We start from the raw sequence: 57671 nt of genomic DNA on the forward strand, positions 1-57671 counted from the left end.
GCCTGTACGTAATGCACGTTACTGCTTAAACGCTGCGAACGCACGTTGGGGTTCACTCTACGATGCTCTTTACGGTTTTGACGTGATCTCTGAAGAAGACGGCGCGGAAAAAGGTAAGGGCTATAACCCAGCTCGTGGCGCAAAAGTTATCGAATTTGCTAAAAACTTCTTAAATGAAACTTTCCCGCTAGCTCATGGTTCGCATGCAGATGCAACTAAATATGCGGTAGAAGGCAAAAAGTTAGTTGTAAGCCTAAAAGATGGCTCAACTGCAACTTTAGCGAAAGAAGCTCAGTTTGTTGGTTTTAATGGTGACGAAGCTGCGCCAACCGAAATCGTACTTTTAAACAATGGTTTGCATGTAATCATTGAAATTGATGCGACGAGCCCAATTGGTTCAACTGATGCTGCGGGCGTTAAAGACTTAGTTCTTGAAGCTGCGGTAACCACAATTCAAGACTTAGAAGACTCAATTGCAGCAGTTGATGCTGAAGAGAAAGTTGAAGGCTACCGTAACTGGTTAGGCTTAATGAAAGGTACACTTTCTGAGTCAATCGAGAAAAATGGTAAGACCATCACGCGTACATTAAATAAAGATCGTACGCACAAAAACTTAATCGGTGGTGAAACTACGCTTCACGGTCGTTCATTGATGTTGCTTCGTAATGTAGGTCATTTGATGACAAACCCTGCGATCCTTGTCGATGGCGAAGAAATTTATGAAGGTATCATGGATGCCTTGGTTACTCCGCTTCTTACGATTGCTGACATCCGTGGTGAAAACACGATTAAGAACTCGCGTAAAGGTTCAATGTATATCGTGAAGCCAAAAATGCATGGTCCTGAAGAAGTGGCATTTGCAGTTGAATTGTTCGAGCGTGTTGAACAAGCGCTTGGTCTACCTGCGAAGACTTTGAAAATCGGTATCATGGACGAAGAACGTCGTACTTCTGTGAACTTGAAAAACTGTATCGCACAAGCAAAAGATCGTACGATCTTTATTAATACAGGTTTCATGGACCGTACAGGTGACGAAATTCATACTTTCATGGAAGCAGGTCCATTCGTTCGTAAAGGCGAAGTAAAGTCTCAAATCTGGTTCCCAGCATATGAAAACCGTAACGTGATGATCGGTCTACAAGCCGGCTTACGTGGTAAAGCGCAAATCGGTAAAGGCATGTGGCCAAAACCAGATATGTTGCTTGATATGTACAAAACTAAAATTGAGCATCCAGAAGCTGGCGCAAGCTGTGCATGGGTTCCGTCTCCATCTGGCGCTGTAATTCACGCGATCCATTACCATCAGTGCAATGTTTCTGAGCGTCAAAAAGAGTTGTTGAATACTCAGCCGCTATCTTTAGATGACTTGTTAACGCCGCCTTTAGCGACAGATACAAACTGGTCTGAAGAAGAGAAAACCAAAGAACTCGAAAACAACCTTCAAGGTATCTTGGGTTATGTTGTTCGTTGGGTTGATTTGGGTGTAGGTTGTTCAAAAGTACTAGATATCAACAACGTTGGTTTGATGGAAGACCGTGCAACTTTACGTATTTCTTCTCAACACGTTGCGAACTGGTTACGTCACGGTATCGTAACTGCTGAACAAGTTGAAGAAGTATTTAAGCGCATGGCGAAAGTTGTGGATGAGCAAAATGCCAACGATCCACTTTACACACCAATGGCACCAAGCTTTGATGGTTATGCATACAAAGCTGCTTATGATTTAGTATTCAAAGGTGGCGAGCAGCCTTCTGGTTATACAGAGCCGCTTCTTCATGCTTACCGTTTAAAATTAAAAGGTTATACAGGTGACTAATCTGTAAATCAAAAAAAGCCTCTTCGGAGGCTTTTTTTATTGCTTGAGAAAGTTAGAATGTCGACAAAAAAAATAAAAAGGAAACTCCATGTATTTATGGAATGTAAATCGGTTGGTGGAGGATATAAGACTGAATAAAGTCTCTGAAACCCATTATAAAAACTACTATATTGCCAGCTCAATATTGATTTTCTTTAGCTACTTAGCACTGATGTTAACCCCAGAATCCAAACCTACAGAAGCTTGGGCTTCGTTTGTTTTACAAGTTGGTCTGCTGATCAGCTGGGTGAATGCCATATTTAAAGCCAATGGCGGCGAGCAAGGCCGAGATTTTTTAAAGCGCTTTATTGCATAGTATCTGCCAGTGACGATTCAGAGTTTAGTCCTCTTTATCTTGATCGCTGTTGTTGTCGAAGGGCTGTTACCCATGTTGACCCTAAACATGGAGGAGGCTGCGCTTGAGCAACTCACCACAGTTAAAGATCTAAGTTTTGAAGTCATCATTAGCTGTTATATTTATTGGCGAATCTATAAAGCGATGCGGCAGATTCATCAGCCTGTTTAAAGTATAAGGTTGTAAAAGAAGTTAATTATAAAGTTTTATCCTGTTTTTCTCATAGCTTTTCAATGCTGAAGCCATTACATTGGAATGAATGATAAAAATGGGATGGAAACGATGTCAGCTTATACCGCATTAGATTTGCAATATATTGGTGGGCAATGGCGAGCAGGGACTTCAACGCGTCACATCAAAAATATAAATCCCTTTAGCCAAGCACAGATTTTTGAATTGCAGGCAGCCAGCAGTGTCGATGTAGACAGTGCTTATAGTGCGGCAGAAGCAGCATTTAAATCAGAAAAGACCAAGTCTATTAAAGTACGTCAGCAAGTTATCAACAAATTAGCTCAAACCATTCAGCAGCGCAGAGAAGAAATTATTCAATGGCTGATAGATGAATCTGGGAGTACACGTTTAAAAGCCAATATTGAAGTTGATGCGGCGCTCGGCATTATCCAAGAATCGCTGAGTTTTCCTGAAAAAATGCAAACCACGCAGTTGGAGAGTAAAGATCCGAGTCGAAAGAGTTTTGTCTTGCGCAAACCCTTGGGTGTCATTGCGGTGATTAGCCCTTGGAATTTTCCATTTCATTTGTCGATGCGTTCTGTGGTGACTGCGATTGCTTGCGGCAATAGTGTGGTGCTGAAGCCTGCAACTGACACACCAGTCACAGGTGGAACGTTACTCGGGAAATTATTTGAAGAAGCGGATTTGCCGCATGGCGTATTAAATGTTGTTGCAGGCAGCGGCAGTGAAATTGGCGACTATTTTGTAGAGCATCCTGTGCCTAAAATGATTTCATTTACAGGTTCAACTGAAGTGGGTCAACAGGTGGGGGTGAAAGCTTTGGCAAGTTCACGGATTAAGCGTTTAGCGCTGGAACTTGGCGGCAATTCGCCTTTGGTGATTTTAGATGATGCAGATTTAAATTTAGCCGTTGAACTGACCGTGATGGGGCGTTTTTTGCATCAAGGACAAATCTGCATGAGTACCAATCGAGTGATTGTGGATGAATCCTTGCACGATGCTTATGTTGAAAAATTAATTAAACGGGTAAAAAGCATTGTGGTCGGTGATCCGAATGATGTCGAAACTCTGATAGGCCCTATCATCAATAAGTCGCAAATCGATAAATTAAAAACCATTATTCAAAATGCCATTCAGCAAGATGCGATTTTAGCCTATGCAGGCGGTATAGAAGGTCAATTAGTTGCACCGCATATTTTCACCCATGTGGATGCGCACGCTGATATTGCATTAGAAGAAAGCTTTGGGCCAATTTTGCCGATTTTAAAAGCGCGAGATGAAGCGCATGCACTTGAATTGGCGAATTCAACCCGATTTGGTTTATCGAGTGCGGTATGTACCTCAAATTTAGCACGCGGCGGAGAGTTTGCGGCCAAACTCGATATAGGCATGACGCATATCAATGGCATCAGTGTGGCGGATCATTCTAATGCACCCTTTGGCGGTGAACGGAATTCAGGCCTTGGTCGCTTTAATGGTGAGTGGATATTTGAGGAATTTACCCGCACCCATTGGCAAACGTTCCCTGCTTAAAATACACAAATTGAAGTCTATTTTATCTTGTGCAATAGACTTCACTGCAGGTTCTGCTGCGTATGACATTTCTAGTTTATTTCCATGAAATATCAGGAATTATATAGTCCCATAAACGGCTCCAACGTGTCTTGTAATATAGAAAAGCACCAATATCCTTAGTTGAACAATTATCTTGATAGTACATTTTGTGATTCATCAACAGCATAGGTTTACGCTGCAAGGCCATCATATATAGCTTGACCTGTACCTTATAATTGTAGATTGAATAATTAGAAGAAATACTCTCGGTTTTCATTTTTTGGATATTGTGAATATACACATCAAACTTCAAGCCATTTTTGTAATCTGTTGCCTCATGAATTGTTCGATCTTCGATTGGAATAAGCGGATTGTTATCACTAAACGCTAAATATGCGTTATGTATTTTGTTTCCTTGTTGATAATTAAACTGAAGAGCTGAATTTGCAGTAGTGAAATAGGGGAGCGCATCTTGAGGATTGATTTTAAACGTGCCTGTACAATTAGTCCTGACACGCCCTTCATCTGCGTTCACCGTAAACCAGCCAAATTGATCTTCCAATTCCGTGGTATGGGCTTCATCTGCGTCAGGAAGAATCACGCCAAACTGATCTCTTTGTCTTTGCTGATTTTGCATCAAGCGATAACTATTTTGAGCACGTTTTGCAAAACGGATTTCAGGAAACATCTCTGGAGATTTAATTTTAAAGTCAGAGACATTGATTACTTCACCATCAGGCAAGATGACCAATGAAAATTGTTGTTCTTGGGTGTTGGGAAGATTTTTGACCGTAACCCAGTGATTCGAATTGATGATTTGCTGATTGCGAAAATGCTTATATTGAATGCGGTACTTGCCTGCAGGAATCTCAGTCTCATTGATTAGGTCTTGTTTAAATGGATATTCGTTGAGATAGAGCGCTTCGAGACTAAAAGGTAGAAATGAAACGGTATGTACAGAGACTTTTGCAGCATGTAGGGTTGAATAGAGGCTTGAAATTAGAATTAAAACGATAAAGCAACTTCGGTTTAGATTTTTCATTTATTATAAAGATTGATTTTTTGCGGATTATGGCAAATATGTGTGCTAATTTCAAACCGATTACCTTATCGCAATTAAAGTCTCAAAACTTGCCTGAAATCAGCTTTGAATATCCTGAGGAAGTCTATCCAAATTATGATTTGCCGCTACTCTTTAAGTCTGAACAAGGGCTAGAGTGGCGAAAAGTGAATTTTGGCATGGTGCCTAAATGGGCCGAAGACAAATCAATTGCACTTAAAACCTATAATGCCCGAAATGAAACTTTGTATCAAAAGCCTACGTTTATTAATGCGATTTCAAAATGTAAGTTTGGCGTGATACCCGTGTCTGAATTTTATGAGTCAATGTATATCGATAATAAGCCGCAGCGTTGGAGTGTTAAGCGCAAAGATGGAGAAGCGTTTTATATTGCTGCCTTATATGACATTTGTAGACAAGGTGATGAGATTGTACGCTCAAGTACCATGATTACGATGGATGCTATTCAGCATGAGATGATGAAGCATTTTCATGAGCCGGGCAATGTTAAACGTTCGGTGATTGTAATTCCGCATGCGAGGTTAGAAGAGTGGCTGAGTTGGAAATCACCCAACATCCAAAGTTTTGTACAAGGTTTTCCTGTTGATGAGTTTGAATGTGCACACGCACCCAAAATAAAAATCGAAAAAATCAGTCCCCAACTGAATATTTTCGATTGATATTTCGGTGATGCAGAATGCTTAGCGCGCTAAGTTTTTGAAAATATGCTTTAAGCTTTCCATGGTTTTTTCAATTTGTAGCGGTGTTAAGCCTTCAAAAGATTGCTCTAGAACGACATTCGTTAGATCGTTAATCTTCTGCGTCATAGCAGTGCCTTTATCGGTTAACACGACGCGGGTAATACGCGCATCATCTTCACAAGAATAGGTATCTACTAAGCCTTCATCTTTTAAACGATAAACGATCTTGGTTGTCGTCGACATTTTAGACACGACCATTTCAGATAAATCTGAAACGCTAGCATGTGGTTTAGACTTGAGTGCGAGCAGGATACGACGACGTGAATTATCAACGCCATACTTTTTCAATGCATGGTCGACGTTTAAAACATATTGTGAATGCACCTGAGTAACCCAGTAGAAAGGAAAATTTTCTAAACTAAAGTCATCGGTGGATGGTAAAAATTTTGAATACTTTTTTGTCATAAAGGAGTCCCCTGAATATTTGTTTTAATTTTATTTAATGTTTTAACATTCTATTGAAAAATAGAGGGTAATAGCAAGAGTTCACAATAAAAAAAATAGAAAGTAGAAGATATCTCATTTTTAGATTATCTAAATAGATTATATTGATATTCTGTCTAAATGCTTAACAGAAATTAAAACTAAGGTTAGGTATAGAGATAGTGTAGTGAAAATAAATAAGTTTTTAATTTGAATTGAATATTAATATTTTTTACCAAAAGGTAGAAATAAATAATTCATTAGATTTGTCATACAATCTATTACAAGCGTCCTTAATTACATTTAATTAAAAGTCAGGTGAATTCAAGCTTTTTTTTAAAATTGGAAGCAATATTCTCAAAAAATAGGTTTAACCATCTTGCTGTGTATTTATATCAGCTAAGTGATATATAACTCACAGTGTTTTTAACATTTTGTCATATTGTTGCTGCGAAAAAATATGCTTGAATACATTACAAATGCGCAAGATTGTGCATAATGGAATGGTTTATAGTTACACAGGTTAAATTTATGGATCCGTCGCCGTGCGTTGGTCTGATTGAAGATATTCTTACAATCCAGAATGAGGAAGAGAGCTAATGGAATTTTTGTTAGATCCCGGAATCTGGGTTGGTTTACTTACATTAATTATTTTAGAAATTGTACTAGGGATTGATAACCTAGTCTTTATTGCCATTTTGGCAGAAAAACTCCCTCCAGAACAACGTGACAAAGCCCGTATACTTGGTCTTTCACTCGCATTGTTAATGCGATTAGGATTGTTATTTGCAATCTCTTGGTTGGTCACATTAACAAAGCCCCTGATTACTGTTTTTGATTGGACATTCTCTGGTCGAGATCTCATATTATTGTTCGGTGGATTGTTCTTAGTTTATAAGGCAGTCACAGAGCTACATGAGAAATTAGAAGGAAAACCAGAAGTTCAAGTGACAACAAAAGTGGCATATGCCAGCTTTACAGCAGTTGTTGCGCAAATTGTTGTCTTAGATGCGGTTTTCTCTTTAGACTCTGTCATTACAGCGATCGGTATGGTCGACAACATTTATGTCATGATGGCAGCAATGATTGTGGCAATGGCAGTGATGTTACTTGCATCTAAACCGCTAACGGCTTTTGTAAACCGACATCCGACCGTCGTGATCCTATGTTTAAGCTTCTTATTACTGATCGGTATTAGTTTGATAGCAGAAGGTTTTGGTTTCCATATTCCGAAAGGCTATATCTACTCAGGTATTGGTGTTGCGATTGTCATCGAAGCCTTTAACCAGTTTAGTCAACGCAATGCTCAAAAACATGAAGCGAAAATTCCATTACGTCATCGTACTGCGGACAGTATTTTAAAACTGATGGGTGGGCGCTTAGAATCCGATCAAGTTGGTAATCAGGCGCAAGAAACCTTTGCAGACGAAGAGCGTTACATGATTGGGGGGGTGTTGACGCTTGCAGAGCGTTCAGTTGCGTCGATCATGACTCCCCGTAATCAAATTTCTTGGGTGGATTTAAATGACACACCTGAACAAATTCGTGAGCAAGTCCTTTCAGTGCCGCACAGTTTATTCCCTGTGTGTCGTGGTAGCTTGGATAAAGTGATTAGTATTGTCCGCGCGAAAGAACTTATTGATGTTCTAGACAGTGAAGATGATCTAAAAGCATTGATTAAACGTCATCGTCCAATCTTTATTTTCCAAAAGATGAAGGTGATTGATGCGATTAATACCTTGCGTACCTCAAAAGGCTCTTTGGTGTTGGTTACGGATGAGTTTGGGGCGGTACAAGGTCTGATTTCACCACTCGATGTGTTTGAAGCGATTGCTGGTGAATTCCCTGATGCAGATGAACAACTTGATTTGATTAAAATCGATGATGAACATTGGAAAGCTTCAGGCATGCTCGATCTGTATCAGTTAGAACTTGAATTGGAAATGCTGGATTTGATCGAAGAAGATGATGGTTATATCAGTGTTTCAGGTCTTATTTTAGATCAGACCCACGGCAATGTAGAAGTCGGTACTGTGGTTGATTTTAAAGGCATTCAATTTAAAGTCACGGCAATGGATGAAAACCGCATTAAAACGGTTGATATCTATTACCAGGCCTAATGCTCAAATATTAAAAATGACCCTAAGACAGCTTTTCGAAGCTGTCTTTTTTTATGACTAGAAAGTATAAGAAATCCTATATAACGAGGGCTGCAATTCACGATGTTAAAACGTATTATATTTACATGATGTAACAGTCAAAAAACGCTGCAACTTTTGAGCTTTTAGAGGGTTAAAGCGGTTCAAAAGTAAAAAATATTGATAGGGTTGATTTTAAAAAAGCAAGAGGGTAAATAGCGATTCATTTTTAACTTGGGGTTTTAATCATCATTGATGATCTATGAATAATTTTATTTCATTTAAATACCGCTTCGGAAAACTTTATAACTAGGGACTTTGAAAAAACATCAAAGTTAATCCATTAAGAAAATGGGTGTTGGTATGGCGATCACTGAGAATATCATTGATTTTTGCAAACTCACGACTGAAGAAAAACATGAGTTGTTTCAACGGCTCTGGGAGTTTGATCAATGTATTTTCCCAACTTCTAAGATTGAACAACTCTATCAATACATGCATGACCCCGATATTGTTGCATTACCAATCATTCAGTATTTTGAGCACGATAAACTGATCGGGCAAAATATTGTGCGTATATTAAAAATTATGCATAACAATCGGCCGATTTTTATTTTTAATTCACGGGCAGGGGTATTGGTTGATTATCGTCGGAAAAACCTGACCTTAAACTCGGCGATTAAAGTGGCGATGCAGCATCAGATTCGATTTCCAGCGATTCCGATGTGGTTTGTGGCTACATTGGCACAACCAAAGGTATATACATTATTTGCCTCGCGCTCTGTTAAGTTTTATCCAAGGCATGGTGTCCCGATGCCCACCGAGTATGTGGATGTTTTAAATAGTTATAAAATCCGTCAGCATGATGTGCAGCATCGGGCTGAGGATATTTTTGTTCATCGTTGTGATTTACCGAAGGTGACGCCTGAGCAATTGGTTCGGCTACGGAAAAAATCTGATGAACATGTTCAATTTTTTATGCAGCACGTGCCAGATTATTTTGATGGCATGGGTTTAATGTGTATTTGTAAATTAAATGTTTCAACCATTTTTGAAGCAAGTATGAATCTGGCAGTTGGGCGAGCAGTTTAATGACGGACATGGATGTGTTATGGGACAAATGACGATATATCGATTATTAGGTTTTGGTGCGGCAATCTTTTTAACGGCTTGTCAGCCTGCAGAGCAAAAAATACAAGAGCAATCGCAGAAATGTGTTACTCCTGAAAAATTGGTCAAACAAATTTATGACCAAGAGTTGAAATTACATGCTTTGAGTAAAGATCAACTCGCTGCCTATTTTGAGCCATCGTTAGCGGAACGTATGCAAGCAGAAATTAACTGTAAGCAGTCGCAACAAGCGTGTAATGTAGATTTTGATATTTTCACGGATAGCCAAGATCCGCAGCAAGATTCGAAAAAAGGCGTTCAGCCTAAACTGAGTTTTGATGAAAATAAAAACGTCGTTCTTGCTGAGTTTAAAATTGGTGATGAAGCCAAAGTCTTAAATTATGAAATGAGTGATGGCGACTGTTCAAAAATCAAAAATATTGTCTATGCGGGAGACTATGACCTAGACATGATTTTGAGTAATCCAACAGAAACGATCGAAGATTCAGAAATGTTTGATGCCAATGCTGCAAGTGACAGTACGGCACAGTAAATTTTTTCGCATATTAATTAGTACAAAACAGTATGAATCCCTGAACAGCTTGAGTCCTATACTCAAGCTGTTTTTGTTTTCTCAAGGTATCATAGCTTTATAGTGAATAAATTTGCATGTTGGCAAGTTGATTGAAATCATCTTCATTGAGATTATAAATTTCATCTAAAAATGCAACATTAAAACTGCCGACACTTGAGCTAATTTCATAGGCTTTTTGACCCGCAATCGCAAAGTGCAAATGTGCTGCGACCGTGCCAGCAGTTAGCGTTTCACTCACGGCGCAATACGCCGCTGTTAACGCACCTAAAGCGCAGCCAGAAGCCGTCACTTTGGGTTGTAAGTAAGATCCACCATTAATCTGAATCACTGCATTCATTTCTTTCGATAAGATGAAATCTGATTCGCCTGAAATTGCCACACATTCACAGTGTTCTAACAAGGGCACAGCATTTAAATAAATCTCGGCACTATTGAGCGTGCTATCGACACCGCGTGACTCACCTTGATTACCTGCAAGACCACTGATTTCTGATGCATTGCCACGAATAATGCTTGGTTTGTATTGGAGTAATTGGTCAACCATTTCAGATCGCCACGGCAAAACGGGGCCATAACCGACAGGGTCAAGCACCCAAGGTTTATTTAAATTTTGTGCTGTTTGTGCAGCAATTTGCATGGCCTGCATTTGTTCAGACGTTGGCGTACCTAAATTGATATTCAATGCACTGGCAATAGAGGCAAAGCTTTCGGCTTCAAAGGAATTATCAATCATTGCAGGAGAAGCACCCGCAGCTAAAAGGACATTGGCGACATAATTGCTCGCAACTGCATTGGTGATGATGTGCACCAAAGGTTGTTTGGATTGAAGTTCAATCCACGCATTAATGACGCTTTGTAAAAGCGGGCTATTTAAGTCAGTTAATTCACTGTTCATGGTCGTTTCAAAATTTTCAGATTGATTCATTGTTTTCTCCCTTAGCGGGTGAAGTAATGGTCTTGATGTTTACAATTACGGCAGAACAGGGTCACATAATCTGCGGCATCATAATCGACAGAGAGTTCTTGTGAACCACAGTACATGCAACGCTTTGTGGAATAAAAATTTAAGCGAGGTTCGATTTTTTTCCAAGCATGGCGTATTGGTTGCACAAAGATACTTTCATCGAGTCCTAAAAAGTTAAAGAGCAAAATTTCACTCATTTTACTAAAGGGGAGTTGTGGCGGACGAGGGAGGGTAAAAGTTTCCCATTTTTCCTGTAAGCCACGTTCACGGTATTGCTGTAAGGTCTTTTTTAACAGATTGGTGTTAATGAAATTTTCATTACGAACTTGCAGGGCTTTTTGTTTATGTAGATATTCGAGTGCTGACTGAATCATATAGTAAATCTGCCCAACCGCTAAATGGTCGAGTAGGCGATAACAGAACACTTGAAAGCTTTTATTTCCTGCAATTTGAATACCCCATGTCTTACAGTAAAACTGCATGAATTGCACAATTTCTTGAAACAGTAGAAGATACAAACACTCTTTCACTTCGTCAGCACTTTTAAAGGGAACACCCAAGGCTAAATTTTCATAAAACCAATGACGGAGTTGCTGCGCTACGCTAAAAAGACTGGGCTCCGAATAGCCATCCAGACGGACATTGATATAATACTGTTCAGCTTGTAGCGCATCATCTTTCACAATCAAAATTTGCTCATGCACGAGATGCTTTTTGAGCGACTGTTGGAAGAAATAATTCGGGCTGATGTTATGATACTTAATAGCGTCCCAGTCGATAAATTCTTGATGCGCCGTATGTTCTTGGACGTGATTATCCAATAAAGCCAGCAAAAAGAGTTTCTGTAAAAAACTCAGTTCACTTAATTCACGTTCAACGATATCTTTATTTTTGAGTTTACGCTGTTCTTGTAAACGGGTTTCTTTCAGTAGTTTTTTTCGCGCAGCCTGACAGTTTTCACAATGACAGTTGTATTGCTGTTCTGGAAATATTTGATGATGACAGTGGCTACACTGATAAAAATTAAATTCTTGCTCATCTAATTTTTCAGCATCTACCCAATACATAGATGCACGACACAACGGGCATTGCGTACTTTCATCCATTTGTTTGCGTAGAATATTGAACATGTTGCCAGCGTTTATTGAAAGATTAAATTGATTATACACATCTCTGTTTAAAGACGGGTTTGGAATTTGAGTTGCGGCAGCTCAGGCGAGAAGTCGACAAATAAAAAAGCTGCATAGTGATGATGCAGCTTTTAGTTAGAATGGATTATTAATAGGCGGCTGGGCATGGGATCGATTCGTCCTCCTCTCCAAATTGTTTGGCTTGTATTAAGGCTTGCACTTTTTTAGACGCGACTTTTTTAGTGCCTAATGCACTATATGAGTTAAGTAATGAACTGACCTCAAAGGCTTTGAAGGGAATCCCTTCGCAGGTCATAAACATTGCAATCACCTGATGGTCGATATTTGCAGCATCAAGCGCTTGCAGTGTCTTCATATTTTCAATACGGATGATGTGTTCTTTAATAAACATAATGCACCTCTTGTTGTTTTAGCCTGAATATTTTGCTTTTGGCAATTAAGTAGATGCAAAACGCATGCTCAAATGTTTTGAGTAGAGATTTTAAAGCAGATAAACTGTATATTTATTTGCTAAGATATTGAAAATAAATTATTAATTTAAAAGTAATAAAATAATATTGATGCGTATGGCTATGTCTAATGAATTCTCAAAATGCTTAAACTGTTGAAAAAGAAACATCTTGGTGCATCGTTTAAACAGAAGTATGCAATCAAATCTAAATCAGAATATTGATATGATTCGAGAGTTAAGGTGCTTTTTGGAGGGAATCGTCTAAGCGATTGGATTTTAAAAGTATATTTGTATATATTGAGCTTATAATTCTAATGATCTTAACTTGCAGGACTGAAACAAAGCGGAATCTACTGAAATTGATACATAGTATGATTCAGCTGGATTTCTAAAGGTTTTGATCTTTTTTTATCCTTTCTTTGTATGGAATACATATGTCAGACGCACTTAAAAACAGCAATATCACCCGTATGCAATTATATAAGCAGTCACAGGGTACGGTTGGTGCGCTGATTATTGGGCATGATCAAACACTGGAAAAGACGATCGAGTTACTTGGCCTGGCGCAGCAACATCAAGTATCTAAAATTTATGTGGCGGGTGCGACGGAAGAAATTCAGCAATTCCTCACCTCAAAAGTCACGGCATTTCAATTTTACTTTGCAGCAGACTACGACAGTGCACTCGATTTAATTTTCGTAAATCAATAATCCTCTAAGTCTTAAGCAGGAAAGTTTGAGCGCAATAATTTGAACGTACAGATGGATTAAGCACCTGTACTTTCTCTTTCTAGTATATAGGCGCTTTATTTATTTTAGGTAGATAAAAAAATTTGCACATTGTTATAGCTGTACTCAACTCAGGCATTTATTTTGCTTAAACATGGCGAAAATATGTGCCAGCCTTTAAATTATTCTATAAAGATGATTGAAAACAACATGCGCTGAGCCCATATATAAATCATTGTAAATGCGAAGACAGCTTATGCATCTTGTCGTATGATCAAGTCATTCACAATGTGTTCAAAAAGCTGATGAAGCAATAACTAAGGAATAGGACGAGATATGAATATTGCGGCAAATCCAGCGGTCGAAGCAGACCAAACTGTTTATTTAAAAGATTATCAAAAACCATCATTTGTCGTAGATAGTATCGATCTAGATATTCAAGTCTTTGATGAGCATACCAATGTAAATGCAAAATTAGTGATGCAGCGTCAAACGGCTGGGGATTTGGTGTTATTGGGTCGTGATTTGGAACTCAAATCAATTCGCTTAAATGGTCAAGTTTTGCCAGCAGATGCCTATGTTGTAGATGCAGAACAACTGGTGATTTCAAATGCACCTGACCAAGCTGTCATTGAAACCGAAGTCGTGATTCATCCTGAAAGCAATACTCAACTCGAAGGTTTATACCAAGCGGCAGGCGATTTATTCGTTACTCAAAACGAGCCTGAAGGCTTCCGTAAAATTACCTATTATCCTGACCGTCCAGATGTGTTGTCGGTATTTACCACACGTGTCGAAGCGGATAAAAAATTCCCTGTATTACTTGCCAATGGTAATTTGATTGAAGCGGGTGAAACCGGTGAAGGTCGTCATTATACCGTTTGGCAAGATCCAACCAAAAAACCATCGTATCTTTTTGCCTGTGTGATTGGTGATTTGGCATTACTTAAAGACTCTTACGTGACTTCTGAAGGTCGTAATGTTGCTTTAGAAATCTATGCAGAAGAAAAAGACATTCCAAAATGTCATATTGCCATGGAAGCTTTAAAACATTCGATGCGTTGGGACGAAGAACATTATGGTCGTCCTTATGATTTAGACAATTATATGATCGTGGCAACCAGTGCATTTAACATGGGTGCAATGGAAAACAAAGGTTTGAATATTTTCAACACCTCTTGTGTGCTTGCTGATGAAGAATACACGACTGATGCTGCGATCATGCGCGTTCAGTCTGTGATTGCACATGAATACTTCCATAACTGGACAGGTAACCGTATTACCTGTCGTGATTGGTTCCAACTCTGCTTAAAAGAAGGTTTGACAGTATTCCGTGATCAGTCGTTCTCAGAAGATTTACAATCTGCTGCGGTACAACGAATCGATGATGTTGCTGTGTTAAAAGCACATCAGTTCCCAGAAGATTCAGGCCCGCTTTCACATCCACCGCGTCCAGATCATTTTGTTGAAATTAATAACTTCTATACCGCAACAGTGTACGAAAAAGGTGCGGAAATTAACCGCATGATGGCGACACTCTTGGGCAAAGAAAAATTCCGTGCAGGTACAGACGAATATTTCAAACGCCATGATGGTCAAGCCGTGACTGTTGAAGATTGGGTAGCAGCACTAACAGCGGGATCAGGTGTAGATTTATCGAGTTTCTTGATTTGGTATAACCAACCGGGTACACCAAAACTTGAAGCAAAAGGTGAGTACGATGCTGCAAATCAAACCTATACTTTAAGCTTGAAACAAAGCTTAAAAGCTCATCCGAAATATCCAAATTTAAAAGCTGTGCCTATTCCTGTGGCTTTGGCATTGTTTGATGCGACGAGTGGTGAACAGTTAGTTCTCAGCTCAGATGCATTGGTTGAAAATGGCATCAAAGATGGCGTGTATTTATTTGATACCGATACTGCAACCATTACATTTAGCGATGTAAAAACCCAGCCTGTTGTGTCTTTACTGCGTAATTTCTCTGCACCTGTTAATCTTGAATTTAACTATTCAGATGAAGAGCTTGCTTTCCTGATGCAGTACGAGCCGAATGGTTTTAACCAATGGCAAGCCAGCCAAACCTTGTTAGAACGTATTTTGTTAAATGGCCATGATGCTGACATCTATGTCCAAGCTATACAAAATACATTACCAGCATTGGTTGAGCGTGATCCATTACTTGCTTCACGTTTATTCGATGTACCGACAGAGGGTTATTTAGGTAGTCGTATTGATACCGACTACAGTCCTGCCCAAGTGCAAGAACAGCGTGAAGCACTGTTAAGTCGTGTGGCACGTGAGTTAGGTTCATTCTTTAAAGAGACTTATGCAACTTTAGACCCAGATGCGCAGAAAGAATTTTCACAAGCCATGGGTGTTCGTGCATTGAAAAACATTATGTTGAGCATGATGGCACGTCAAGGCGATGCATCTGTATTTGAATTGGCTTATGAACAATTCAGCTCTACAGGCAATATGTCTGAACGTCTTGGTGCTTTAAAAGTATTGGTTTGGAATGATGCACCACAAGCACAGCAAGCTTTAGAAACTTTCTATACACGCTTTAAAAATGAAGCCTTGTCGATGGACCAATGGTTTATGTTGCAAGCAGCACATCCGAAAGCAACTGCGGAAACCATTAAGGCACTGACTGCTCATCCTGATTATGACTTGAAAGTACCGAACCGTATTCGTGCGGTTACTGGTGGCTTAAATAGCAATCCTGTCAACACTTGGAGCTTTGGTGTGCAGCATATTGTTGAATTAGCAAAATTCCTCGATGAGAAAAATCCAATTGTCGGTTCACGGTTACTGCAAATTTTGTCCCGTTGGTACACGTTGGCAGAGCCGCAGCGTAGTGAAGTCAAAGCCGAACTTGAAGCGCTTAAACCTGTCGTGAAATCGAAGAATGTATCAGAAACCTTAAATAGCATGTTAAGTGTTTAATCGTTCAACCTCTCTGTACGATTGATTTGAGTTAAATCAGTCCTACTAAAATGAGCCTGTTGTCATAGGTATGGCAGCAGGCACATTTTATATCCAGTCTTTTTTATCTAAACTTTAGTTAGGATTGAAAATCAATCATGTTTAGAAGACAGAAACTGAATGACATTCTCTGATTATTCATTTAAATTTTATAATAATTGCAACATAAATCACATAATGGCGTTACAATAAAATAGGTCTAACACATGAATGACTGTATGCGGTAATGCATCCAAGTTTATGAATGTTTAGATTTTTTATCTATTTTATTATGTGGGATTTTTGAGGCGGGTCATGTTAGTTAAGGTTGATGAAGGTTTTTATTTAAACTCACATCATATTATTGCAATTCGGATTAATAGAGATTTGCTTGATACCTTTGTTGTTTCGGTAGAATACACACCCAACAGTGTGCAAAACACAGGTGTATTTGAAAAGAAATTCAATGCGCGCCGAGATGCAGAACAATACCTACAAACACTGAATCAAATCATTGGTAAATCTTAAAAACGAAAGTGTATATCGTGGATATTGTCTAGATTGAAAGCGATATGATATGAATTACACTCAGATTGACGTCTAGCAAAAGGGATGAAGCGCATCCCTTTTTTGTCTTATCTGAGCGAAACTGATGTAAAGAATTGAAAATAAATCATTCTATCGATACGACTCGATTTGCACGTCCGATATTTTCCTGACATGCTTTAGCCATCCAAAATGAGTTAAAACTATATGCGAATCAGTATTGTGGGTGCAGGTCGTGTTGCACATCATTTGCTCAATGTGCTTCATCCACAACATCACATTGTGCAAGTTTATGCACGAAATCTTGAAAAGGCAGAAAAACTTGCAGCAAGTGTAGGTGCAGAAGCTATTCATACCCCAACTAAGTTGAATGCTGAGATTGATCTATTGATCATAGCGGTGAGCGACCAGTCGATTGCAACCGTTATTCAGCAAGTCAAAGCCTATCTGCCACAAGTTCTGATTGTGCATACGTCAGGTAGCACCAATATCACAGTACTGACCCAGCAGCATTCGCGAGCAGGGGTGTTTTATCCTTTACAAACTTTTAGTTTAGATCGAGATGTGGACTGGACGTCGACACCGATCTTTGTAGAAGCGGCAGATCCTACAGATTTGACGACACTTACAGATTTAGCACACAGCATTAGCCAAAGGGTTTATCAATATGATTCGGCACAGCGCTTGAGTTTGCATCTCGCTGCGGTGTTTGCCTGTAATTTTAGTAATTATTGTTATGACATGGCAAAGCAGATTGTCGATGCAAAACACGTCGATTTTAGTTTACTTTATCCTTTGATTTTAGAGACAGCCAATAAAGCTACTCAGGCTGAACCACGTAACATGCAAACAGGTCCTGCCATGCGTGGGGATCAAAATATCATGCAAATGCACGCCCATATGCTTGAGCAAGCTGATCAAGTCGATCTGAAAGCGGTCTATGAAATGCTGAGTCAGCAGATTCTTGGGCATCATCAGAAATAAATAATCCGTATAGAACAATGAATATTTATTAGCTTAGACATACATGTCAAACAGGATGTTACATGGCAAAAGATTTTAATAGTCCGCAAGTGGTCGCAAGTTATGATGCGCATATTCGAAAATTAATTCCCGGCTATGAACTTGTCCATCAACAAATTCAGGCGGTGTTGAATTGCCATGTCGCTGAAGATGCCCATATATTGATTATTGGATGTGGGACGGGTTATGAATTGGGTTATCTCATGGCCTTGAATCCAACATGGTCATTTACCGTTACAGAATTGTCTGAAAACATGCTGAATCAAACACGCCAACGTGTTGAAGCTGCTGGACAGTTGCATCGCGTCAAATTTGTTTTGGGCAGTCACACTACTTTTGAGCAGGCGAGTTGTTTTGATGCGGTGCTGAGTATCTTGGTGACGCATTTCATTCCATTGTCCGAAAAAAATGAATTTTTAACTAAAGCTTTTGAATTACTTAAACCGCATGGCATTTTTTTAAGTTTTGACTTGATGCAAACTCATTCGAATTTTGAGCAGCGTGTCCTGCCTGAATTTTGCCAAATGCAAGGTTTATCTGCTGCGCAAGCGACAAAAATGATGCAGCGTTTAGAAGATGATTTTGAACTGATTAGCCAGCAGCACTATCAAAGCTTACTGACGGAAATAGGCTTTGATCAAATTTATTGTTTCAGTCAAATCTTTAGCTATGCAGCTTACAGTGCATTTAAAACGGCTATGGATTAAAAGAATAAAGACCAAGTTTGCGTGTACTAAGTTTATCGATCATTTTCACCGATATAGTTACTACGTTGCATGAGTGAAACTTGCATCAAAATTTTGATCAATAGTCTCATTTTTCTTGCTCGGTATGGCGCTCATTATTTTAAGAAAGAAACTTTTCTGTCAGCGTTAAATCCATTATTGTGCATTTATAAAAATAATCAATTGGATGAAAATAATGTCAAAAATGGAATTTGATTACATTGTGATTGGTGGTGGAAGTGCGGGGTGCGTACTGGCTGCACGCCTCAGTGAAGATCCACATATATCTGTGTGCTTATTAGAAGCAGGTGGGCAAGGTGATCAGTGGACGGTCAATATTCCAGCTGCATGCGTGGTGAGTTTACCGACTAAGATCAATAATTGGGCCTTTGAAACTGTGCCTCAAGCTGGCTTGAATGGTCGTAAAGGCTATCAACCACGTGGAAAATGCCTTGGTGGTTCATCGAGTATTAATGCCATGATTTATATTCGTGGACATAAAAATGACTATGATCAATGGGCGGCACAGGGCAATACTGGCTGGTCATACGACGAGGTCTTGCCATATTTTATTCGCTCGGAAAATAACAACCGAATACACAATGAATTCCACGGTAATGACGGCCCTCTGTCCGTCACAGATGTACAAAGTGACAATATTTTCCATCAACGCTATACCGAAGCGGCTCGTGCAGAAGGTCATAAAGTCCTTGATGATTTTAATGGCGCAGAACAAGAAGGCTTAGGGATTTATCAGGTAACACATATCAATGGAGAGCGTTGTAGTGTGGCGCGTGCTTATTTGTTTCCGCATTTAAACCGACCAAATTTAACTGTATTGACCAAAGCCACAACACATAAAATCATTATAGAAGATAAAGTGGCCACAGGTGTTGAAGTCCAACATGCAGGGCAAATGAAACACTTAAAAGCAAGACGAGAGGTTTTACTCAGTGCCGGAGCGATGCAGTCACCGCAGATTTTAATGTTGTCTGGAGTAGGCGACCAGAGCGAACTCCAAGCGCATGGCATTGAAGTGAAACACCATTTACCGGGTGTAGGAAAGAACTTCCACGACCATCCCGATTTCATTTTTGGTTATAAAGTCAAAGAATACCAAGGCACATTTGGCATGTCTTTACCCGGCTCAATTGATATGTTCAAGCAGTTCAGTCGCTATCGTAAGGAACGAAGGGGTATGATTGCTTCAAATTTTGCAGAATGTGGCGGTTTTCTAAAGTCTTCACCCGATTTAGCGATACCAAATTTGCAATTACACTTTGTCGTGGCGTTAGTAGATGACCATGCACGGAAATTTCATACAAGCCATGGTTTATCGTGTCATGTGTGTCTGCTCAATCCAAGAAGTCGCGGCACGATCAAACTAAGTGGTTCCAGTGTCAATGATCCATTATTGATTGATCCAAACTTTTTAGGGGATGAGCAGGATTTAGAAGATTTGGTACAAGGCTTTAAGTTGACGCAGCAGTTAATGATGTCGCCGTCTTTATCGAGTCATTATCAGCAAGATTTATTTACCTCACTGGTCAAAACGGATGATGATATACGTGCAATCTTACGTCAGCGTGTGGATACGGTTTATCACCCTGTCGGTAGTTGTAAGATGGGCGTAGATGAGATGTCAGTGGTTGACCCTGAATTGAAAGTCTACGGCATTCAAAACCTTCGTGTCGTCGATGCATCTATCATGCCTTCTGTGGTAAATGGCAATACCAATGCACCGACAGTGATGATTGCTGAAAAAGCCGTGGATATGATTCGACAAAGTCAGCTCCAAGCGCAAGTAGCTTAGTGGTTATTCATTTTATATGATTTGATACAACACAGATAAATCTTAGATCAAAAACAGCAATAAAAAACCACCGCTAACGGTGGTTTTTTGCTTTATTCCAAAGTTAGTTTACTTTTTTGAAGATGAAGTCATTAATTTTATGGCCTGCTTCAATTCCGCGACGTTCAAACTTAGTTTGCGGACGCCAGTCTGGACGAGGGTAGCTATTGCCTTTACCTGCAAGGTTTTCAAGACGTGGACGTTCTTCAAGAACTTCGATCATCCATTCAGCATACGGTTCCCAGTCAGTTGCTGAATGGAATGTACCCCCGATTTCTAATTTTTCTTCAACCAATGGCATACGGTCATGAGATACAAAACGACGTTTGAAATGACGTTTTTTCTGCCAAGGATCTGGGAAGTATAATTGGACAGTATTAATACTGTTATCTGGCATTTCACGTAGCACTTGGATGGCATCAGCATCTAATACTCGAAGGTTAGTTAAACCTGCAAGACCTGCTTCATACACACATTGAGCGATACCCGGAACATGTACTTCAATACCGACAAAGTTACGTTCAGGGTTTGCTTTTGCCATTAGTACCAAAGAACGCCCCATACCAAAACCGATCTCAACAGTTAATGGGCGTTCAGGGTGTTCAAAATGCTGACGCAAATCCCCAACAGGATATTCCAAAATTAGATGACCATATTGTTCCAGCGCAGTACGTTGCGAAGTATTAAGTGGCGCAGAGCGGCGCATAAACGTCACAATTTCACGGTGTTCGTTTAGGTTATCCAGATCTACAGCGTGCTGGTCTAATTGATCGTTCGACATAACTTTGGCAAATGTAAAAAATTCGAATGCCGTATTTTAAGTCCTGAGATACACAAGTCAAATTTTTTACCGTGAATATATCCGCTTTTTGCTCAATCTTACCGATTGGAGCCGTGCTGAGCATTTGCCATGTACAGTCAAATGCTCAGCTCAAAAGTCATGAATTAACATTAATCTAGGCTGTTTTTTCATCAAGATCTTCACTATCTGTATCATCATGTTTAAACGGTAAAATGGCCTCAAGAACGGTACAACCCGGCTGTGACTGTATTTTAAATTCACCACCGATACGATGGATTCGTGTTTGCATACTATGTAGACCAACATGTAGACCTTGTTCAACATCATTAGGGTCGAAGCCGATACCATTATCTTCAATACGTAATATCAGTTGAGTCTCTGTTTCGCACAAACTGACTTGAACTTTGCTAGCCCGACTATGCTTTAAAATGTTGGTCAGGGTTTCTTCTGCGACACGAGTCAAATTGAGACATTGGGTCGCAGAAGGTGAGTGAATCCATTCGGCAGCAATTTTCCAGCTCGAGCTCATGTCTAATTCTTCAAAGAGCTGTACAAAGCGATGGCGAATCGGTGCCGCCCATTCGATCGGGGTGTCTGGAACTTTCGTTCCTATACTCGAACCTGAATCGATGACTTGTCTTAAATCATTTCGGAACAGTTTAAGCATCGACATGATTTGTGGTTTTTCAATTTTGTCATTTTGTTCTAACAGTAAAATTGAACGGACAATTGATCCGCCTAAACCATCATGTAAGTCATGAGATAAATGAATTCGTTCTTGAAGTCGTGCATTTTCAAGCGCGAGTTGATGTTGTTGACCAAGTGAGGTAGCGAGTTTCAGTTCAGCTCGTTGTACATTTTCAGTTAAGGTCTTATTAAAACGTTCAATTTGACGGGTGTGTCGAGCTAAACGCAAAGCCAGTACGCCGCCCAAGACGAGGGTGGTTAGTGGGCCAGTATATGGTGAGAGCGCATGGCCTTCCATGGTCATCATAAAGTGCGCATCATGTACCGCAATCGGTAAATAAATCAGATACAGCGTTGCAAGCAAATAGGTTTCGGCCATTTTGGCTTTATACGCCAAGTACGGGTAGCTAATACATTTGGCCACAAAGACCAAAACAAAGAAGCTAAAACAAATTTGGATGACGGTCTTTAAATAAGCCTCTGGTGCAAAACCGATACAGAGTGCTGCGATGGTGGCAAGGCTTAATAACAGTTTTTGAATTTTCGGGAAGGGATGGTTTGCAAAATACCACGCACCAATACAGCCAAAAACTGTATAAAAACAGAAAATAATATTTTGTAGGCGGTCGACCTGTACGGTGGTTAGAAATGTAATTGGCCCATTAAAAATAATACACAGGCTATAAAACACCCAAGCCATGCCTGTGATGGTTAACCATAAATAAGCTCTTTCATTGCGATTGGCGAGCCATGCTAAAAAAAAGAACACAGCCACGACGAAATTAATCATCGTATTGAGTTCGACTAATTGTCGTTGTTCGAGTAGCCAAATCTTAAAGGTGTCGTAGACTTGCGGGTATTCCCCAATTTGAACTGAACTGAGTCCTGATTTTTGGGTCACTGAACCATACACTTGCACCCAAATGGTATTTACACCTTGCTTTAAACTCGAGCTAGGCAAGTTCAATAGTCTAGGTTGATGTTGGCTTCGTGAAAAATGTTCTGCTGAAATGTAATCTTGCCAAAGTAGGGCATCGTTGATATAAACCCGTCCACTTTGGGTGATGCCTTGTATAGCGATAGCAATGGGTTGATTTAACTGATGGAAATTACAGTTCAACTTAAATTGGATTTTGTACCAAGCGATACCATGATAGTCCGGCCAACGTTTATTCCATGTGTCTGGAAGCTTTTGCAGATTTTGCCAACCTGTACGTGGGCGCTCTTGCTCGACAGCGCTTTTAGCTGTGGCAATATGGGTAATTTCAACAGGACAATGACTGCTTGAGATCTGAGGGGTGGAATTGGCAAAAGTGGGTATAGCGAAACAACATAGCAGGCAAAATAGACTCGCTAAGACCAGCAGCCGATTTGCTTGAATGCAGTGTCGTGACCAAAACCATACCATCAAAATTCCCCCAATTTTGTGTATCCACAATTTAAAAAAATAAATAGAAAGTCACATCAAATCTTTATTTTATTTTTGATAGTTATAATTTTATGAGATGAATTATACAGTTAAATCGAATGAATGGTGAATTTTTCTCTTTTTTATAGCCTTAGTATTTTATGTAATGTCATTACAAATGAGACTTTGATTATTGAAACCCTTTGCTATATACATCCTGAATAGGGTATCAATAGGTCACACTTTATTGAAAATTGATTGGATTCAAAGTGAATATTTCAATAATCCATTAGTCACTGACACGGTCGAGTAAAGTGCTACTTGCTTCATTTAAGCCAAAAACCTCTACTTGAATCTGTCTTGATTCAAATTTTTGCACGACATTCTTCAAAATATTAACGGAAGTAATATCCCAAATATGTGCATGACTCAGATCAATTCGCACATGACTAACCCTCTCCTGAAAATCAAAAAATTGATAAAAACTCTCAGAGCTACTAAAGAAAATTTGCCCATAGACCGTGTAACTACGGACTTTGTCTTTAAGTTCTGATGTGACTTTTACCGAACTTTCTAGTTGATTGATAATAAACAACGCAGAGAGGAGCACGCCAACCAATACGCCAAGGGCCAAGTTATGTGTTGCAAGCACCACGATCACCACAGCAATCATCACGACATTAAAAGACATTGGATGCTTTGAAAATTGCTTGACAGAATTCCATTGGAACGTAGTGAATGACACCATGACCATAATCGCGACTAAGGCAGCCATTGGGACATAAGCCAGCCAGTCTTTTAAGAACACCACCAAACACAACAAAAATACACCTGCAACCAAAGTGGAAAGGCGAGTTCGCGCGCCAGAACTAACATTAATAATCGACTGCCCAATCATGGCACATCCAGCCATGCCGCCCATAAAGCCACTGACAATATTGGCAATCCCTTGACCACGACATTCCTGATGACGATCACCTTCAGTTCCAGTGACTTCATTGATCACTGTCGTGGTCATCATCGTTTCTAATAGGCCAACTGTTGCTAGGGTAATGGAATAGGGAAAAATAATCGTGAGGGTTTCAAGATTAAAAGGAATTTCAGGAATCAAGAAAATAGGTAAAGTCTCTGGAAACTTACCCAAATCACTCACAGTACGCAGGTCAGCACCTAAAAATAATGCCAAACCACTGAGGACAATAATGCAAATCAGCGGTGATGGAATGGCTTTGCCAATTTTAGGTAGATATGGAAAAAGATAAATAATCGCAAGCCCTAAAAGCATAAAGACATAGCCCCAACTATCCATCTTTGACATTTCAGGTAGCTGTGCGACAAAAATCAAAATCGCGAGTGCATTTAAAAAACCATACACCACTGACTGCGAGACGAAGCGCATAAGTTTTGCGACTTTAAAATAGCCAGCAATGATCTGAATCACACCAGTCAAAACCGTGGCAGCCAAAAGGTATTGCAAACCATGATCTTTGACCAAAGTGATCATAAGTAAGGCCATCGCACCCGTAGCAGCTGAAATCATTGCTGTACGACCACCAAAAAAGGCAATGGTGACGGCAATACAAAACGAAGCGTACAAACCAACCTGAGGGTCAACCCCAGCAATAGCTGAAAAGGCGATGGATTCTGGAATCAACGCAAGTCCAACCACCAAGCCAGCGAGTACATCAGTACGAATATTGGAAAACCATTGTTCTTTTTTAAGTTGTAACACGGTAACTTTTCATCAAATCTTAAACGCGGCTATGTTAAAACAACTGAGTATAAAAATGCATAACACAGTGACTTGAAATCTTCTTAAATATGGATAATAGTCAATGAGTATATGTGTTTCAGCATTTACGCTTTTTTGCAATTTACAGGTTTGATCACTTGAAAGTTTGACAGAAGAGATTTAAAACATTGAATAGTACATAACAAGGATCAGATATGAAGCTTTATTATTCTCCAGGTGCATGTTCATTAGCATCACATATAATTTTAAATGAAATTAATGTCGATTTTGATTTGGTCCGTGTTGACCTAAAAAACCATAAAACAGAAAAAGGGGTAGATTATTACGAGATCAACCCAAAAGGTTATGTACCTGCATTAGAAATAAACCCAGGTTTGATCCTGACCGAGAATGTGGCCATTTTACCGTTCCTTGCACAGCATGATCCAAAACAAGACTTAATTCCGCCATCAGGTTTAGGTCGTGCCAAAGTTTTAGAATGGCTTGGCTATTTGAACTCAGAATTACATGATGCTTATGCCGTATTCTTTGGTGCACCACTAGATGCAGACGCAAAAGAAAAAGCTTATGCAGAAATTGATCGTTTATTGACATATATCGATAAAGCGATTGATGAATCGGATAACGACTATTTGGTCGATGATAACTTTGGCCCAGCAGATGCTTATCTCTTTGTACTGACAAATTGGTCAAATGGCATCGGTCATGATTTAACGCCATATAAAAATATCATTGCATTACGTAACAAAGTTGCAGAGCGTCAATCAGTTCAAATTGCGATGCGTGATGAAGGATTGATTCCTTAAGTTGTGTATTCAAATTGAATAATAAAATACCGCCGAAATTGGCGGTTTTTTATTGCTCAGGTTCAACTTAGTACTCGAACTGTGTATAGAAATCATCAAAGTTAATATTTTTAAGCGTCAGTTGTTGTGGTGCTTTGAAGGTTGACCATTTGGTTTGAGTTTTGGCATCTTCAAACATATTGCCGCCTACAATTTCCTTACGTTTTAAGGTCGAAAAATTATAGCTTTTCGATGTTTCTTCACCAGAAGCTCGGTGAAAGCTATTGTAGTCAAAACCAATCAGATCAAAGCGTTGATTTTGCCAACGGAAGGTATAACTATGTCGGGGCCATTCCCAGCCACCACAAGCCATAAAATAACTAAAATGAACGAGTAAATTGCCTTTACTGATTTGGATGTCTTCTGCTTCAGCAAGTGGATCAAGTAAGCATGAATTCGGTTGCTGAGCGACAGGGATGCTGTTGTTTTCAGCGATACGTTGATATCCCTTTGCGGTTTTAAAAAACACGATGAGTTTTCGTGGATGGTTATGAACGACTTTGCCATCGTCATCATAGGTCGCTACATCGACTTTTTGCTTTTCCACGATCATAGCAATATCTGGCATTTGATCTTTGTTTAGGTCTCCACTCGTAGCCATCAAAATGTTCCAACCTTGAGGCGCGAGTGATTTGGCTGTGCTCGGCACTTGGGCAGACAGCCAACTAGATGCGACACAAAGACTCAAAGTACAAAATATATGGGATATTTTCATTATTATCAGGTTTTCAAAATCAAAAAGAGGACTCAATAGAGTCCTCTTTTATACCGTGAATGAGTTCTTATTTAAAGAAGTATCCGGTTTCAGGTGAACTGGCATTTGCCATGCGCTTACGTGGCATACGTCCTGCTAGGAACGCTTCACGACCGGCTTCAACTGCTTTTTTCATCGCTGAAGCCATCAGAACAGGGTGTTGAGCTGCTGCAATTGCTGTATTCATTAATACGCCATCACAGCCCAATTCCATCGCTATCGCTGCATCACTTGCTGTACCGACACCAGCATCGACCAAAACAGGTACTTTGGCATTGTCTTTAATGATCGAAATGGTATGTGGGTTGAGAATACCTAAACCTGAGCCAATAAGACTACCTAAAGGCATAATCGCTACACAGCCCATGCTTTCCAGTTCTTGTGCCACAATTGGGTCATCTGAGGTATAAACCATGATTTCAAAGCCATCGTCAATCAACGTACGTGCAGCTTTTAAAGTCTCGGTAATATTTGGATATAGGGTTTTCTCATCCCCTAAAACCTCAAGTTTAACCAGATTGTGACCATCTAAGAGTTCACGCGCCAACATACAAGTACGGACCGCGCTGTTCGCATCGAAACAACCGGCTGTATTTGGCAAAATCGTATATTTCTCAGGTGGAACTACAGAAAGCAAGTTCGGCTGGTCTGGATGTTGACCAATATTCACACGGCGAATGGCAACGGTCACAATTTCAGCACCACTGGCTTGAATGGCCTGGTCAGTTTCCGTTAAGTCCTTGTACTTACCTGTACCAACTAAAAGTCGTGAATTAAATGTACGTGAACCAATGATTAGGGGTGTATCTTCCATGGGAGCTCCATTTTAGCCGCCACCTACGGCATGAATAATTTCAATATGATCTTGCTCTGCAATTGGGGTTTGTTCCAATTTACTTTTCGAGATAATCATTTCATTTTTTTCAACAGCGAAGCGTTTGCCTTCCAGTTGTAATTGTTGAACCAATTGCAAGAGGTTGACACATTCGGTTTGTGTAGCTTCGCCGTTTAAATAGATTTGCATTTGCGGATTCCGTTCTTGCTGCCTTGCCTGTTGAGTAAGGCCAATTCTGCTGTTGATTATTTTGCGTATTTAAACGCATTCCATGCCAATATGAGCCATCCAGCAATCATTAGCGCACCACCAATCGGGGTAATGGCACCGAGACCACGTGGTAAGCCTAGAGCCATCACATATAAAGAACCACAGAAGAAGAAAATACCAATTTGTATAAGCAGGAAACTGGCTTTTATTGGAAGTTGGGGAATGACTTTAGATAAGATCGCGAGGGCAAGTAAGCCCAGTGCATGATAAAAGAAATAGTCCGTTGCAGTTTGCCACCAAGCCAATTGGGCTTCAGTCGCGCGCGCTTTTAATCCGTGTGCACCAAAGGCACCAAGCATTACAGCAAAAGCTAAGTTAAGTGCGGAAATGGCAATCCACATGTGCATTCACCTTAACAAAATTTGCGCATAACCATAGCATATTTAGCACGCAGGGTTAAAGCAAAAATGCCCAAAGTTTTTGGGTTGTAGTTTGTCATTCAATACTATTTAGACATAAAAAAAGAGCATCGAAATGCTCTTTTATAGGATGACTGGGAAAAGCCTTCAAATTAGTTTGAAGACATTGCGACTTTAATTTTTTCCATCGCATTTTTTTCCAACTGACGAATACGTTCAGCAGATACATTATATTCTGCCGCCAATTCATGCAGCGTCGACTTTTCGTCATCTAACCAGCGACGTTGTAAGATATTACGTGAACGGTCATCCAACTGATCCATGGCTTCATGTAAAGCTGAAGTGCTTTGTTCTTCGTAATCTTCATCTTCCGCTAAACGCGCGGGGTCGTAACGGTTATCTTCGAGATAAAGGGCAGGAGCGACATGGGTCGAACCTTCATCGTCGTCATCACCTTGAGCTTCAAAGGCAGCATCATAAGCGGTTAAACGGCCTTCCATTTCCAAGACTTGTTCAGGTGTTACATTTAAGTCATTGGCAATCGACTGTGCTTCGGCCAAAGTTAATTTTTTAGATGACTTTTTTAAGCTACGTAAATTAAAGAATAATTTACGCTGCGCTTTAGTGGTCGCAATTTTGACAATACGCCAGTTACGAATCACATATTCATGAATTTCTGCTTTAATCCAATGCACAGCAAAAGATACAAGACGTACGCCCATGTTTGGGTCAAAACGTTTTACCGCTTTCATTAAGCCCAAGTTACCTTCTTGAATCAGGTCACCTTGTGGCAAACCGTAGCCTGCATAGCTACGTGCGATATGCACAACAAAACGAAGATGCGACATCACTAGCATTTTAGCTGCGTCTAAATCTTGGTCATAATAATAACGCTCAGCCAGCTCTTTTTCTTGTTCGGCCGATAAAATTGGAATCTGATTAACAGTACTAATATAAGCACCAAGATTCACCCCAGGTGCCGATAATGACAGGGGCATCAATTGATTGCTGCTGTCACTCATGTTTTCTCCTTGAGAATTAAAATGGGTAAGCCCAATAACTAAGATTCATCTTAATCCAATATTTCCGTAAATTATGGAAAATTGGGTATAGAAATGTAAACTTTTATTCAATTATGAAGCAATTTAGTTTAACTGAATCTTTTTAAGATTCAATCAAGTAATGAAACTCAGAATCGGAAATTTTGCGCATTTCACAGTTTAACTGATGTATTTGACAGTATCGTGATACATCTTGTTGGCTGTGCGGATCGGATGACTTTAACAATAAAGATTGGTCTGGACTTTTCTTTAAAGCTTTTTTGAGCATCAATAGTGGCATCGGGCAGGGTTTACCCATTGCATCTACAGTTAAAAGCGAATTTTGGCTGTCACTCACGAAGCAGATCCAACATGTTTACATTTCAATGGAAATATTAGCAAATACAGTGCCAAATCCCAACCTAAAATAGGTAAAAATCCTTTGTGATTTATAACTCAAACGATGTGAAAAAATAAGAATATTCAAAAGGAAAATAGATCAAAAAAATCTATTAATTGCGGTAAACCCGTGTTAAGCTCGTTGCGTTGTTAAGATTTTTGTTGGCTGTGAAGCCTCTTAACTCTTGATATATTTGGATGTAACCGGGATTTTGTTGATAGTTTTACAGAATGATTACAAGCTTAGAAATAAAAATATTTTTTTTAACCTTGTTTGGTCTGCTGTTTGCAACACCGGGTGGTCCTTCTTTTTTAAATACGATAAGGATTAACTTATGACAGCTCGTGAACAAGGCGTTGTTAAATGGTTCAACGACACTAAAGGCTTTGGCTTTATTCAACGTAACGGCGGCGACGACGTATTCGTTCATTTCCGCGCAATTATGGGCGAAGGCCACCGTTCACTTCGTGACGGCCAACGCGTAGAATTCAGCGTTGTTAAAGGCCAAAAAGGCTTCCAAGCTGAAGAAGTACAACCTTTAGACTAATCGTCTGAATGTACTCAAAAACGCTCCAATGTAAATTGGGGCGTTTTTTGTTTATAATGCTTCGATAATTTTGTGATTATTCAATTAGGGCACATCTATATGTCATCAGGTTTTGAAACCTTAAATTTACATCCGAACCTTAAAAAAGCCATTGATGCTTTAGGTTTTAAGGATATGACGCCTATTCAGCAAAAGGTTTTAAAATTTACATTGGCTGGACATGACGCTATTGGTCGTGCTCAAACTGGTACTGGTAAGACTGCGGCTTTCTTGGTCAGTGTGATCAATGACTTGTTGAATAATCCAATTAAAGAACAGCGTTATCGTGGTGAACCGCGTGCATTGATTCTTGCACCAACGCGCGAACTTGCTTTGCAAATTGAAAGTGATGCAAAAGAATTAGTGAAATACACTGATCTCAATGTCATGACTTTGCTCGGTGGGGTAGATTTTGATAAGCAAAAAAATCTATTAAATCGTAATTTTGTCGACATTATGGTGGCGACACCGGGTCGCTTAATTGACTTTGTTGAACAAAAAGAAGTTTGGCTCGATCAAATAGAATTTTTAGTGATTGATGAAGCTGACCGTTTATTAGATATGGGCTTTATCCCATCTGTAAAACGTATCGTGCGCTTTTCACCACGTAAAGAACAACGACAAACTTTGATGTTCTCTGCAACATTTAGTTATGACGTTTTAAATTTGGCACAGCAATGGTTGTTTGAACCAGTAACTGTTGAAATTGAACCTGAGAAAAAAACTAATGCAGATGTAGAGCAACGTGTCTACATGGTGGCGAAGTCTGATAAATATAAATTGCTGGAAGACATCTTACGTGATGAACCAATTGAAAAGGTCATGATCTTTGCCAATCGTCGTGATCAAGTGCGTAAACTTTATGATCATCTCAAAAAAGACGGTTATAAAGTGGTGATGTTGTCAGGTGAAATCGCTCAAGATAAGCGTTTGAAAATGCTTGATCAGTTTAAAAATGGTCAACATAACATCATGATTGCAACAGACGTTGCGGGTCGTGGTATCCATGTGGATGGCGTGTCTCATGTCGTGAACTTCACACTTCCTGAACAGTCTGATGATTATGTACACCGTATCGGTCGTACAGGTCGTGCAGGTACTCGTGGTGTGAGTATTAGTTTCTTGTCTGAAGATGATGCTTTTTCACTGCCTGAAATTGAAAAAGCCATTGGTCAAAAATTACCTTTAACCCGTTTAGACGGTTATTGCTAATTTTGCTTCTAAAAAGCCTGCAGATTTGCAGGCTTTTTTATTTCATGTCGACTATTTCATTTTGAGTTAATGACAAAACAAAATCACAGACTAGCGTTTTAGTTTGCACGGCAACTAAAGGTTAGTACGGTTTGGTAATCATCATCTTTGCTGATGCTACCGCTATTTCCAGTAATGGTGCCAAGTACGCCAGCCGCCGCCTGAATCATTTGACCTGTCTTTTCATCGACCACGCCTTTTAACACACCGTTGTATTCTTGCTTTTCATCCACGACGACAGGGGTCGCATTTTTACCACAGGTACTATTTGCAGCTGCAATTGCATTATTTTTTGCCGCTAAACTGGTTTTACCTACGGCAGTCACTTCATATTGATTATTTGGTTTTTGAATCGCTAAAGATTTTGTTGGCGTAGATGTACATGCAGCTAAAAGCACAGTTGCGCTTAGCGTGCTAACAATGGCAACAGTTTTGTTGAATTTTTTCATGCGGTGCCCCGAGTTAGAAACAATTTGATTTATTTGAACATAAAATTTCTTATAGAACAGGGAACTGCTGTACAAGTTATGCGGTTTTTTTATAGTAAATCTGTGAATAAAGCTGACTTAACAAATAAGCACCGAGTCTGATGTAAACATTCTAGAGTAAGTTATTGAGAATATGCTAATCTTGAGCAAACGTTTTAAAGTACAGTGTATAGATGTCAATTCTAAAATCAGCAGTTGATACAGTTCATCAAAATATTCATCAGCGTCAGTCGATTGGTCATTTAATTGAACCTGCGCCGAATGCTGAGCAATTGGAAAATGCGTTTCAAGCCGCTTTAACGGCGCCAGATCATCATCGTCTTAAGCCTACGCGTTTCGTGATTATTCCTGAAACTGAACGTGAAGCATTTGGTGAGTTGCTTTCACATGCTTTAGCCGATACTGGACAAACAGAAGAAGCGCAGTTGGAACGTGTGAAACACCATCCATTTCGTGCGCCACTATTGGTTTTGGCTTTAACTCAATTACAAGATCATCCCAAAGTTCCGCATTTCGAACAAATTTTAAGTTCAGGCGCAGCAGTACAAAACTTTTTGCTCTCTTTACAAGCACAGGGCTTTTCAACCATGTGGCGTAGTGGAGCGGTGGTTGAATCTAAATTGTTTAAACAAGCCTTAGGCTTAACGGAAAACGATTTGATTTCAGGCATTATTTATATCGGTACAGCTGTGAAAGCAATTCCACCTCGTGCTGAAATACAGTCTGCTGACTTTGTAAGCCATTGGCATAAAGCAAACCAATAAAAGTGAAAAATAGATCGATTGATGAAGTTCGATCAGTAAAGAAATTAGGATAAAAGAACAATGTCAGAACTTGATTTTGCAAGTCTTGTTAGCCCTGTGTCAGTTGATCAAAAAACTGCACTACGTGTTACGGTGTTGGGTGGTGGGAGTTTTGGTACTGCGATGGCCAATACCGCAGTACGTAATGGCTGTGACACCATGATATGGATTCGTGATGAGGCGGTAGCTGCGGACATCAATGCAACACATATCAATAAACGTTACTTGCCAGATTTTCAATTAGAAGCTGGTTTGCTTGCTGTTTCAGATTTAGAAAAAGCAGTATGTAATCGTGACATTATTTTAGTGGCTATTCCGAGCCATTCTTTCCGTAGTGTTTTAAAGCAGATCAAACCTTTTATCACCTCACAAGCAGTGGTGTCTTTAACCAAAGGTATTGAAGCCAATACCTTTAGCTTTATGAGCGATATTATTCGTGAAGAACTTCCTGAAGTCCCTTATGGTGTGCTTTCAGGGCCAAACTTGGCGAAGGAAATTGTTGCAGGACAACCAGCAGGAACAGTGATCGCAAGCCAATCTGAGCTGGTTCGTTATGCAGTTCAACAAGCGCTACACAGTGCGTTGTTCCGTGTATTTGCCAGTGATGATGTGCATGGCGTGGAATTGGGCGGTGCTCTGAAAAATATCTATGCAGTCGCGATGGGTCTAGCTGCGGCTTATGGTGTCGGTGAAAATACCAAGAGTATGATTTTGACACGTGCTTTGGCAGAAATGAGCCGCTTTGCAGTGAAATTAGGCGCAAACCCATTAACATTCCTAGGTTTATCTGGTGTCGGTGACTTATTTGCAACTTGTAGTAGTCCACTTAGCCGTAATTACCAAGTCGGCTTTGCACTCGGTAGTGGTAAAAGCTTAGAACAAGCCACCAAAGAACTGGGACAAACTGCGGAAGGGATTAATACCATTGTGCAAGTACGCGCACGCTCTGAGGAGTTGGGTGTGTATATGCCAATTACCAGTGCCTTGTACGAAGTGATTTTTGAAGGTGCACCGGCACTGAATATTGCATTGTCACTGATGAAAAATGGCCATCGCAGTGATGTTGAATTTGTCTTGCCACATCAGCAAGTTTAAGTTTGCTGATTAATATGCAATACACATAGCTTTGTCATACTGGCTGTATATAATGTGCGGAATAGAATAAGGAAATTTTATGCAACTGACATTGGTTAGGCATGGCGAAGCTGCTCCGCCAGTAATGGGGAATGATGAAAAGCGTCCTTTAACAGCGCGCGGACAAACTCAAGCGGCAGAAACTGCAGCATATTTGAAAGATATAATTCAACCAGACGTTTTTGTGGTGAGTCCGCTACTGCGGGCGCAGCAAACACTTTCATCTTTGCAAAAACATTTTCCACATGTGCCTGTGGTTATTTGTAATGCCATCAAACCGGAAGATGATGCCAAAGTTGCAGTGGAATGGTTGTCACATTTACCGTATGAGTCTATTGTAGTGGTGTGCCATATGAACGTTGTGGCACATATGGCCAGTGTTTTGGTCTCAGAATATTTTAATCCCTATGCTTTGGCAGAAGCGCGCATTTATGAACAAGCGGTCATTGCTCCAGGGTTATCAACACAAATTAAAACGTTTATACCATCAACATAAAAACCAATTAAAACGGCAGAAAAATTAATGTTGTATTTATGGATGCCCGACGCCAATGGGGTTTGGCAATGGTCAGAAGGGGATTTCTGGAAGCAGTCATCGACACTTGAACAATTGATTCAGGAAATTCAGCCACATGCGGGAAAGGAAGCGGTTGTTTTCTTTCCAAGTCGTGATGTACAAATCATTCAGCAAAATTTTCCAAAAAACCAATATAAAAAACTTGGCCCAGACGGCGTAAAATATTTACTTGAGGAATATGTCATTTTGCCTTTGGATGCAATGAAAGTATTGCATCATTTTCAAAGTCCAGATGAATTAACGGTCATGGGGATTGCACATAGTGCAGTCGAAACGATGCAGCATGCTTTGACGCTAATTCCTGTAAAAGTTATTTCGTTATTACCTGACTTTTTGGTCTTGCCAAGTCCAGAAGCAGGGCAACATGTTTTGGCAAATGTCAGCGGTCATTTATTGGTCCGAAATAGTGAATATGTCGGTCAGTCTGTTGATGATTTGGCATTGTACTTAGATTATCAAATTGGTCAGCCGAACTATAAGATTTCAAATCTAAGTTCAGATCAGACGCATAGTCTTGAAGCAGCTGTAACGCATGATCACATTGAATCTTTTCATTATGAATTACCCAATATAAAACAACCGAAACAACATCCACTCAATGTTTTGCCGAAAGCCAAAGCCAATATGGGTGTGAGTGGTTATTGGAAAGCATGTGCAGCAGTTTTGGTCGCAGCTCTAATTACTCAGTTTAGCTATGATGCAGTTCGTTGGTATCAATACAAAAAAGTGGCAAATATCACTGCGTCACAGGCGATTGATCAGTTTAAATATTGGTTTGGGCAAAGCTATCCTGTCACTGAACAAACGCTGAAAAGCCAGTTCGAGTCACAATTGCGTCAGAGTCAAACAGGCAATGCGCAGGCGCTGTCCTTACTGAGCCGTGTTGGTCCTGTTCTAATGCAAAACCAAATTTCTGCAAATCGTGTGAGCTATGAAGCCTCGATGTTGAATATGGAGCTAAAAGCTAATTCGGCAGAAGTACTACAAACCCTAACCAATCAATTAAAACAACAAGGTTTTAAAGTCGAATTAGGGAATATTCAACCAAGTGCCAACGGCGCGATTGGATTGGTGAAAATACAATAATGATAAAAATGGAAAACCTACAGCAACGTATAGATGGGCAAATTGAGCGCATCACTGATTATTTAGACCAACTGTCAACACGTGAACGAGTCATGGTAATTTTTACCACGATTTTTGTTGCAGTGGCAGCGATTGGTTCGGCACTGTTTTATATGAACAAAGCTGCAAATTTTCAACAAAAGCGCGTGAATGAACTCAAAGATACTGTTGTTTGGATGCAAAGTAATGCCGTCACGATGAAACCAGCAGGTGATACACAACTGAGCGCGTTGGAAAAAGTTCAGCGTGTATCGCAACAACAGGGCTTGTCAGTAGCATCGCAACAAGTCGGTGAGCAAATACAGATTGCAGTGATGCATGAAAATTATGCAATTCTGGCCAATTTTTTGACGCAATTGGTTCAAATGGGCTTAAGTATTGAAAAGATGGAATTAAGTTCTGAAGCGGGACAGGTCAAATTAACAGCGAGTGTACAATAATCGGTAAAAATAAAGATCTGCTAAGCATGGTGTTTTATTTGTGCTGTGCCTATAATATGCCGACTTAAAAAGCAGTAGACTTTTATAGATATGTTGTATTCTCTAGCCCGCCCTTTGTTGTTTACTTTAGCACCAGAGCGTGCACATGAGCTGACATTATCGCTGTTGAAATCTTCTCACAAGATGGGAATGATGCGTCAAAACGTGGCGTCTAAACCAGTGACATGTATGGGAATCGAATTTCCTAATCCTGTTGGTTTAGCAGCCGGTCTTGATAAAAACGGTGCTTATATCGATGCGCTGGCGAGCCAGGGCTTCGGCTTTATTGAAATTGGTACAATTACACCACTTCCACAATCAGGTAACCCTGAACCTCGTTTATTTCGTTTACCGAAAGCAAAAGCCATTATTAACCGTATGGGTTTTAACAACGATGGCGTGGATCAGCTGATCGAAAATGTAAAAGCTGCAAAATTTAAGGGTGTACTTGGGATCAATATCGGTAAAAATGCAGTCACACCTGTTGAAAAAGCAGTTGACGATTATCTGATTTGTCTAGAAAAAGTTTATAACTACGCTTCTTATATTACGGTTAATATTTCATCTCCTAACACAAAAAATCTTCGCAGCTTACAAAGCGGTGATGCTTTGACTGAACTGTTAGAGACACTCAAGAAACGTCAACTCGAGTTGGCGGATGAAAATCAACATTATGTACCCTTAGTGCTTAAAGTTGCACCAGATCTAGAACCTGAAGACATTAATTTTATTGCACAACAATTGTTAAAATTTAAAATTGATGGTCTGATTGTCACCAATACGACTTTGTCACGTGAAGGTGTTGAAGGCCTTCCATTTGGTGATGAAGCTGGTGGTCTATCCGGTGCGCCAGTCTTTGAAAAAAGTACGGCATGTTTGGCGGCTTTTGCTAAAGTATTAAACGGTCAAATTCCATTGATCGGTGTGGGTGGTATTTTGTCGGGTGCGGATGCTGTTGCGAAACAAAAAGCAGGAGCAAGCCTTGTACAAGTGTATAGTGGCCTCATATATACAGGTCCGACACTTGTAAAAGACTGCGTAGACGCATTGTAAATATCATGAATACCATTGATATCTTTATACTGATTATTTTGCTCATTGGAGGGCTTAACGGTTTGCGTCAAGGATTTGTAAAAGCCTTTGCGAACTTCATTGGATGGATTCTTGCACTTGTCATTGCGGCAAAGTATGCAACCGTCCTTGCACCTTCGATGACATCTTTAAGTACAGATCCAGTGGTACAGAAGATTGCCGCGTTCGCATTTATTGTATTGTTGATTGTAGTCATGACTTGGGTCGCGACATGGTTATTGAACAGTATTTTGAAAACATTAAAGCTTGGTCCGTTAAATCGACTGGCAGGTGGTGTTTTTGGAAGCTTAAAAGGATTGTTGGTGGTTTTGATCACTATGCAGGGGCTAGGTCCTTGGGTAGAGAGTTCACCGCATTGGAAACAATCTAAAATGGTTCAGTCATTATTACCATACGCGCCTTGGGCAACAGAATTGTCCAAAGATGCTGCAAATCAAGCACTTCATCATATTCAGTCTGAAGATGCTCAGAAATCTTCAGACCTACCATCTGAGTCGCAGAACAAGCACGGACGTTCTGGATCAGGTGAGTCAACAAATAATCCTTTTTATTAACCCTAGCTTGTCTGCGAGGTTGCTATGTGTGGAGTAGTTGGTATAGCTGGTAAATCACCTGTTAACCAAATGTTGTTTGATGCGTTAACGATGTTACAACATCGTGGACAGGATGCAGCCGGGATCGTAACTTGTCAGGATGGTCGTTTATTCCTGCGTAAAGATACGGGTATGGTGCGTGATGTGTTCCACACACGTCATATGCGTGCATTACAGGGTAATTATGGTATTGGCCATGTTCGTTACCCAACTGCTGGTTCTTCAAGCAGTGCTGAAGCTCAGCCATTTTATGTAAACTCACCTTATGGCATCACGCTTGCACATAATGGTAACTTAACTAATGCTGCTGAAATTCATGATGACTTGTTCAAGACTGACTTACGTCATATGAACACCGATTCAGACTCAGAAGTATTATTAAACGTATTTGCTCACGAATTGCAAAAACGCGCAAAACTTACACCAAGCGCTGAAGATGTATTCCACGTGGTTTCACGTGTGCATGAACGTTGCAAAGGTGGTTATGCGGTTGTTGCTATGATCACAGGTCAAGGCCTTGTGGGTTTTCGTGATCCAAATGGTATTCGTCCATTAATTTACGGTTCTCGTGAAACTGAAAATGGTATGGAATATATTATTGCGTCTGAATCTGTCGCAATTACAGCGCTTGGCTTTAAAGTTGAGCGAGATATTGCACCGGGTGAAGCAATTTATATTACTGCTGATGGCGTGATGTCGACCAAGCAGTGTGCAGTAGCCCCTGAATATCGTCCTTGTATCTTTGAATACGTATATTTTGCGCGTCCAGATGCAACCATTGACGGTATTTCAGTTTACAAAGCACGTTTGAAAATGGGCGAAAAACTTGCTCAGAAAATTCTGCGTGAATGGGGTGATGAGCACGATATCGATGTCGTGATCCCAATTCCTGATACTTCACGTACTTCAGCGCTAGAGCTTGCAAATACTTTAGGTGTGAAATTCCGTGAAGGCTTCATGAAGAACCGTTATATCGGTCGTACCTTCATTATGCCGGGTCAGCAACTTCGTAAGAAATCTGTGCGTCAAAAGCTTAACCCTGTAGAGCTAGAGTTCCAAGGCAAAAACGTACTATTGGTTGATGACTCGATTGTTCGTGGTACAACTTGTAACGAAATCATTCAAATGGCGCGTGATGCGGGTGCGAAAAAAGTATTCTTTGCGTCTGCTGCACCGATGGTGAAATATCCAAACGTGTACGGCATAGATATGCCAGCCAAATCTGAACTGATTGCGTCTGAACGTAGTGTAGAAGAAATTCGTGAAATTATTGGTGCTGATCGCTTGATTTTCCAAGACTTGGAAGATCTAAAATCTGCAGTACGTACCAAGAAAGTCCCTGAGTTACAGGACTTTGATTGCTCGGTATTTGATGGTAAATATGTGGCAGGTGGTATTGATGCTGAATATTTGGCAGCATTAGAGCGTAAGCGTAATGACTCTGCAAAAAATGAAAAGCCAGCTTATATCGATGTCAACATTGATGCGGCTTCTGTGGATTTAACAGGTGTTCGCGAAGAATAATCTGCTGAAAACACACTGAAAAAGCGGGAATTTCCCGCTTTTTTCATTTATGATGAGCAAACAAAAGACAATGTAGCTTAAGGGTATTACATTGAGACGTGTGGGTTATGATTTTATAAAAAACAAAAATATGTTTTGGCCTGTCACCATGTGTATGGCGGCAGTGTTTTTGACCGTCGCAATTATTAATGTAATTGTCGGTTTAATTGTGGATTATTGTGATTCCACTCAGTCTATCTATTGGCATGTCCTTAGCCCATTTTTAGTGGCTGCTGTACTGCTGATTATGTTGGTTTCAGTTCTCTATGATTTTTACACCTTTCGTTTAGGTGGTTATTCACTTGCCAAACAATTAGGTGCGCGTCGTCTCAGTCTGATAGAAAGTATTCCTGAAGAAAGTGTTGCACTGCGTATGACTGAGCAGCTGGCAGATACTTTTTTAATCGATACTCCTGCACTTTATGTCCTACCTGATGAAGTGGGGGTGAATGCGCTCACCGCTGGTTTTAGCCCTCGAGATACATCGATCATTTTAACCTGGGGTGCCTTACAAACCCTAGATGAGATGGAAATGTATGGTTTGCTGAGCCATGAATTTAATAAGATCTTGTCGGGGGAAGCTGCTGAAAATACCCGTTTGAAAATCTTATATAGCGGTTTGACGACCTTTAGTCAGTGGGGCAGTAAAATTGCAAAACGTGGTTTCTATAAAAATGGACAAGCAAGGGACAATAAGTTTGAAACGCTCTTTGTAGCGATTGGCGCAGTTATTTGGTTGATCGGTAGTTTAGGTGTTTTGATTTCCCGCTTTATTAAATATATCTCTTTGGGTTCTCGAACCTATCGTAATGACCAGAAAACTAAACGTCTGATTCAAAATGATGCCAATATTCAAACCTTATTAAGGATTTATGTGCATCATTCAGGTTCGCAAATTCATAGTGAATATGCGGAATCGATTTCTCATATGTGTTTTGCAAACTCACTCAGTCCGCAAAACTGGATGAATATTCACCCAAGTATTGAACAGCGTATTTTTGAATTAAATCCGGCGCTCATTCATGACCTGCAACTAGAAAATTTAAAAAAACTGCGAAACCAGCCGCTATTTTATTTATTCCGTTCACTAGAAGAAGCTAGTCCAGATGTTGCAACACCATGGAACTCGCCGCAACCATTACCTTTACTGCGCTTGTCACCGATTAGTTTTGCGATACGAGATGCAATTAAACCGTTGAACCCCGAGATTCGTGAAAATTGGCAGCGGCCTGAATTGATCCAACGTGCCTTGCAAACAGCAACGGGTTCGCGTGAGGTGATGGTTGCTATTTTAATGATTCGTCAGTATCGAGAGTTTATTCCGACTGAAGCTGAAGTGAGTCGTGCGATTGTGGATGCCTTATTGAATCTTGATGGTCGTGTGCATATCTCCATTTTTCATGAGGCATGTAAAAATATTGGCACTATGCCTGCGACGATTTCACGGCAGTTCTTAACCAAGCTGGCCAAAATTATTCAAGAAGATGGTGAAATTGGTTTGCTCGATGCCTTACTACTTGAAACAGTGAAATATGAGTTAAATCTGTTGCCTGCACATACACCTACATCTTTAGAAGATGTAAAACCGAGTATTGTGCGTTTGATTGATGCCTTGTTGCATGTGCAACAAATTAACAGTGATAACCAACTCGAAGTGCGTGAAAAAATCCTCAATCGAATCTTAACGAAAGAAGAACTAGAGTTCTATCGCGATATATCTGATGAGCCAATTGATTTGGCTGAAATCCTAAATGATATTTCTGGGCTGCTGCTGCGTGAGCGGTTAAGCATTCTTGGGGTTGCTGAAATATGTTTATGGAATGATCGAATTATCACGCAAGATGAGTTGGATGTTTTGCAGCTACTATATTGGCGTATTGGATTTGAATCAGCTGAGATAGTTGAACTAATGCAAAAGAAAAATAGTTTAATGATCGTATAATTATTTATAGCGGCTTGATTTATGAATAGATTAAAAGTGTCAATGAAAAGTAATCTGAGCAAGTCTACAGAATCTTTAAAGAAATAGAGTGGTCTAATTGATTTATAAAAGTTCAGCAAAACAGAGTGAATCCCGTTAGAATAACAAGCCTTGCATAGGTGAAAATGAAAGCATGATTGGGCATCAGCGAAGCATAATGGCGGCAATGGGAATTGATATATGGATTCCTCAGGCGGCTCCGTGTCAGCAATTTAGCTCAAATATTTGGCGAGATCAGGCGGCTCCTGAAATAGTCTCTGAAATTCTACTCAAAAATGAGCCTCAGCCAACGCCTGTTTCATCACAGACTGAGCTTAAAAACAACGTTGATGTTGTTGTAAATCAACCTGTAGAAGCACCTAAAGATGAACCAAAGGTTCTTGAGCCTGTTGAAGTTCGTCCAATTGTTCAAATCCCTTCGTTTAACTTAGAAGCCATCTGTTTAATGCACTGTGTCATTGTCATTGATGCCACAGAATTAACGGCAGAGCAGCAAGTTTTGTGGAGCAATATTCAGCGCGCAGTCAGTGCCGATTTCTTTGCTTTACAGTGGCCATTTAGTTGGGTGAATTTGCAAGATGGTCGTGGTGCAGCATCTTATGTACAGGGTTTTATCGATGCGATGAGCTTGGATAAAAATGTCATTTGCCTAGGCGATATTCCGCATTTAGAGCATGCGAAGGTGTATCCATTGGCATCTTTACAGCAAATGATTGAACAGCCTTTATTGAAAAAACGCCTATGGCAATTTATGCAAAATAAGGCAGGACAAAATACTTAAATTACGTAAATGGAAAATTTATGCAAAAAAAAGTAGTGGTTTTTAGTCAAATAGATCAAGAAATAATTCAACGTTTAGAACAGCAATTTAAAGTTTTCCAAATTAGCCCTAAATTGGGCGATGTGAATCAGCAAATACTTGAGCATTCAAAAGATGCTGACGCCATGATTGGTGCGGGGCGTTTGTTGAATGCTTCGAATTTAGCCCATGCATCACAATTAAAAGTCATCTCAAGTGTAAGTGTCGGTTATGACAACTATGATCTAGCATTTTTAAACCAAAAAAATATCTGGTTGAGCCACACTCCGCATGTATTGACGGAAACTACAGCAGATTTAGCATTTACCTTGTTGATGAGTGCAGCACGTAAAGTGGCTGTATTGGATCAATGGACCAAACAAGGGCAGTGGAAGCGTACAGTGGGTCCTGAGCAATTTGGCATGGATGTCTTTGCTAAAACCATCGGAATTATTGGCTTAGGGCATATTGGCGCAGCGATTGGGCGTCGTGCTCGCTACGGCTTTAATATGAATGTGCTCTATCATAATCGCCGAGAAAAAATTGAATTGGCTGAATCTTTATCAGCGCAATATTGCGATTTGGATGATTTGTTGCAACGTGCTGACTTTGTGGTCGTTGCAGTGGATTTAAATGCAGAATCGAAAGCTTTAATTGGTGAACGTGAGTTGGCCTTGATGCAATCGCATGCGGTATTGGTCAATATTTCACGCGGTTCAGTGATTGATGAAGCCGCTTTAATCGATGCATTAAGTCGTGGTCAAATTTTTGCAGCAGGCTTAGATGTTTATGAGCAAGAGCCGCTTCAAGAATCGCCATTATTTACATTAGCCAATGTCGTGACATTACCCCATGTGGGTTCAGCAACAGCGGCAACCCGTAAACGTATGGCAGAGTTGGCTTATCAAAATCTAGTGGATGTTTTGGTACATGAGCGCGCGCCACGCTATGTGGTCAATCCAAAATTTGAATAAACAATCACAACAGTTTTCTCCATAATTCACCAAAATTCAATGCTATATTCGATGAAGTACGAATATGAAATTTAGAGAATAGACTTTGAAAAAGATTTTACTGGCATGTGGTCTCGGGCTTTGTTCGACATTGGCGCAGACGCAGTCCGTAGATTTTAGTTCATCCCCACAATTTTCTGTGCCTGAAATAGGTAGTGGCGTCGGCTTGTTGGATCAACAAAAAGAACGTGCCATTGGTGAGAAAGTGTATCGTGAGGTGCATCGTCAACTTCCTGTGACTGAAAATCCGTGGATGGAAGATCGTCTTTTATCTGTCTTTACGCATATTTTAAGCCAAACCCAACTCAACCAACCGGTCGGATTGTTATTAATTAATGATCCACAAATTAATGCTTTTGCTGTACCGGGTGGTTTATTTGCATTAAATGCTGGATTAATTAATTCCGCTCGCAACATGGATGAAGTGGCAGGGGTGATGGCGCATGAAATTGCACATGTCTCACAACGTCATTACAGTCGTTCACAAGAAGCTTTTAAAGGGCAAGGTTTATTGTCCCTAGCCGGTATCTTGGTCGGAGCCTTGGTGGCCTCACAGGCAGATGGTGATGTAGGTGCGGCTGTAATGATGGGTTCACAAGCCGCTTTAATGGATAAACAGCTAACCTATAGCCGCAATCAAGAACGTGAAGCAGACCGCATCGGGATGCAGTATATGTACCGTGCAGGATACAATCCTCAGAGCATGGCTGACTTCTTTGAAGTGATGCATCGCTCTACGAGTCGAGTGAGCTTTCTGCCTGATTTTTGGTTGACGCATCCATTAACCACGGAGCGTATGAGCGAAGCGCGCTTACGTGCCAATCAGTTGCCTCAAGTTAAAACCAGTTTGGTTGATCAAGATTTTGAAATTCTGCGTTGGTATAGTCGAGTACTATCAGGTCAGGCGACTGAATTGCAATTAAATGCAATGGTGGCACAAAAGAACTATGCAGCTGAGTTGGCTTTGGTGAGCTTGCATATTAAACAAGGTGACTTTAGTGCTGCTCAAAAGTTATTAAATGAAGCAGCAAAACAAAATGCATCGCATGCACTTTTCACTATTTTGCAGACCGATGTGCTGTTGGGACAAAACAAAACAGCCGATGCTGTGAACGCTGTGAAAAGTTCGGCAATCATCATGCCTGAAAATCGTGCATTAAATTATAAATATGCAGAGGCTTTGATTCGAAGCAAAGAATATGCGCAAGCACAACTGATTCTACAGCGATTTTTACAAGCAAATCCACGCGACTTGAGTGGTTGGCGACTGATGTTGCAAATGGCTGATGCAGACAAAGATGCAAGCTTCCGTTCGGTCAATGTGCTGCGATATCGAGCTGAAGTAGAGTATTGGGGCGGGGATGAAGAACGGGCGATTAAATCTTTGCTACAGGCGCAGCGCATCGCCAAAGACTCGAAAAGTCTTGCTGCGAAAATCAAGCAGCGTATAGACGAAATGCAAAATGAACGGAAATTAAAAATATAAAGATTTCAAATGTGATGCACTTATCTATGTCGATTATAAAGTGCAAATTGTAGTTTTAGTGGCTTGGATTAATCAGTGTAAACTAGCTGGATGTAAAATGTTTATGATTAAGAACTTACAAATGAAAAATATGATTTTGGCGGCCTGTCTGTTGGGCTTAGCAACGAATATTGCAGCAGCTAGCGCAGAACAATATGTGATTGCTGTGAATGATATTAACGAAAAATATAAAACCGATGTACGCCAATTTTTTAGTCAGTTAGATCCGCAGCAACAGGGATTTAAAGCAGACCAGCAAGTGAAATACTGCGGTATTGTTCAGACTTATGTAAATGATCTTTATCGTGCGGCAGACGAAAATCGTGCATTTTTAGATCGTGAGTACCGTAATATGAATAAGCAGGATGTGATTCAACAGGTGATCGCATCAAAAGAGATGCAATTATTAAAAAAATATAATGTGCAATGTACCCTAAATTAAAAATAAATTTATAAGCATTTTAAATCATCACGAGAAACTGAATAAAAATGAAACTCGATGATTTTGATATGAGTCATGGCAGATTCACGCTTCAGTTGATTCAGCGCCACGATGCAAAAGCACTTTATGAGGCGATCTGTCAAAGTATAGAGACCTTACGAATGTTTCCTGCAAGTTTGGCTTGGTCCTTACAAGAACCTAGTTTGGATGCTTCATTGGCATTTTGCGATTCGAGGGTGTTGGCAGCGTTAAATCAGGAAAACTTTGTTTATGTGATTCGTGAGCAACAGTCGCATAACTTTTTAGGTGTCATGGATATTCATCAAATCAATTGGATGGAAAATCAAGCTGCCGTTGGATTTTGGGGAAATGTTGAATTTAAAGGGCAGGGTTTGATGACTGAAGCCTTGCAGTTATTTGTGGATCAATTATTGAATGATCTGGGATTTCAGCAATTAAATGCTTTTGTAGATGTGGAAAACAAGCGAGCGCGACGTCTATGTGAACGAGCAAATTTTAAATTGATTGAAATCGAAGAAGCTGCAATTCAAAATCCAGTAGATGGAAGTTGGCGAGATATTTGTAAGTATGAAATCGTTAGATGATAAAGAAAAAATAAATGATTTATGGATTTGAATTTTTTTTGAATTTGGATAATTTGGCTATTTAAGTCATCAGCGTACTTAAATAGACCAAATCAAACAATATAGATGAAAGATTAAGAGAGTTTCGCTTTAATTTTAGCAGAAACTTGTGCAGGATCGGCACGTCCGGCTATGAGCGGACGTAGAGAGTTCATCACCTTACCCATATCTTTCATGCTAGTAGCTTCTTGCGCAGTAATTGTTTGCGCAATGATGGAATCAAGTTCTTCCTCAGTCATAGCTTCTGGTAGAAATTGAGATAACACCTCAATCTCGGCTTGTTCCTTACTAGCTAAATCATCTCGGTTTGCACCTAAAAAGGCTTTAACCGATTCTTTGCGTTGTTTGATTTGCTTTTCAATGACCGCAAGAACTTGCTTATCGTCAAGCTCTATGCGCTCATCGACTTCGATTTGCTTGATTGCTGCCTGTAGACTACGTATTACCGTTAACTTGTCCATTTCTTTAGCACGCATAGCGGCTTTTAAAACTTCAGTTATTTGGTTTTTTAAAGTAGTCATTTATCTTGTCCAGGTTAGTCAATCAATCACAAATTAATCTTAGTAAAGGCGAGTAGTACGTACTGATTCGCGAGCCAATTTCTTTTGGTAGCGTTTAACAGCAGCAGCTTTTTTACGTTTACGTTCTTGAGTTGGTTTTTCGTAGAATTCACGTTTACGAACGTCAGCAAGAACACCTGCTTTTTCGCATGAACGTTTGAAACGACGGATAGCTACGTCTACTGGTTCGCCTTCTTTCAATTTAACTTGTGGCATGAAGAATCCTCATTAAGTTATGGATAAGATCTCGGGTCGAATTACCCTTGATCACAAGTGAAGGTCAGTATTTTACTCATTTACATCTCATATCACAAGTCTATAATAGGTTTCGCAATATTTTGAAATGGGCAAAAGGCAGTTTAATGATCGTTTTAGGCTTGGAAACTTCGTGTGATGAAACAGGACTCGCACTCTACGATAGTGAGCAAGGATTACGCGGACAAGTATTGTATAGCCAAATCAAACTGCATGCAGAATATGGTGGTGTGGTACCTGAATTAGCTTCACGTGACCATGTGCGTAAGTTAATTCCGTTATTAAAACAATTGCTTGAAGAAAGTCAGATGGATAAATCTGAAATTGATGCCATTGCATATACTCGCGGGCCGGGCTTGATGGGTGCATTAATGACAGGCGCATTGTTTGGTCGTACGTTGGCATTTGCACTGAATAAACCTGCAATTGGTGTACATCATATGGAAGGTCATATGTTGGCGCCTTTGTTGTCTAAAACTCCACCAGAATTTCCATTTGTGGCACTTTTAGTCTCTGGCGGACATACTCAATTGATGGCTGCTTATGGAATTGGTCAATATGAATTATTGGGTGAGTCGATTGATGATGCAGCAGGTGAGGCATTCGATAAAGTCGCTAAAATGATGGGTCTACCATACCCAGGTGGTCCAAATATTTCGAAATTGGCGATCAATGGTGACATCAATGCCTTTGAATTTCCACGTCCAATGCTACACCAAGGTTTAGATTTTTCATTTAGTGGTTTAAAAACTGCCGTTTCAGTTCAATTGAAAAAAGTTGAAGGCGAAGGTCGTGAGGCGGATATCGCTGCATCATTCCAAGAAGCGTTGGTTGATACATTGGTGAAAAAATCAGTGAAGGCCTTAAAACAAACTGGTTTAAAACGTTTAGTTATTGCCGGTGGTGTAAGTGCAAACAAGCGTTTACGTGAGCGCTTAGAAGCTGACTTGGCAAAAATCCGTGCAAATGTGTTTTATGCAGAACCTGCGCTGTGTACAGATAATGGTGCAATGATTGCGTTTGCAGGTTATCAGCGTCTTAAAGCGGGTCAGCATGATGGTTTGTCTGTTACAACTACACCGCGTTGGCCGATGACGGAATTAAGTAATCCAAACGAAGCGTAAAAATCGTTAAAAAAAAGAACCGCATTTGCGGTTCTTTTTTTTAATCTAAATTTGAAAATAACTGCGCGCTGCTGATTTTTCGCATAAATCCTGCACGTTTTAATGCCAATGTCACCATGTTGGTATTGCAAGATTGAATGCCTTCAAAATTACCAAGATCTTCTGTAATGAGTTTCCATAAATCACTTAAATCATTACATAGGACATGCCAGAAAAATTGTGAATCTCCACTAATGCCAAATAGGCAGCGTGTGTTTTTAAGTTCAGACAAGGTTTTGGCAATTTGATTTGCTGCATCTGGACGAGCTTTAATCAAAATAATCGCTTCGGACTTATAGCCCATCAAACTGGGTTCTACATCGACACGAATGTTGAAAATGCCTTCTTCCAATAAATCATTCAATAATTTCTGAGTTTTATGTTCACTGAGTTCGATTTGCTCTGCCAAACTTTTAATAGATGAACGCCCATCAATAGACAGAGCATGAATCAGTTTTAACTCTATTTCAGTCAAACTTCTAAAATTGACGTTTTTATCGCTTGTACCTTCTAAAGCTTTGGGTTTGCTTGCCCAAGTAAATGGTTTTAATACGGCTTGGGTTTCTACGGTTTTAATATCCGGAATATGCGTAACAAAATCATGCATCCAAACAGAGAGATCGGCGGCCTTTTCTAATCCAATTTCAAGAAAAATATCGGCAAGTCCTGTGGTTAGAAAAACAATGCGTACTTCTGGACGGTTTGCAAAAAATTGCGCAACTTCTTTTTCCTTCCCAAATTTCACACTGATCCAGACATGAACGGTGTAACCCTTATTGGCAACCACAGGATTTAATTCAATTGCAGTTCGTATAACTTGGTCATCTAGCAATCTACCTAGACGTCGAGACAGCTTTTTTTCAGGGACATCACTAATCTGGCTCAGTTCTCGCCATGATCCTCTCGGATTGGAGATAAGAGCTTTGATGCATGCAGTATCGATTTCGTCGAAACTAAAAGATTCACTCATGATGATTGACTTGTCCAAAAACTAATTATAATCTAAATTTAAGTCTAGAAAATAAAATACAACCTTTATTTATGTCTAAATATTAAATGAGACGCTTATGGATGAGTCAAAAATGCAAAACTCAATTTCCACACAAGGAAATGTATCACAAAAGAAAGTTATTCTTGCAGGAACTGTAGGAAATGCTATTGAATGGTTCGATTGGACGATTTATGCAACTTTTGCAGTATTTTTCGCGAAACAATTTTTCCCTTCAGATGATCCAACTGCATCCTTGCTTGCGACCTTCGCAATTTTTGCTGTAGGTTTCTTCATGCGCCCATTAGGTGGAATCGTATTGGGTATCTTTTCTGACCGCTATGGTCGAAAAGCAGCTTTGGCCGCAACCATCATAATGATGGCAGGTGGTTCTTTGATGATAGGTCTTTCACCAACCTATGAATCAATTGGTATTTTTGCGCCGATTATTTTGGTATTAGCGCGATTACTTCAGGGTTTATCTTTGGGTGGTGAGTTCGCTTCAGCGGCAACTTATCTTTCAGAGATGGCACCAAAAAATAAACGCGGATTCTATTCAAGCTTTATGTTTTTCAGTTCAGCGATTGGTATTTTGATGGCCTCAGGTCTTGCTTGGGCTTTAACAAGTGCTTTAACTGAAACGCAAATGAGCGAATACGGATGGCGTATTCCGTTTATTTTGGGTGCGATTGGCGGCTTGGTGGGTATGTGGATTCGTAAATCAGTACCTGATAGCGAAATGACCCATAAAAAAGAATCAGTAAAAAATCCTTTGGTTGTACTGATTAAACGTCATCCGAAAGAAACGCTTCGTATTGTGGGTATTTCTATCTTAACAACATTTGCATTCTATATTTTTGTGGTCTATGTCCCGACCTATGCCATTAAAGTTTTAGGCGCAGAGCCACAAACAGCCTTTGCTGCAAATACTGTTGGCTTAATTATCTTTATGCTGTGTCAGCCTGTATTTGGCTGGCTATCAGACAAAATTGGTCGTAAACCGCAGTTGATCGTGTTTGCTGTGGGATATTTAGTGTTCTTTTATCCAATCATTAAATGGATGGATGGCACGTTTGCATCAATTTTATTGGTCGAGCTTTTCGGCTTGGTTTTATATGCTTTATATACCGCCATTGGCCCAGCTGTCATGTCTGAACAGTTTCCGACAGAAGTTCGTGCAGTTGGCATTGGCGCACCCTACAACTTGATGGTGGCTTTACTCGGCGGCACAACACCGTATGTGCTAACTTGGCTACAAAGTATTGGTAAACAAGATTATTTCTACTTTATGGTATTGGTTGGCGCATTATTAACATTAATCACATTTATGAAAATGCCTGAAACGGCAGGAAAAGGTTTGGAAGATATAAAATGAATATTGTGAATTTATCTGCACTTGAGCTTGGTCGCCAGATTGCCTGCAAAAAGATAACTTCAGTAGAGACAGTTCAATTTTATATTGATCGAAACCAAACATTTAAACATCTAGATTGTATTTCGGAATTATTCGAAATCGAGGCTTTGCAACAGGCACAACATTTAGATGAGTTGCTTCAGCAAGGCAAACGATTGAGTCCATTTCATGGTGTGCCAATTTTACTAAAGGATAATCTGGATGTAGCGGGTCATATCACCTATGCAGGTACGGTTTATTTAGATCAAAAAGCGCAAGCGAACTGTAAACTGGTTGATCAATTGCAAGATTTAGGTTTTGTGATTTTAGGTAAAACAAAAATGACCGAGTTGGCTTTTGGTTTGTCTGGTCAAAATCCAATGCAAGGCACACCTAAAAACCCGTGGGCAGAGCAGCAATTTGCACCGGGTGGATCATCTTCAGGTTCAGCGGTTGCTGTGGCTAGTGGTCTTAGTCCTATGGCCTTTGGCGGTGATACAGGTGGTTCGATTCGTACACCAGCAGCATTAAATGGCATATTTGGTTTTAAACCTTCAGCCCATAAAATTGCCGACACGGGTGCAGTACCTTTATCCAAAACTTTAGATACTCTAGGGCCTTTTGCACGATTTGCAGATGATATTAGCGCTTTAGTCAATGTATTGATGGGGGTAGATGTTGGAGCGGCATCAAGTCAAAATGTAATTTATGCTTTAGATGAATCTGCATTTCCATATCCGCTTGAGCCTGAGGTATTAACCCTTTGGCGCGAAGGGCTAAAACGCATTGAATCATTGGGAATCGAAATTAAAAACTGGCAACCACCTACACATTTCGATTTTCATAATTTATCGGACCGGACGTCTGACATTATTGCTTATGAAAGTTATTTATATCATGGCGATACAGCTGAAAATGCTGAAACACAGATGTGGGAATTAGTTCGTCAGCGTGTGCTACGCGGTAAGAGTATTTCACAGGAAAAATACGAGTCATTGATTGCAGCGCGAACTGAGTTTCAGCAGACATTTAAAGCTTCTTTAAATGGTCAATGTTTGCTGTTTCCAGTGAGCCCATTCCTTGCAGCTGTGTCAAGCTCAACGGATACCGAGTTTAGTCATGTGGGTGAATACACGCGTCCATTTAACTATTTAGATGCACCAAGTTATGCTTTTCCAATGACTCAAAGTGAAAGTGGACTGCCGATGGGTATTCAGTTGGTTTCATATCAAGCTAATGATATTAATGTGGTAAACACAGTGCAGAAAATTGCCAATGGTTTAGGTATTCGTTCTGTGTTTCCACCTATTTGTCAGAATTAACGAATCATTTGTAATATTAAATAAAAAAAGAACCGCTATTGCGGTTCTTTTTTTATTTAGTTTTTTGGCTCTAGGCTTGTTTAAGTTGTTCTGACCCAATCCAATGCTTTGAAAATTGATAAGCAGCACGCCCTGAACGTTGCCCACGACCTTGACACCAACGTAGTGCCTCAGCACGCGCTTCATCTGTCCATGGCATTGCAGCTTTAGCCAAATAGTGTTCAACGATTTCTAAATATAAATTTTGATCCATTGGGTAAAACGACAGCCACATCCCAAAGCGGTCAGAAAGAGATATTTTTTCTTCAATCGCTTCTTGTGGATGTAATTCTGTATATTGAGGAACATCTACCTTGGTTACAGGTGTATTTTCATGCATGAATTCAGGCAATAAATGACGACGGTTACTGGTAGCATAAATAATAAAATTACTTGAACCTGATTGTAATGAACCATCCAAAACACTTTTTAAGCTGCGATAGTTTTCATCTTCAGCATTGAATGCCAAATCATCACAATATACGATAAATTTTTCAGGGCGATTTTTAATTAAATTTTGAATTTCTGGCAAATCAGATAGATCATCACGCTCAATTTCAATTAAACGTAAACCTTGGTCTGCATAATGGGTGAGCAGAGCACGGACGATGGATGATTTACCTGTACCACGAGAGCCAGTGAGTAAAACATCGTTGGCAGGTAAGCCTTTTAAAAACTGTAAAGTGTTTTGAATCACTTTTTCTTTTTGACGCTCAATTCCTTTTAAATCTTCTAAATACATGACTTTGGGCTGTTGAATGGCTTTAAGCTGTTTATCTTGCCATTTAAAAGCGATACTCGAAAAATCGGGTGCTTGTTTAAGCTCAGGCAAACTATGCTGTAGTTGTAAGAGTACAGTAGATAGTGATTGAAGGATGTTGTCAGGTAAATCAATTGTAGCCATGATAAGTCAGCTTGTCGTGTCTTGTTGTTGGTTAGTATATGACAGCAGTGTACATCAATAATGCAGTTATAATCGCCTAAATATGTCAAAGTTAAATGATTGTTCTGGCAGATCAGCGCTATTCGAACAACCAAAAAGTTGTTATAAATCTAGCCGAGTGAACAGTTTAAAATGTGCTGAGGGATAGTCATGTTGTTTACAGGGTTTTCAAAAAGTATTAATCCACATCAGGCATATCGGATAAAAAAATTAAAGCGTCAGCTTGACCGTGCTGAGTGTTATGAAGAATGGCAAGATATCGCACTTAAAATAGATGAAGAATCGGGTGCGCAAGAATGGAAATTCGATAATAGTTCACCGTATTTTGATGCAGAAATTATTACTCATCGTTTAGGGTTACTGAGACGATATCGTGCTCAGAAACGTACCCGAGATTTGATGTACATTTTAAGTGAAGGTTTAACTTATGATGTGGGCAATATTGCTCATCCTTTACTGTTTACAGAAGCCTACGTCGGCACCAAAAAAATTATTGAAGACTATGTTGATGAGGTGAGTCAAAGTTTGGCTTTTATCGCATCCGACGAATGCGTTTGTCTCAATGCTGTACAAAAAATTGAATTTTTTGAACAAAGCCAAAAAGCCTATGGTCAACCTGTTTTGATGTTTTCAGGCGGTTCAACTTTAGGTTTGTTTCATACCGGTGTGTGTAAAGCACTGATGGAACAAGATTTGATGCCAAAAGTTCTGTCTGGTTCCAGTGCTGGCGCCATTATGACCGGGATGTTGGGTGTATCTAAACCGTCAGAATTTACCAATTTATTAAATGGACAAAACTTCTTTAGTGAGGCATTTCACTTTCGTAAATTGACTGAGTTAGTGCAGGGTAATGGCGGTTTGGCAGATGTAAAATATCTGAAAAAGTTTTTGGTTGAAAACTTAGGTGACTTAACTTTTGCCGAAGCATATAAGCAATCAGGTCTGCATATCAATGTGGCAGTTGCGCCTTATGATGCATCACAAGATGCACGAATTATGAATGCGTATACATCACCCGATTTGTTGGTGTGGAGTGCAGTGTTGGCATCATGTGCAGTGCCCATTCTATTTCCACCAGTACGACTGACCAGTAAGCGTTATGACGGGCAATTTACGCCATATATGTCGGCAACGCGTTGGGTGGATGGCAGTGTGCGCAGTGATTTCCCACAGGAGAAAATGGCGCGTTTGTATAATATTAATTACAGTATCGCCAGTCAGGTCAATCCGCATATTGTGCCGTTTATGCAGGATGATGCTTCACGCTTTCGTAAAAGCATGTTGAGTTGGCCTGAGCGGATCGTTCGTCGTCAAGGTAAGGTGATTAGTAAAGGGGTGATGGATTTTGCCCGTGAGCGTGCAGGAAGTATCCCACCTGTAAGACGTTTGCTTGATCATGGTTATGGCGTGGTGGATCAGCGTTACTATGGTGATGTCAATATTGTGGGGAAATATGGCTTAAGACACTATAGTTATATGTTGCAAAATCCTCGACCCTACCTGTTTAAAGTATTGCAGCGTGAAGGTGAAAGAGCCACTTGGCCGAAGATTTCATTAATCGAAACGCAAGCCCGCATTGGTAAGACCATTCAGCATTGTTTGGAATTATTAAATTATCAAAATGAACCCAGTCAACGACATGCAGAATTTATTGCGGTTTAAATCCACAGATTTAGCGCAAATCATTTATGAGCCAAAAACCAAAACCAAAAGTTTGGTTTTTGGCCGTCGTCTATATCAATTTCAATTCAATCAACAACGTTATTGGCTCAAGGCGCAAGTCAGTGACAGCAGCCCTGAACATGTAGTTAGTTTTGGTCGAGAAATTGAGCTGTACCGGCTATTCAATCAAGCGTCTAGACAAAACAGCATCACGCTACCTTTTCAAGTGATAAAAGAGACGCATCTCAGTATTCAGCAAGAGCCTATTGATCGCCTATTAATACTGCCCAATGCTGAGCCTTGGTTCTTACAGCCTGTATCGAATTTGAGCATTGAGCAGGTGAGGCAAGTGCTATGGCAAGCAATCGATGTGGTTGAGCGATTAAGCTTGCACGGTTGGATACATGCAGATTTAAAACAAGAGCATTTTGTGAATTGGCAAGGGCAGTGCAGACTCATCGACTTTGAGCAAGCGCTACCATTAGATTTTGATCAGCAAAATGCCTTAACTGCGACACCACGTTATATGGCTCCAGAACTTTTCCATGGACAAGCAAAATCTTTGCACAGTGATATCTATGCGCTGGGGATTATTTTCTTGGAATGGCTGACATCACAGCGTTTAGAGGCGAAAAACTATGAAGATTGGGCCTATTTACATTGCCAACGCTTAAAGCTTGATCTGCCGATGCAACATCAAGGGTTTAATCAGCTATTGCAACACATGTTGATGAAGCAAAAAAATGACAGATTGGTGGATTTTTATCGCTTAAAAAGCGACTTAGTTGCTGAATTTGCTTAAGAAAAATACAAAAAAGGCACTATTGTTTTTTATTTAAACAAACAAGATGCTTTTTTATAAAAAAGGCTTGTCATGTAAGGGTGATCTCTATAATATACACAGCCATCGGGGACGTGGCGAAATTGGTAGACGCACTGGATTTAGGTTCCAGCGCCGCGAGGTGTGAGAGTTCGAGTCTCTCCGTCCCCACCACTGAATTACTAAACATGAGTTTGGTAATGAAGGTCACAGAGGATTGGTGTAATGGTAGCATGACGGTCTCCAAAACCGTTCGTCAAGGTTCGAATCCTTGATCCTCTGCCAAGTTTTAAAAAGTCTGACATTGTCAGCAACCCTGTTGGGGACGTGGCGAAATTGGTAGACGCACTGGATTTAGGTTCCAGCGCCGCGAGGTGTGAGAGTTCGAGTCTCTCCGTCCCCACCACTTAATTTATTAAGTTGCAAAATAAACAGGTTTTTAAAACAAATTAAAGTCTGACATTGTCAGCACCCGAGTTGGGGACGTGGCGAAATTGGTAGACGCACTGGATTTAGGTTCCAGCGCCGCGAGGTGTGAGAGTTCGAGTCTCTCCGTCCCCACCATTAGATTAAGCAAGGTTTTATACCTTGCTTTTTTGTTTTGAAATTCGAAAAAATCAGTGTCTTAAACATGGTCTTTTTTGAAGACTAATTCTAATAAAAAAATCTAATGAAAGAATGATGAACCAGAGATACAGCAAGATGTCTTATCTTGCTTTTTTATTGTCTGAAATTTATCTCGTTAAAATGAGTCAGTAAAACAAAGATGAAAAAAAGCCCGCATATACGGGCAAATTTAGAAATGCGGATTCGAATCAATCGAATTAAATCATTTATTTCTAATCGTTCGAATAAATTATAAAGAAGATTATGCCTTTAAATGATCTTCAAACTCTTCACCGAGCTGCATGGCCAAAGCATTACCAGACAAGTCTACAGTCACTAGACCATATTCTTTTTTAAAACTGAATGTAAATCCACGATTATCTGCCAGTGTACGAACAGAATATCCTAACTTTTCTAACCAAAGACGGAAGGCAACTAAATTTTTTGCTTTAACCACTTTTTTCACGAGCGAACTCCTTATCAATCATTAAAATATTAAATAGGGGTGTCAAAATATTTTTTAAAGGGGAAATGAAAAACTTTTATTTAAAATATGAAATTTTGATGGATAAATAAACAGATTATCGGCTTGTAAACGGTATAAACTCATTTAACTTGCTGTTTTATAACAAGCTAAACTTAATGTAAGTAAATATAACGTATTTAAAAATTAGGTTTTTGGCAGTTGGATTAAAATATATCCTATGTGCATAGAGAAGCTGTGCACAAAATAAACGATTGCTTGGCTTAGAATGCACAGCTGTTTGGGCATGCAGTTGTGGATTGCAAATAACAGCTTGTTCAAAACCTAATTCGCTGGATAGGTGAGCTTGCAATGCTATTTCTCATCAAGATTTGTCGAAATGCTTTTATACTATGTCCCATCGATATAAATAGATTGAACGCATGCAAAACATTGAGCACGCTGTCAAAGCAAAAATTGAACAGATGCAACAAGCGGGACAGACGCCTGTTGCGGTGATGCTTGGACATGAAGATTGGTTAGTCTTTTCGGAGCAATCCAAAGTGGCATATACACCATTTGGTAGTGCGCGACGTTATCAGCCGGCATTAGGTGGTTTATTGATGGTACGTATCGATGAAATGCAAGCCGTACGAGTTGTGACTCAAGCTGAATTGGATGAATTTGCTGCCACCAATCAAATTTTATAAACATAAAATGATGAATCGGCCCGAAATATTCATCACAAATAAAACAGTTTATTTGTGATGAAATCTAAAATGCTTATAACTCGCAATCCAATTAAAAATTGTCTTTGAGTTCTCTTAAGCGCTGAAACGCTTCAACACTTTCTGCGCGTAAAAATGGATTAGTTTCTAATTCTAGTTCAATACTGCTCGGTAAAGTACATTGTCCAAGCATTCGTAGTGATGCAACCTCATCAAACCGCTGTTGTATGGCAAGATTGTCAGGTTCAACATGCCGCGCAAACTGCGCATTCGATAGGGTGTATTCGTGAGTACAATACACTTGAGTTTCAGCAGGGAATGCGGCTATACGGTTCAATGAATCGTACATTTGTTGAAAGGAGCCTTCAAATAAACGTCCACAGCCCATAGCAAATAATACATCGCCACAGAAAAGTGTATGAATGTCATCGATAAAATATACGATATGACCGAGGGTGTGGCCGGGCGTTGCTGTTATTTCGACTTCAAGACCATGAATTTCAAAACGGTCATTATGATCGAGAGGATAATTCACCCATGGAATACGGCTCAATTCTGCACGGGGACCGTAAACAGCAATGTTTTTATCCTGAATAAGTTCTGGTACGCCACCGACGTGATCTTTATGCCAATGCGTTAGCCAAATTTGCGTAAGATTGAGTTGATGTTCCTGACAATAGCGCTCGACCAAGGCAGCTTCAGTAGGATCTACTGCAATGACATCATGGCTTTCGGTGTGTTCAAGCAGCCAAATATAATTTTGCAGTGAATTTTTGACATCCAATGTATGTATTTTAAACGTCATATCCATTCATTCAATATTTAAAATTAAGTTAAAGTTAGCATGAAAATGCTCAAAACGGATGATTATTGATTTTCAACCTTAGGTAAACGACAGAGTTCATAGCACTATTTTAGTCTGGTGTCTCGTCTACAGATACGGGATTACCAATGGTATAAAAGTGCCCGCCAGCAACATGGTGTAGGCTTTTCCATTCATCTGCTACTTCATGATAATACCAATGTCCGTTACG

At 39.9% G+C, this 57671-nt stretch carries 59 protein-coding genes and 4 tRNA genes (2 of these 63 cut by a window edge); 41 read left to right on the plus strand and 22 right to left on the minus strand.

Annotated features, from left to right (window positions below; all coding sequences use genetic code 11):
• The 4 genes from FTU80_RS03085 to FTU80_RS03100 all read left to right on the plus strand — a co-directional run.
• Positions 1-1816, plus strand: the 3' portion of a protein-coding gene (locus FTU80_RS03085) for a malate synthase G (protein WP_180084224.1). 347 nt of this gene lie to the left of the window's left edge; only the last 1816 of its 2163 coding nucleotides appear in the window; its start codon lies beyond the left edge, outside the window; its stop codon occupies positions 1814-1816.
• 88 nt (positions 1817-1904) lie between these two features.
• Positions 1905-2171 carry a hypothetical protein gene (locus FTU80_RS03090; protein ID WP_180084225.1) on the plus strand — a complete coding sequence of 89 codons (267 nt, stop codon included), beginning with the start codon at positions 1905-1907 and terminating at the stop codon, positions 2169-2171.
• Positions 2172-2180: 9 nt separating this feature from the next.
• A complete protein-coding gene (locus FTU80_RS03095; RefSeq protein ID WP_180084226.1) occupies positions 2181-2381 on the plus strand; it encodes a hypothetical protein in 201 nt (66 codons plus the stop codon).
• Between the two features lie 111 nt (positions 2382-2492).
• Positions 2493-3935 carry an aldehyde dehydrogenase family protein gene (locus FTU80_RS03100; protein WP_180084227.1) on the plus strand — a complete coding sequence of 481 codons (1443 nt, stop codon included), beginning with the start codon at positions 2493-2495 and terminating at the stop codon, positions 3933-3935.
• Positions 3936-4011: 76 nt separating this feature from the next.
• Here FTU80_RS03100 and FTU80_RS03105 read toward each other — a convergent pair whose 3' ends face one another.
• Positions 4012-4998: a hypothetical protein gene (locus tag FTU80_RS03105; protein WP_180084228.1), complete on the minus strand. Its 987-nt coding sequence runs from the start codon at positions 4996-4998 to the stop codon at positions 4012-4014.
• A 38-nt stretch (positions 4999-5036) separates the two neighbouring features.
• On the opposite strand from FTU80_RS03105, the gene FTU80_RS03110 reads away from it, so the two are divergent.
• On the plus strand, positions 5037-5696 hold the full coding sequence (locus FTU80_RS03110; RefSeq protein ID WP_111885089.1) for an SOS response-associated peptidase family protein: 660 nt from the start codon (positions 5037-5039) through the stop codon (positions 5694-5696).
• A 21-nt stretch (positions 5697-5717) separates the two neighbouring features.
• On the opposite strand, the gene FTU80_RS03115 is transcribed toward FTU80_RS03110, so the two are convergent.
• Positions 5718-6182 carry a MarR family winged helix-turn-helix transcriptional regulator gene (locus FTU80_RS03115; RefSeq protein ID WP_078193646.1) on the minus strand — a complete coding sequence of 155 codons (465 nt, stop codon included), beginning with the start codon at positions 6180-6182 and terminating at the stop codon, positions 5718-5720.
• 617 nt (positions 6183-6799) lie between these two features.
• On the opposite strand from FTU80_RS03115, the gene FTU80_RS03120 reads away from it, so the two are divergent.
• From FTU80_RS03120 to FTU80_RS03130, 3 genes are all read left to right on the plus strand, one after another.
• Positions 6800-8320 (plus strand): transporter associated domain-containing protein, encoded by a 1521-nt coding sequence (locus tag FTU80_RS03120; RefSeq protein WP_180084229.1) that lies wholly within the window; start codon positions 6800-6802, stop codon positions 8318-8320.
• A gap of 381 nt (positions 8321-8701) precedes the next feature.
• Complete coding sequence (locus FTU80_RS03125) at positions 8702-9430, plus strand: hypothetical protein (protein ID WP_180084230.1); 729 nt, start codon at positions 8702-8704, stop codon at positions 9428-9430.
• 19 nt (positions 9431-9449) lie between these two features.
• Positions 9450-10001, plus strand: a complete 552-nt coding sequence (locus FTU80_RS03130; protein WP_180084231.1) for a hypothetical protein — start codon at positions 9450-9452, stop codon at positions 9999-10001.
• Between the two features lie 97 nt (positions 10002-10098).
• On the opposite strand, the gene thiM is transcribed toward FTU80_RS03130, so the two are convergent.
• The 3 genes from thiM to FTU80_RS03145 all read right to left on the minus strand — a co-directional run bounded on the left by thiM (position 10099) and on the right by FTU80_RS03145 (position 12549).
• Positions 10099-10968 carry a hydroxyethylthiazole kinase gene (gene thiM, locus FTU80_RS03135; RefSeq protein WP_180084232.1) on the minus strand — a complete coding sequence of 290 codons (870 nt, stop codon included), beginning with the start codon at positions 10966-10968 and terminating at the stop codon, positions 10099-10101.
• Positions 10969-10979: 11 nt separating this feature from the next.
• Positions 10980-12137 (minus strand): hypothetical protein, encoded by a 1158-nt coding sequence (locus tag FTU80_RS03140; protein WP_111885041.1) that lies wholly within the window; start codon positions 12135-12137, stop codon positions 10980-10982.
• Positions 12138-12285: 148 nt separating this feature from the next.
• Entirely contained in the window at positions 12286-12549 is a 264-nt protein-coding gene (locus tag FTU80_RS03145; RefSeq protein ID WP_180084233.1) for a hypothetical protein, read from the minus strand.
• A gap of 494 nt (positions 12550-13043) precedes the next feature.
• On the opposite strand from FTU80_RS03145, the gene FTU80_RS03150 reads away from it, so the two are divergent.
• From FTU80_RS03150 to FTU80_RS03175, 6 genes are all read left to right on the plus strand, one after another.
• Entirely contained in the window at positions 13044-13319 is a 276-nt protein-coding gene (locus tag FTU80_RS03150; protein WP_180084234.1) for a hypothetical protein, read from the plus strand.
• Between the two features lie 354 nt (positions 13320-13673).
• Positions 13674-16283: an aminopeptidase N gene (pepN, locus tag FTU80_RS03155; RefSeq protein ID WP_180084235.1), complete on the plus strand. Its 2610-nt coding sequence runs from the start codon at positions 13674-13676 to the stop codon at positions 16281-16283.
• 333 nt (positions 16284-16616) lie between these two features.
• Positions 16617-16829, plus strand: a complete 213-nt coding sequence (locus FTU80_RS03160; protein WP_078193638.1) for a hypothetical protein — start codon at positions 16617-16619, stop codon at positions 16827-16829.
• A 225-nt stretch (positions 16830-17054) separates the two neighbouring features.
• Positions 17055-17831, plus strand: a complete 777-nt coding sequence (locus tag FTU80_RS03165; protein ID WP_180084236.1) for a Rossmann-like and DUF2520 domain-containing protein — start codon at positions 17055-17057, stop codon at positions 17829-17831.
• Between the two features lie 62 nt (positions 17832-17893).
• Positions 17894-18577 (plus strand): class I SAM-dependent methyltransferase, encoded by a 684-nt coding sequence (locus tag FTU80_RS03170; RefSeq protein WP_180084237.1) that lies wholly within the window; start codon positions 17894-17896, stop codon positions 18575-18577.
• Between the two features lie 214 nt (positions 18578-18791).
• Entirely contained in the window at positions 18792-20408 is a 1617-nt protein-coding gene (locus tag FTU80_RS03175; RefSeq protein WP_180084238.1) for a GMC family oxidoreductase, read from the plus strand.
• Between the two features lie 103 nt (positions 20409-20511).
• On the opposite strand, the gene trmB is transcribed toward FTU80_RS03175, so the two are convergent.
• From trmB to FTU80_RS03190, 3 genes are all read right to left on the minus strand, one after another.
• A complete protein-coding gene (gene trmB / locus FTU80_RS03180) occupies positions 20512-21228 on the minus strand; it encodes a tRNA (guanosine(46)-N7)-methyltransferase TrmB (RefSeq protein ID WP_078188891.1) in 717 nt (238 codons plus the stop codon).
• A gap of 175 nt (positions 21229-21403) precedes the next feature.
• A complete protein-coding gene (locus FTU80_RS03185; protein WP_180084239.1) occupies positions 21404-23344 on the minus strand; it encodes a sensor histidine kinase in 1941 nt (646 codons plus the stop codon).
• Between the two features lie 289 nt (positions 23345-23633).
• Entirely contained in the window at positions 23634-25076 is a 1443-nt protein-coding gene (locus FTU80_RS03190; protein WP_180084240.1) for a SulP family inorganic anion transporter, read from the minus strand.
• Positions 25077-25291: 215 nt separating this feature from the next.
• Between FTU80_RS03190 and FTU80_RS03195 the strand changes: the two genes are divergently transcribed.
• Complete coding sequence (locus FTU80_RS03195; RefSeq protein ID WP_180023888.1) at positions 25292-25903, plus strand: glutathione binding-like protein; 612 nt, start codon at positions 25292-25294, stop codon at positions 25901-25903.
• 67 nt (positions 25904-25970) lie between these two features.
• On the opposite strand, the gene FTU80_RS03200 is transcribed toward FTU80_RS03195, so the two are convergent.
• The 6 genes from FTU80_RS03200 to FTU80_RS03225 form a co-directional block, all read right to left on the minus strand.
• A complete protein-coding gene (locus FTU80_RS03200) occupies positions 25971-26543 on the minus strand; it encodes a hypothetical protein (RefSeq protein WP_180084241.1) in 573 nt (190 codons plus the stop codon).
• A 181-nt stretch (positions 26544-26724) separates the two neighbouring features.
• Positions 26725-27510: a thiazole synthase gene (locus FTU80_RS03205; protein ID WP_078193631.1), complete on the minus strand. Its 786-nt coding sequence runs from the start codon at positions 27508-27510 to the stop codon at positions 26725-26727.
• 12 nt (positions 27511-27522) lie between these two features.
• Positions 27523-27720, minus strand: coding sequence for a sulfur carrier protein ThiS (thiS, locus tag FTU80_RS03210; protein WP_111885686.1), 198 nt, complete (start codon positions 27718-27720; stop codon positions 27523-27525).
• Between the two features lie 56 nt (positions 27721-27776).
• Positions 27777-28142, minus strand: a complete 366-nt coding sequence (locus tag FTU80_RS03215) for a DUF423 domain-containing protein (protein WP_078188880.1) — start codon at positions 28140-28142, stop codon at positions 27777-27779.
• Positions 28143-28312: 170 nt separating this feature from the next.
• Entirely contained in the window at positions 28313-29182 is an 870-nt protein-coding gene (gene rpoH / locus FTU80_RS03220; RefSeq protein WP_078188879.1) for an RNA polymerase sigma factor RpoH, read from the minus strand.
• 142 nt (positions 29183-29324) lie between these two features.
• On the minus strand, positions 29325-29519 hold the full coding sequence (locus FTU80_RS03225; RefSeq protein ID WP_078189214.1) for a sulfurtransferase TusA family protein: 195 nt from the start codon (positions 29517-29519) through the stop codon (positions 29325-29327).
• 415 nt (positions 29520-29934) lie between these two features.
• On the opposite strand from FTU80_RS03225, the gene FTU80_RS03230 reads away from it, so the two are divergent.
• The gene (locus tag FTU80_RS03230; protein ID WP_005014923.1) at positions 29935-30147 is read left to right on the plus strand and encodes a cold-shock protein; all 213 of its coding nucleotides are present in this window, start codon (positions 29935-29937) and stop codon (positions 30145-30147) included.
• A 99-nt stretch (positions 30148-30246) separates the two neighbouring features.
• A complete protein-coding gene (gene rhlB / locus FTU80_RS03235) occupies positions 30247-31398 on the plus strand; it encodes an ATP-dependent RNA helicase RhlB (protein WP_180003018.1) in 1152 nt (383 codons plus the stop codon).
• A 98-nt stretch (positions 31399-31496) separates the two neighbouring features.
• On the opposite strand, the gene FTU80_RS03240 is transcribed toward rhlB, so the two are convergent.
• Positions 31497-31886, minus strand: a complete 390-nt coding sequence (locus FTU80_RS03240) for a hypothetical protein (RefSeq protein ID WP_078188876.1) — start codon at positions 31884-31886, stop codon at positions 31497-31499.
• 212 nt (positions 31887-32098) lie between these two features.
• Here FTU80_RS03240 and FTU80_RS03245 point away from each other — a divergent pair, with 212 nt between their 5' ends.
• The 14 genes from FTU80_RS03245 to FTU80_RS03310 all read left to right on the plus strand — a co-directional run bounded on the left by FTU80_RS03245 (position 32099) and on the right by FTU80_RS03310 (position 45656).
• Positions 32099-32689 carry a nitroreductase family protein gene (locus FTU80_RS03245; protein WP_171525909.1) on the plus strand — a complete coding sequence of 197 codons (591 nt, stop codon included), beginning with the start codon at positions 32099-32101 and terminating at the stop codon, positions 32687-32689.
• A gap of 60 nt (positions 32690-32749) precedes the next feature.
• Positions 32750-33823, plus strand: a complete 1074-nt coding sequence (locus FTU80_RS03250; protein WP_180003016.1) for an NAD(P)H-dependent glycerol-3-phosphate dehydrogenase — start codon at positions 32750-32752, stop codon at positions 33821-33823.
• Between the two features lie 79 nt (positions 33824-33902).
• Complete coding sequence (locus tag FTU80_RS03255) at positions 33903-34358, plus strand: histidine phosphatase family protein (protein ID WP_078193626.1); 456 nt, start codon at positions 33903-33905, stop codon at positions 34356-34358.
• Positions 34359-34385: 27 nt separating this feature from the next.
• Positions 34386-35525, plus strand: a complete 1140-nt coding sequence (gene gspL / locus FTU80_RS03260) for a type II secretion system protein GspL (RefSeq protein ID WP_180084242.1) — start codon at positions 34386-34388, stop codon at positions 35523-35525.
• Positions 35525-36004: a type II secretion system protein GspM gene (gene gspM, locus FTU80_RS03265; RefSeq protein ID WP_180084243.1), complete on the plus strand. Its 480-nt coding sequence runs from the start codon at positions 35525-35527 to the stop codon at positions 36002-36004. Before gspL ends, gspM begins: the two co-directional genes overlap by 1 nt.
• Before the next feature lie 90 nt (positions 36005-36094).
• Positions 36095-37096, plus strand: coding sequence for a quinone-dependent dihydroorotate dehydrogenase (locus FTU80_RS03270; RefSeq protein WP_078188867.1), 1002 nt, complete (start codon positions 36095-36097; stop codon positions 37094-37096).
• A gap of 5 nt (positions 37097-37101) precedes the next feature.
• Positions 37102-37689, plus strand: a complete 588-nt coding sequence (locus tag FTU80_RS03275) for a CvpA family protein (protein WP_078188866.1) — start codon at positions 37102-37104, stop codon at positions 37687-37689.
• 24 nt (positions 37690-37713) lie between these two features.
• Positions 37714-39252 carry an amidophosphoribosyltransferase gene (gene purF, locus FTU80_RS03280; protein ID WP_078193623.1) on the plus strand — a complete coding sequence of 513 codons (1539 nt, stop codon included), beginning with the start codon at positions 37714-37716 and terminating at the stop codon, positions 39250-39252.
• 91 nt (positions 39253-39343) lie between these two features.
• The gene (locus FTU80_RS03285; RefSeq protein ID WP_171263783.1) at positions 39344-41233 is read left to right on the plus strand and encodes a M48 family metalloprotease; all 1890 of its coding nucleotides are present in this window, start codon (positions 39344-39346) and stop codon (positions 41231-41233) included.
• 172 nt (positions 41234-41405) lie between these two features.
• Positions 41406-42053 (plus strand): hypothetical protein, encoded by a 648-nt coding sequence (locus FTU80_RS03290; RefSeq protein WP_180084244.1) that lies wholly within the window; start codon positions 41406-41408, stop codon positions 42051-42053.
• A gap of 20 nt (positions 42054-42073) precedes the next feature.
• The gene (locus tag FTU80_RS03295) at positions 42074-43045 is read left to right on the plus strand and encodes a D-glycerate dehydrogenase (RefSeq protein WP_180077691.1); all 972 of its coding nucleotides are present in this window, start codon (positions 42074-42076) and stop codon (positions 43043-43045) included.
• 85 nt (positions 43046-43130) lie between these two features.
• Entirely contained in the window at positions 43131-44570 is a 1440-nt protein-coding gene (locus FTU80_RS03300) for a M48 family metalloprotease (RefSeq protein WP_180084245.1), read from the plus strand.
• Positions 44571-44691: 121 nt separating this feature from the next.
• Complete coding sequence (locus FTU80_RS03305; RefSeq protein WP_180026849.1) at positions 44692-45051, plus strand: hypothetical protein; 360 nt, start codon at positions 44692-44694, stop codon at positions 45049-45051.
• Between the two features lie 47 nt (positions 45052-45098).
• On the plus strand, positions 45099-45656 hold the full coding sequence (locus FTU80_RS03310; protein WP_180084246.1) for a GNAT family N-acetyltransferase: 558 nt from the start codon (positions 45099-45101) through the stop codon (positions 45654-45656).
• Positions 45657-45769: 113 nt separating this feature from the next.
• Here FTU80_RS03310 and FTU80_RS03315 read toward each other — a convergent pair whose 3' ends face one another.
• Positions 45770-46216, minus strand: a complete 447-nt coding sequence (locus FTU80_RS03315; RefSeq protein ID WP_078193617.1) for a GatB/YqeY domain-containing protein — start codon at positions 46214-46216, stop codon at positions 45770-45772.
• A gap of 39 nt (positions 46217-46255) precedes the next feature.
• Positions 46256-46471: a 30S ribosomal protein S21 gene (gene rpsU, locus FTU80_RS03320; RefSeq protein ID WP_001136722.1), complete on the minus strand. Its 216-nt coding sequence runs from the start codon at positions 46469-46471 to the stop codon at positions 46256-46258.
• Between the two features lie 146 nt (positions 46472-46617).
• Here rpsU and tsaD point away from each other — a divergent pair, with 146 nt between their 5' ends.
• Positions 46618-47634 (plus strand): tRNA (adenosine(37)-N6)-threonylcarbamoyltransferase complex transferase subunit TsaD, encoded by a 1017-nt coding sequence (gene tsaD / locus FTU80_RS03325; RefSeq protein WP_180023873.1) that lies wholly within the window; start codon positions 46618-46620, stop codon positions 47632-47634.
• 40 nt (positions 47635-47674) lie between these two features.
• On the opposite strand, the gene FTU80_RS03330 is transcribed toward tsaD, so the two are convergent.
• The gene (locus FTU80_RS03330; RefSeq protein WP_180023872.1) at positions 47675-48643 is read right to left on the minus strand and encodes an Lrp/AsnC family transcriptional regulator; all 969 of its coding nucleotides are present in this window, start codon (positions 48641-48643) and stop codon (positions 47675-47677) included.
• Between the two features lie 97 nt (positions 48644-48740).
• On the opposite strand from FTU80_RS03330, the gene FTU80_RS03335 reads away from it, so the two are divergent.
• The gene (locus FTU80_RS03335; protein WP_180077697.1) at positions 48741-50036 is read left to right on the plus strand and encodes an MFS transporter; all 1296 of its coding nucleotides are present in this window, start codon (positions 48741-48743) and stop codon (positions 50034-50036) included.
• The gene (locus FTU80_RS03340) at positions 50033-51376 is read left to right on the plus strand and encodes an amidase (protein WP_180084247.1); all 1344 of its coding nucleotides are present in this window, start codon (positions 50033-50035) and stop codon (positions 51374-51376) included. Before FTU80_RS03335 ends, FTU80_RS03340 begins: the two co-directional genes overlap by 4 nt.
• 70 nt (positions 51377-51446) lie before the next feature.
• Here the strand turns inward: FTU80_RS03340 and FTU80_RS03345 are convergent, their stop codons facing one another.
• A complete protein-coding gene (locus tag FTU80_RS03345) occupies positions 51447-52319 on the minus strand; it encodes an ATP-binding protein (RefSeq protein WP_180084248.1) in 873 nt (290 codons plus the stop codon).
• A gap of 189 nt (positions 52320-52508) precedes the next feature.
• On the opposite strand from FTU80_RS03345, the gene FTU80_RS03350 reads away from it, so the two are divergent.
• The 6 genes from FTU80_RS03350 (at position 52509) to FTU80_RS03375 (ending at position 55404) form a co-directional block, all read left to right on the plus strand.
• Positions 52509-54020 carry a DUF3336 domain-containing protein gene (locus FTU80_RS03350; RefSeq protein WP_180084249.1) on the plus strand — a complete coding sequence of 504 codons (1512 nt, stop codon included), beginning with the start codon at positions 52509-52511 and terminating at the stop codon, positions 54018-54020.
• Positions 53998-54822, plus strand: coding sequence for a protein kinase (locus tag FTU80_RS03355; RefSeq protein ID WP_180084250.1), 825 nt, complete (start codon positions 53998-54000; stop codon positions 54820-54822). The genes FTU80_RS03350 and FTU80_RS03355 overlap by 23 nt, the downstream gene beginning before the upstream one ends.
• Positions 54823-54929: 107 nt before the next feature.
• Positions 54930-55014, plus strand: a tRNA-Leu gene (locus tag FTU80_RS03360).
• Between the two features lie 37 nt (positions 55015-55051).
• Positions 55052-55125: transfer RNA gene (locus FTU80_RS03365), tRNA-Trp, on the plus strand.
• Positions 55126-55161: 36 nt separating this feature from the next.
• A tRNA-Leu gene (locus FTU80_RS03370) sits at positions 55162-55246 on the plus strand.
• Positions 55247-55319: 73 nt separating this feature from the next.
• A tRNA-Leu gene (locus FTU80_RS03375) sits at positions 55320-55404 on the plus strand.
• Positions 55405-55708: 304 nt separating this feature from the next.
• Here FTU80_RS03375 and FTU80_RS03380 read toward each other — a convergent pair.
• Positions 55709-55912 carry a hypothetical protein gene (locus FTU80_RS03380; RefSeq protein ID WP_078188846.1) on the minus strand — a complete coding sequence of 68 codons (204 nt, stop codon included), beginning with the start codon at positions 55910-55912 and terminating at the stop codon, positions 55709-55711.
• 440 nt (positions 55913-56352) lie between these two features.
• Between FTU80_RS03380 and FTU80_RS03385 the strand changes: the two genes are divergently transcribed.
• A complete protein-coding gene (locus FTU80_RS03385; protein WP_111883866.1) occupies positions 56353-56619 on the plus strand; it encodes a hypothetical protein in 267 nt (88 codons plus the stop codon).
• 91 nt (positions 56620-56710) lie between these two features.
• Here the strand turns inward: FTU80_RS03385 and gloB are convergent, their stop codons facing one another.
• Both gloB and FTU80_RS03395 read right to left on the minus strand, forming a co-directional pair.
• Positions 56711-57442, minus strand: coding sequence for a hydroxyacylglutathione hydrolase (gloB, locus tag FTU80_RS03390; protein WP_180084251.1), 732 nt, complete (start codon positions 57440-57442; stop codon positions 56711-56713).
• A gap of 109 nt (positions 57443-57551) precedes the next feature.
• On the minus strand, positions 57552-57671 hold the final stretch of the coding sequence (locus tag FTU80_RS03395) for a flavin reductase family protein (protein WP_180084252.1). Its footprint extends 489 nt past the window's final position; the window shows 120 of its 609 coding nt (coding positions 490-609); its start codon lies beyond the right edge, outside the window; it ends in the stop codon at positions 57552-57554.

It is taken from the genome of Acinetobacter sp. YH12145 (assembly GCF_013418335.1).
GTDB classification, from domain to species: domain Bacteria; phylum Pseudomonadota; class Gammaproteobacteria; order Pseudomonadales; family Moraxellaceae; genus Acinetobacter; species Acinetobacter amyesii.

Bases quoted from the DNA above. Each gene is read 5' to 3' on its own strand.
- FTU80_RS03165 (WP_180084236.1), top strand. From the start codon at position 17,055: ATGCGAATCAGTATTGTGGGTGCAGGTCGTGTTGCACATCATTTGCTC.
- FTU80_RS03255 (WP_078193626.1), top strand. From the start codon at position 33,903: ATGCAACTGACATTGGTTAGGCATGGCGAAGCTGCTCCGCCAGTAATG.
- FTU80_RS03245 (WP_171525909.1), top strand. From the start codon at position 32,099: ATGTCAATTCTAAAATCAGCAGTTGATACAGTTCATCAAAATATTCAT.
- FTU80_RS03130 (WP_180084231.1), top strand. From the start codon at position 9,450: ATGGGACAAATGACGATATATCGATTATTAGGTTTTGGTGCGGCAATC.
- FTU80_RS03355 (WP_180084250.1), top strand. From the start codon at position 53,998: ATGCAGAATTTATTGCGGTTTAAATCCACAGATTTAGCGCAAATCATT.
- FTU80_RS03345 (WP_180084248.1), bottom strand. From the start codon at position 52,319: ATGGCTACAATTGATTTACCTGACAACATCCTTCAATCACTATCTACT.
- FTU80_RS03140 (WP_111885041.1), bottom strand. From the start codon at position 12,137: ATGTTCAATATTCTACGCAAACAAATGGATGAAAGTACGCAATGCCCG.
- FTU80_RS03105 (WP_180084228.1), bottom strand. From the start codon at position 4,998: ATGAAAAATCTAAACCGAAGTTGCTTTATCGTTTTAATTCTAATTTCA.
- rhlB (WP_180003018.1), top strand. From the start codon at position 30,247: ATGTCATCAGGTTTTGAAACCTTAAATTTACATCCGAACCTTAAAAAA.
- FTU80_RS03120 (WP_180084229.1), top strand. From the start codon at position 6,800: ATGGAATTTTTGTTAGATCCCGGAATCTGGGTTGGTTTACTTACATTA.
- gloB (WP_180084251.1), bottom strand. From the start codon at position 57,442: ATGACGTTTAAAATACATACATTGGATGTCAAAAATTCACTGCAAAAT.
- gspL (WP_180084242.1), top strand. From the start codon at position 34,386: ATGTTGTATTTATGGATGCCCGACGCCAATGGGGTTTGGCAATGGTCA.
- FTU80_RS03295 (WP_180077691.1), top strand. From the start codon at position 42,074: ATGCAAAAAAAAGTAGTGGTTTTTAGTCAAATAGATCAAGAAATAATT.
- FTU80_RS03215 (WP_078188880.1), bottom strand. From the start codon at position 28,142: ATGTGGATTGCCATTTCCGCACTTAACTTAGCTTTTGCTGTAATGCTT.
- tsaD (WP_180023873.1), top strand. From the start codon at position 46,618: ATGATCGTTTTAGGCTTGGAAACTTCGTGTGATGAAACAGGACTCGCA.
- FTU80_RS03270 (WP_078188867.1), top strand. From the start codon at position 36,095: ATGTTGTATTCTCTAGCCCGCCCTTTGTTGTTTACTTTAGCACCAGAG.
- FTU80_RS03175 (WP_180084238.1), top strand. From the start codon at position 18,792: ATGTCAAAAATGGAATTTGATTACATTGTGATTGGTGGTGGAAGTGCG.
- FTU80_RS03240 (WP_078188876.1), bottom strand. From the start codon at position 31,886: ATGAAAAAATTCAACAAAACTGTTGCCATTGTTAGCACGCTAAGCGCA.
- thiM (WP_180084232.1), bottom strand. From the start codon at position 10,968: ATGAATCAATCTGAAAATTTTGAAACGACCATGAACAGTGAATTAACT.
- FTU80_RS03315 (WP_078193617.1), bottom strand. From the start codon at position 46,216: ATGACTACTTTAAAAAACCAAATAACTGAAGTTTTAAAAGCCGCTATG.
- gspM (WP_180084243.1), top strand. From the start codon at position 35,525: ATGATAAAAATGGAAAACCTACAGCAACGTATAGATGGGCAAATTGAG.
- rpsU (WP_001136722.1), bottom strand. From the start codon at position 46,471: ATGCCACAAGTTAAATTGAAAGAAGGCGAACCAGTAGACGTAGCTATC.
- purF (WP_078193623.1), top strand. From the start codon at position 37,714: ATGTGTGGAGTAGTTGGTATAGCTGGTAAATCACCTGTTAACCAAATG.
- FTU80_RS03350 (WP_180084249.1), top strand. From the start codon at position 52,509: ATGTTGTTTACAGGGTTTTCAAAAAGTATTAATCCACATCAGGCATAT.
- thiS (WP_111885686.1), bottom strand. From the start codon at position 27,720: ATGCAAATCTATTTAAACGGCGAAGCTACACAAACCGAATGTGTCAAC.
- FTU80_RS03335 (WP_180077697.1), top strand. From the start codon at position 48,741: ATGGATGAGTCAAAAATGCAAAACTCAATTTCCACACAAGGAAATGTA.
- FTU80_RS03205 (WP_078193631.1), bottom strand. From the start codon at position 27,510: ATGGAAGATACACCCCTAATCATTGGTTCACGTACATTTAATTCACGA.
- FTU80_RS03290 (WP_180084244.1), top strand. From the start codon at position 41,406: ATGATTGGGCATCAGCGAAGCATAATGGCGGCAATGGGAATTGATATA.
- FTU80_RS03340 (WP_180084247.1), top strand. From the start codon at position 50,033: ATGAATATTGTGAATTTATCTGCACTTGAGCTTGGTCGCCAGATTGCC.
- trmB (WP_078188891.1), bottom strand. From the start codon at position 21,228: ATGTCGAACGATCAATTAGACCAGCACGCTGTAGATCTGGATAACCTA.
- FTU80_RS03145 (WP_180084233.1), bottom strand. From the start codon at position 12,549: ATGTTTATTAAAGAACACATCATCCGTATTGAAAATATGAAGACACTG.
- FTU80_RS03250 (WP_180003016.1), top strand. From the start codon at position 32,750: ATGTCAGAACTTGATTTTGCAAGTCTTGTTAGCCCTGTGTCAGTTGAT.
- FTU80_RS03150 (WP_180084234.1), top strand. From the start codon at position 13,044: ATGTCAGACGCACTTAAAAACAGCAATATCACCCGTATGCAATTATAT.
- FTU80_RS03305 (WP_180026849.1), top strand. From the start codon at position 44,692: ATGAAAAATATGATTTTGGCGGCCTGTCTGTTGGGCTTAGCAACGAAT.
- FTU80_RS03185 (WP_180084239.1), bottom strand. From the start codon at position 23,344: ATGGTATGGTTTTGGTCACGACACTGCATTCAAGCAAATCGGCTGCTG.
- pepN (WP_180084235.1), top strand. From the start codon at position 13,674: ATGAATATTGCGGCAAATCCAGCGGTCGAAGCAGACCAAACTGTTTAT.
- FTU80_RS03195 (WP_180023888.1), top strand. From the start codon at position 25,292: ATGAAGCTTTATTATTCTCCAGGTGCATGTTCATTAGCATCACATATA.
- FTU80_RS03100 (WP_180084227.1), top strand. From the start codon at position 2,493: ATGTCAGCTTATACCGCATTAGATTTGCAATATATTGGTGGGCAATGG.
- FTU80_RS03330 (WP_180023872.1), bottom strand. From the start codon at position 48,643: ATGAGTGAATCTTTTAGTTTCGACGAAATCGATACTGCATGCATCAAA.
- FTU80_RS03310 (WP_180084246.1), top strand. From the start codon at position 45,099: ATGAAACTCGATGATTTTGATATGAGTCATGGCAGATTCACGCTTCAG.
- FTU80_RS03170 (WP_180084237.1), top strand. From the start codon at position 17,894: ATGGCAAAAGATTTTAATAGTCCGCAAGTGGTCGCAAGTTATGATGCG.
- FTU80_RS03200 (WP_180084241.1), bottom strand. From the start codon at position 26,543: ATGGCTACGAGTGGAGACCTAAACAAAGATCAAATGCCAGATATTGCT.
- FTU80_RS03090 (WP_180084225.1), top strand. From the start codon at position 1,905: ATGTATTTATGGAATGTAAATCGGTTGGTGGAGGATATAAGACTGAAT.
- FTU80_RS03385 (WP_111883866.1), top strand. From the start codon at position 56,353: ATGCAAAACATTGAGCACGCTGTCAAAGCAAAAATTGAACAGATGCAA.
- FTU80_RS03275 (WP_078188866.1), top strand. From the start codon at position 37,102: ATGAATACCATTGATATCTTTATACTGATTATTTTGCTCATTGGAGGG.
- FTU80_RS03160 (WP_078193638.1), top strand. From the start codon at position 16,617: ATGTTAGTTAAGGTTGATGAAGGTTTTTATTTAAACTCACATCATATT.
- FTU80_RS03225 (WP_078189214.1), bottom strand. From the start codon at position 29,519: ATGGGTAAACCCTGCCCGATGCCACTATTGATGCTCAAAAAAGCTTTA.
- rpoH (WP_078188879.1), bottom strand. From the start codon at position 29,182: ATGAGTGACAGCAGCAATCAATTGATGCCCCTGTCATTATCGGCACCT.
- FTU80_RS03125 (WP_180084230.1), top strand. From the start codon at position 8,702: ATGGCGATCACTGAGAATATCATTGATTTTTGCAAACTCACGACTGAA.
- FTU80_RS03115 (WP_078193646.1), bottom strand. From the start codon at position 6,182: ATGACAAAAAAGTATTCAAAATTTTTACCATCCACCGATGACTTTAGT.
- FTU80_RS03230 (WP_005014923.1), top strand. From the start codon at position 29,935: ATGACAGCTCGTGAACAAGGCGTTGTTAAATGGTTCAACGACACTAAA.
- FTU80_RS03110 (WP_111885089.1), top strand. From the start codon at position 5,037: ATGTGTGCTAATTTCAAACCGATTACCTTATCGCAATTAAAGTCTCAA.